Source organism: Bradyrhizobium sp. HKCCYLS3070, from assembly GCF_051167575.1.
Lineage (GTDB): Bacteria > Pseudomonadota > Alphaproteobacteria > Rhizobiales > Xanthobacteraceae > Bradyrhizobium.
This window is the reverse complement of the sequence record NZ_JBNPTI010000001.1, coordinates 171220-228890: the sequence shown is the minus strand read 5'-3', so window position 1 is coordinate 228890 and position 57671 is coordinate 171220. Positions and strand designations below refer to the sequence as shown.

Here is a 57671-nt window from a genome sequence, read left to right as displayed (position 1 = left end):
CATTCGCGCGCAAAATGGCGTAGCCATTTTGAAGCAGCGCGAATGAGCCGGCAGCCGCAAAATGGTCGAAGAACAGCGCCACGCGCATCCCGCCTCCCAAGACATGCGTGGTTATGGATTCCGGGCTCGCGCTTCGCGCGCCCCGGAATGACGCGCGGAGAAGATGTACCCTGCCGTTGCGGAGCTACCCCGCGATCTGCTTCTCGGCGATCGCGATCCACTCGGCCTGCGCCTTGCGCACATGTCGTGGCGCGCGCTTCATCTGGATCAGCAGCTCCGTGAACACGACCTTGGCTTCATCGATCCGGCCGACCAGCTTGAGCAGCGTGCCGTAGCGGACCTTCGCCTCGCTGCCCGGCGCATAGTCCAGCAGCGCCTGGTACTCCTCGATGGCCTCATCGATGCGGCCGGCTTCCTGCAAAGCCCGTGCATAGAGCAGATGCGCCTCGGCCGAATTGTAGTCCGGCCAGCTCTTCTGCAGCTCGTCGAGCGTCGCCAGCGCATCCGCTGGGCGGCGGCGCGCGAACTGCGCCTTGGCCTTGCCCAGCGCGAACAGCGGCTCGTGGCCCATCGGCAGGCTCAGGATGTGATCGTAATGCTGCTCGGCCTCGTCATAACGCCCGACCGCGACGCATTCCTCGGCCAGCGCCGCGCGGTTGGCGATCGTGTCCGTGATCGCGACACGATCGGACAGCTCGCGGTAGTCTTTCTCGGGGTCCAGCTTGTTGGCGACGCGCTTGCGCGCCTTCTGGACGTCGTGGCTGCCGAGCCATTCAGGCACCAGCTCGACGACGATGTAGGCGAGCGCGCCGATCATCGGCACCATCAGGATGATGAAGGCCCAGGGCTGCAGACGGCCGGTCCGCGACGCATGGTAGATCAGCGAAATGTCGAGCAGCAGTACGACGAGCGCGATAGGCACGGCAGATCCCCAACTCACGGCGAGATTTTACACGCCGACGTTGATAGCGTGGCCGGCCAGCCCGGACAATCCCGCGCTCACGCAGGCCGTTGCGGACGATCCCGTTTTGACGCATCACGGCCACAGCAGGTTCAATGGACGCACGCCTGTGGCGGCGGCCTCCGCGACGCTCGTGGCTAAGCTCCCACGGGACCCCGGCGAGATTCATCGAAGCGAAAGAACGCCGAGGGATTGTCGACCAGAAGCCGCTGTCGCGCCGTCTCCGACGGCGCGATCTCGGCCACGAGGTCGGCCAGCACCGCATCGTCCGGCATGTGTCCCTTGATGTTGACGTGCGGCCAGTCGCTGCCCCACAGCACTCGCTCAGGGGCGTGCGCGGCAAGGCTTCGGGCGAACGGCACAACGTCATGATAGGGCGCGCCCTCGCGCGAGATGCGATCGGCACCGCTGAGCTTGATCCAGACCCGCCCGCTGTCGAGCAAGCGGCACAGGATCTCCTGACAGGCGCCGAGATTCCGGCCGAGGTCCGGCCGGGCCATGTGGTCGATCACCACACGCACCTCGATGGCCGCGATCAGCTCGGCATAGCGGATGAGATCGGCGCCCGTGACATGAATGGCGACATGCCAGTCGAGCGGCCTCACCAGCGCGAGCACGGCCCGCATGTGCTCCGCCGACGGCGCGCCGCCGAGATGCGCAAGGAAGTTGAAGCGGGCACCGCAGACGCCGGCTGCATCGAGGCGCGCGACCTCCGCAGCCGTGACCTCTGCGCCGAGCACGGCGACGCCGCGGTAGCGGCCTTCTCCAACAGCCAGCGCATCGAGCAGCGGGCGATGGTCGCGGCCATGACCCTGGCTGTGCACGATGACGGCGCGATCGGTGCCCAGCCGATCGTGCAGACGGCGCAGCGCCGTTTCCGGCGCCTCCGGCGGCGTGAAGCTGCGATCGTCGGGCAGCGGAAAGCGGTCGAACGGACCGAAGATGTGACAATGCGCATCGCAGGCCCCTGCCGGCCATGCGCGGGAAACGGCAGCCATGCCCGTGCTCATGGGTTCAGTCACAGCGGGCGCTCATGCCGCCATCGACGACGATCTCGGTGCCGGTGACGAAGCGCGCCTCGTCGGACGCGAAGAACAGCGCGGCGTGGGCGGTGTCGCGGCCGTCGCCCATGAAGCCGAGCGGGATGCGAGCCTGCCGCGTCCGCAGCAGCGCCGCGACATCGCCGCCGGCGCGCTGCCCGGCGAGGCGCGCCTCGACCATCGGCGTGTGCATCTGGCCAGGCACCACCGTGTTCACGCGCACGCGCTGCGGGGCATACTGCACGGCAACAACGCGCGAGAACTGGATCACCGCGGCCTTGGCCGAGGCGTAGCCGACCTGCGCCGATCCGGTCCAACGGATGCCCGAGGTGGAGGCCGTGTTGACGATGGCCCCGCCGCCCTGCGCCGCCATGTGCGGCAGCACCGCCTTGCAGGTGAGGAAGACGCTCTTCACGTTGAGATCGAGCTGCGCGTCCCAGCCCTGCTCGCTCAGCTCGACCGGGCCTCCCGGCGCCGAGCCGCCGACGTTGTTGACCAGAATATCGACGCGGCCGAACGCTGCGATACAGGCGTCGACCATCGCGGCGACATCCGCCGCATCGGTGACGTCGCAGCGGTGGGCCTGGATGACGCCGCCGTGGTCCCGGGCGCGCGCCAGCGTCTCGTCCATGCGGCCGCCATCGCGGTCGACGGCGAGGACCCTGGCGCCCTCGCGCGCGAAGATGACCGCAGCGGCGCGGCCGTTGCCCCAGCCCGGACCGACGCAGCCGGCACCGGTGATGATCGCGACCTTGCCCTCCAGGCGCTTCGTCATGGTCATGGCTCCAGCTCCGGCGTCTCGCCATCGGGCAGGCCGATGTCGAACGCGTTGAGGGTCAGCGCCACCAGCCCGTAATAGCCGATGATGCCGACGAGATCGACGACGCCGCGCGTGCCGAGGGTTGCGGCCGCCAGCGCGTGCAGATCGTCCGGCACGCGGCCGCTGGCGAGCAGCAGCCGGGTGTAGTCGTGAACGAGCTTCGCGGCGGGATCGGTGAACTCTGGATCACACCGTTGCGCGATCGCGTCGATGACCGACGGGGCGATGCCCGCCGCGAGCCCATCCCGCTTGTGGGCATACCATTCGACATGCGAGGTCCAGTGCCGCGCCGTCACGAGGATCGCGAGCTCGGACAGCGCAGGCGGCAATGACGTCTCGTAGCGGGCGAACTCGCCGAGCTTCTGGGCCCGGCGTCCGAGCTCGGGACTGTGCAGCCAGGCCCGCAGCGGCGCCGGGATCCGGCCGCGCCGGCCGGCGATGGCCTCTTCGGCCACCGCGCGCTGCGTCTCGTCCATCTCGGCCAGGGCAAGGTCCTCGATGCGCATGCGATGCTCCTGGTCACGAGGCGCGAGGAATCGGCTGTGTCCCGGGCCTGGCAAGAAAAGCCGTCAGCCGCCCCGCCAGCTCGGCCGGGGCCTGCACCTGCATCAGATGACCGGCCGTGTCGACGGTCGCGAACGCCGCGCCGGGAATGAGACGGGCGAGCGCCTCGACCTGCGCCTGCGGCCGCAACAGATCATGCGCGCCGGCAAGCAGCAGACAGCGCTGCCGAACCTCCGCGAGCCGTTCGCGCAGATCGACCTCGGCGAACGCCAGGTTGTTATGGGCATATCCGACCGGATCGTTGCCGAGGAAGCGGCCGAGATAAGCGAGGTAGGCGTTGCGGTCGGTTCGCAGCACCGGCGGATAGGAACGATCGAGCGTATCCGCCGCCACGGCGCGCATGCCGGCGCGCATGCAGAGCGCGGAGCGCGCCGCCAGATACTGCACGCGACCAGCATCGACGCTGAGGGCCGGCGCGCACAGCGCCAGCGCGCTCACGCGCTGCGGATGCGCCAGCGCGAAGCTGACGGCGAGCGCCGCACCGGCGGCGACGCCGGCGATATCGACCGGTCCGTCGGTGCCGAGCGCCCGCAGCAGCCGGTCGAGGTCGCCGACGTGATCGGCGAAGCCGAACGGCGCGCGCGGTTTTTCCGACAGGCCGGCGCCGCGCAGATCATAGCGCAGCACCCGCAGGTCGTCGGGCAGCTCGAGCATCAAGGCATCGAAGCTTTCGAGGCTGCCGCCGAGCTCATGCAGCAACACCAACGTCCTCGCGCCACCGCCGCGCAGCTCATAGCGCAGCGTCAAGCCGTCGAGATGGATGAAGTTCATCGGCAAGGCGCCCGTCTCATCGTTGTCGGCGCGCGGTTTGACTCGCCCTGGGCCGCTTGCAATAAACTGCGGCGGGCAGCGGCGCGGAGGACACGGCCATCGACATCCGCGAGCTTCGTTACTTCGTGCAGGTGGCGCGCGCCGGCAGCCTGAGCCGGGCATCGGCATTGCTCAATGTCGCGCAATCCGCGCTCAGCCGGCAGCTGATGAAGCTGGAGGACGAGCTTGGCGTCGCGCTGCTGGTGCGGCACGGCCGCGGCGTCCGCCTGACCCGCGCCGGCACGACGTTCCTCGAGCACGCCCATGCCGTCCTGCTGCAGATCGACCAGATGCCCGGCGCGGTGCGCTCGCCGGATTCGAGCTTCGCCGGTCACATCGCGCTCGGGGTGCCGCCGGTCGCGGGCCTGCGCATCGCGCCGTCCGTGGTGGTCGAACTGCGCCGGCGCTGGCCGCAGGCCTCCGTGCAGGTCCGCGAGGGCATCAGCTCGTCGCTGGAGGAATGGCTGCTGGACCGCCGGCTCGACATCGCCGTGCTCTACAATCCGCCGCCGCTCGACGGCATCGCGCTGACCCCCATCCTGCACGAGCGGATGGTCGTCGCCCTGCCGCCGGCCAAGCGCGGCGACACCGTGGCCGAGACGATCCGCTGGCGCGAGCTGGCCGGGCTGTCGCTGATCCTGCCGAGTCTTCCGCACAGCAACCGGCGGCTGATCGAGCAGGCGGCGATCCAGAACGGCACGCGGCTCAACGTCGCCTTCGAGGTCGACAGCGTGAGCATGACGAAGGCCATGGTTCGGCGCGGTCTCGGCGCAACGATCCTCGCCCATGCCGCGGTCGTCGCCGAGGCGAAGCGCGGCGAGCTCACCGTGCGGTCGATCGAGCGGCCGCCGCTGATCTCGACCGTCTCGATCGGCATGCCGCGGGAACGCCAGCCGACCTGGCTTGCCGACGAGCTGCTGGCGCTGATGCGCGAGGTGATCGCGCAGAGCGTGGCGGACGGCGCCTGGCCCGGCGCCAAGATCATCGGCGACTACGTGCGCTGAGCTCATTCGCCCGCACCGGCGATTGCAGCGCGGCCCTCGTCGACCGCCGCCTCCGCGGCCGTCAACGCGGTGCCGCCCGCGAGATAGGCATCGAGCCTGGCGGCATCCAGCGCATTTTCCCAGCGCGCGATGACGAACACGGCAACGGTGTTGCCGACGACGTTGGTGAGCGCGGTGCAGGTCGCCATCAGGCGGTCGATGCCGAACAGCAGGCCGAGGCCGTTGAGCGGCAGCACGCGGACGGATTGCAGGGTCGCCGCGAGCTTGATGAAGGCGCCGCCCGCGACGGTGGTGCCGCCCTTCGAGGTCAGCAGCATGACCGCGAGCACCGCCAGCTGCTGGCCGTAGCTGAATGGCGTGTCGGTGGCCTGGGCGATGAAGCCGACGGCAATCGCCATGTAGATGCCCGTGCCGTCGAGATTGAAGCTGTAGCCGGCCGGCAGCACGAAACCGACGATGGCGCCGTCGCAGCCGGCCTGCTCGAGCTTCTGCATCAGCCGCGGCAGCGCAACCTCGCCGGACGCGGTCCCGAGCACCAGCAGCAGCTCCTCGCGGATCAGCCGCAGCAGCTTGAGCAGCGACAGCCGCATGATGGCGCACACGCCGCCGAGCACGACTGCGACGAAGACGACCGCCGTGATCCAGTACAGCAGCACGACCTTGCCGAGATAGAGCAGCGTGGCGCCGCCATGCGTGCCGATCGCCGCCGCCATGGCGCCGAACGCCCCGAGTGGCGCCAGCTTCATGATGAAACCCAGCATGCGGAACAGCACGTCCTGCCCCTCCTCGATGCCGCGCAGGATCGCCGACTCCGTCTTCAGGCCGACGCTCAGCGCCGCGCCCACCATCACCGAGATGAACAGGATCTGGAGAATCTCGCCCTTGGCGAAGGCGTCGACGATCGTGGTCGGGATGATGCTGAGGAAGAAGCCGATAGCCGTGAAATTGCTCGCGGCGTTGGAGATGCGCGTCACGCTGTCATTGAGCGCGAGGTTGCCGGCATGGAGCCCGTCGCCGGGCTGGAACACGTTGACCGCGATGAAGCCGACGACCATGCCGAGCGTGGTCAGGATCTCGAAATACAGCAGCGACTTGAACGCGAGCCGGCCGAGCTGCCTCATATCGCGGACATGCGTCAGCCCGAGCACCACCGAGCAGAAGATGATCGGCCCGAGCATCATGCGCAGAAGTGCGATGAACGCATCGCCGAGCGGCTTCATCTGAACGGCCGCCTCTGGCGCCAGCAGGCCGACGGCGATCGCGAGCAGGATCGCGATCAGGACTTGGACATACAGCTGGCGGATGATCGCCATGGCTCGTTTCGCTCCCCTTGTGGACGAGATGGAATCTCGTTCCCCGTTGTGAGCGAACTGAAGCAGAGCCGGACGTGCTATGTCCAAATCAATCTTTCGATGGCCCCCCATGCCGCAGCGGCAAGGGAGGCCATCGATGAGACAAGGCGCAGCCGCGCCTCGGCCCTACTGCTGCTGGTCGATGACCTGCACCACCTTCTGATCGCGCGGGTCGACCAGCACGACCTGCTCGCCGATCGCCAGATACTGGTAGTTGGCCAGCTCCGGATTGCTGCGCGCGAGCTCATCGGGCACGCGGCGTAGGCTCAGGCAGCTCGATCCGGACGAGGACGACGACGATGTCGTCGAGCCCACAGTGCCCGTCTCGGTGGCGGCGCGGCGCAGAATCTGGCGCTGATCGTCCGACAGCACGATGCGGTTCGAGCCGACGCCATAGCCGCCGCGATCATAGCCGCGGTCCGCGCGCATGCCGTTCTGCGGGATTACGTCGACGATCTCGCGGCTGCGCGGGTCGACGATCGCGATCTCGTCATGGATCACGGTGTACTCGTAGCCGCGATATTCCGGCACGATCGTCACGATGTCCGACGGCAGCGGACGCGGCCGCACGCGCTCCGGCAGGCGCTCGCCGACATTGATGTTGATGTTGAGATTGGTGCGCGCTTGGTCGAAGTCGTGATCGCGCTTGAGCTGATCGACCACGCGGGTCTTCTGCTGCTCGTTGACCGACACCTGCGTGCTGGAGCGGCTGCCATTGGGCTGGGTCTGATTGGTGGCCTGCCCGGTCTGATCACGCTGACCGGCGCCGGTCGGCTGGTTCTGCTGCGCGGTCGTGTTCTTGCTGTCGGCCGCGTTCGGCTGGTTGGCCTGCTTGTTGCGGTCGCCGGTTTGCTTGTCCGCGGCCTCGTCGGACGTGCCGGTCTTGCGCTCGTCCTGGCTCTGCCGGGTCTTGTCCTTATCGTGATCATTGCGATCGGCCTCACGGTCGGACTTCCGATCCGTCGCCCCCGACTTGCTCTCGGCGGCGCGATCCTCGCCCTTGCGCGGCTCGTCGGCGCGCCCCTGCTGTTGCTTCAACTCAGCCTTGCTCTTGCTGTCAGACTGCTTGTCGGCCTGCTTGCTGTCAGTCGACGACTTCGACTCGGCGCTCTCCTTGGCCTCGCGGCCACGCTCGGCGGCCGCACCGCCCTTGCTCTCGGCGCTCTGCTTGGCATCATGTGCCGACCGCTCGGAGGACCTTTCCTGAGCCTGCTCGCGTCCTGCTGCGGATGAAGGCTCGCCACGGCGCTGCTCCTGCGCGCTCTGCTTTGCCTCGGCGCCGGCACGTTCCGCCGCGGCGGCGCCGCCCTTTGCCTCTCCCTTCGCCTCGGCAGCCGGACGCGTGGCCTCGTGCGCCGTCGCAGCGGCCGGGCCTCCCTCGCGCTTCATGTCGCCTTGCGCCGATACACCTGATGCCGTGCCGATCGCCAGGATGATCGCGGCCGTTCCCAGCCAATGTTTCGTCGTCATATGAGAACCTCCTTGGATCCCTGCCCCATTCGCTGGCGGACAACGCAAACAGCCGCCCGGCGTTGCCGGACGGCGCGAGAAAAAACTCCGGAACGATTTTGATGAACGGCTTCGGCGCGCCGTCACGCGATCATTTTGACCGTGGCGCGAGCAGAAGCATGACCGGGACCGCGAATTGCTTGAAGTTGGCCGTGCTGTTCGCCTCGCCAGTCGCGGAGCTGATCAGGCTGGCACTGCCTCTCGCGCCGAACAGCATGCCGCTCACTTGATATTCCTTCTCTCCGCCTGGCGACACTTTCAGGCGCCGTGCATAGAACATGCGCGGCAGCCCGCTGCCCTTGCCGCCCTCGACGCCCAGAATCGTCGTGGTCTGACCCGGCACGCGCTGGTCGAGCAGCTTGACGGTCTGGTCCTGGGAGGCGCGGAATTGCTCGATCGTCATCGTCGTGTTGGGTCCGTAGAGCCGGTAGCTCACCTTCGAGCCAGGGCCGCATTTCGCATCGTCGCACAGGAAGAAGGTCACATCGGTGCCGTTCGGCCGCTGCGGTTTCCAGCCGCCCACGGTGAACGGCAGAGGCGGTGTGGCGACCGACGGCGTCGTCGACGGGGTCTCGGCCCGAGCGGCGCCAACGCCCGTGACGAGCGAGAGCGACACGGACAGGAGAAGCCAGCGCAGGGCGCGCTGAGTGAGAGGCAGCGTCGACATCAAGGCACCGTCGGGATCGAGGAAGTGGCAGGCAGGACGGACGTCAGGGACGATCCGGGAGATGGAGGACGTCCCGCAACCTCGATCACCAATCGGTCGTTTGTGGGTCGGGCCGGGCGAGCGGCCCGACGGAAACGTCACGGGCGCAGCCCGCCGATCAGGCCGCGCGGTCGAGATGGGCGACGAGGCCGGCGAACAGGCCACGGCCGTCGGTGCAGCCCATGATGTCCTCGACGTGATTCTCGGGATGCGGCATCATGCCGAGCACATTCCCGTTCTCGTTGACGATGCCGGCGATGGAATGCGCAGCGCCATTGATGTTGCTGAGGTCGCCGACCTCGCCATCGGCTGAGCAGTAACGATAGAGCACGCGCCCATCGCCATTGAGCCGCTTCAAGGTCTCCTCGTCGGCCGCATAATTGCCCTCGCCGTGAGCGACCGGCACGCGGATGACCTGACCCGCATTGTAGCCGCGGGTGAACGGCGAATCGGAGCGCTCGACCCGCAGATGCACGTCCTTGCAGATGAACTTCAGCTTATCGTTGCGCATCAGCACGCCCGGCAGCAGGCCGGACTCGCACAGGATCTGGAAGCCGTTGCAGACGCCGAGCACCAAGCCGCCCTTGGCGGCGAAATCGCGTACTGCGTCCATCACCGGAGCCCGTGCCGCGATTGCGCCACAGCGCAGATAGTCGCCATAGGAGAAGCCGCCGGGCACCACGACGAGATCGGTGCCCTTCGGCAGCGACGTCTCGGCGTGCCAGACCATCGCAGGCTCATGGCCGGAGATCATGCGCAGCGCGCGGGCCATGTCGCGTTCGCGGTTGATGCCGGGGAAGACGAGGACGGCGGATTTCATGATGCTACGTGTTTGCTCGATAATGATCCCCTCGCAGCGTCGCGAGAGTGTGTGAGTCCGACGAGAGCTCTCTGTTCAACGCTCGCGCACCAGCAAGCAGCTCATCGACTGAATGTTCGACACGGACCTGAGCACGCGGGATTTCCAGCAGAAGCTCGTAGATCTCGCGGTCGATCACGGCCATTGCCTACCCCAGCAACTCCACCCGGTAATTCTCGATCACCGTATTCGCCAGCAGCTTGTCGGCGGCCGCCTTCAGGGCGGCCTCCGCCTTGGCCTTGTCGGCACCGGCGAGCTCGATGTCGAACACCTTGCCCTGCCGCACGCTGGCGACGCCGTCGACGCCGAGCGATTTCAGGGCGCCCTCGATCGCCTTGCCCTGCGGATCGAGGATGCCGGATTTCAGCGTCACCGTGACACGCGCTTTCACGTCTTGTTCCCTTTTAGCTCTTGACCAGGACCGGGCCGGAGCCCGCCGGGCGCTCGTTCTCGATGAGGATGCCGAGCCGCTTGGCGACCTCGGTATAGGCCTCCAGAAGGCCGCCAAGATCACGACGGAAGCGGTCCTTGTCGAGTTTCTCGTTCGACTTGATGTCCCACAGCCGGCAGGAATCGGGGGAAATCTCGTCGGCGACGATGATGCGCATCATCTCGTTCTCGAACAGCCGGCCGCATTCCATCTTGAAGTCGACCAGGCGGATGCCGATGCCGAGGAAAAGCCCGGTCAGGAAGTCGTTGACGCGAATGGCGAGCGCCATGATGTCGTCGATTTCCTGGGGCGTCGCCCAGCCGAACGCGGTGATGTGCTCCTCCGACACCATGGGGTCGTTGAGCTGGTCGTTTTTGTAATAGAATTCGATGATCGAACGCGGCAGCTGGGTGCCTTCCTCGATGCCGAGGCGCTGCGACAGCGAGCCCGCCGCCACATTGCGGACGACGACCTCGAGCGGCACGATCTCGACCTCGCGAATCAACTGCTCGCGCATGTTGAGCCGGCGGATGAAGTGAGTCGGAACCCCGATGTCGTTGAGGTGCTGAAACAGGTACTCCGAGATGCGGTTGTTGAGGACGCCCTTGCCTTCAATCACCTGGTGCTTCTTGGCATTGAAGGCGGTGGCGTCGTCCTTGAAGTGCTGGATCAGGGTGCCCGGCTCGGGGCCTTCATACAGGACCTTGGCCTTGCCTTCATAAATGCGACGCCGACGGCTCATTGGGATGTACCGTGTTTTGTTGAAATCCATGAAATGGTGGGCTCCGGATGACTTTGGACAGGACCACGACGGAGCTGCCGCGAGGGCCCGGACGGACGGAAACAGAACAAGAACCGGGCCTGTGGGAAACCTATCTCATTGGTGTCCCGAGCACAATCGATCCGGGCCTCGGGAGCGGAGTTTTACCGCCCTTCCCTGCGGCCTCGTACCCGTTGTATTGGCAAGATGTTCCAATTATTTAGGCGTGCGGCCACCGCCCCGCAACCGCCTGCGCGGTTAACCCTCTTCGGCAACACTGGAAGTTCCGACCATGACCACGTTCGACAAGCGCGAGGACGCCTTCGAGAAGCAATTCGCCCATGACGAGGAATTGAAGTTCAAGGCAGAAGCCCGCCGCAACAAGCTGCTCGGCCTGTGGGCAGCCGAAAAGCTCGGCAAGTCCGGCGCTGACGCCGACGCCTACGCCAAGGAGGTCGTCGCGGCCGATTTCGAGGAAGCGGGCGATGCCGACGTGCTGCGCAAGGTGCTGGGAGACCTCACCGCCAAGGGCGCGGCCGTCACCGAGGCAGACGTGCGCGCGAAGATGAGCGAGCTGCTGGTGACCGCCGTGGCGCAGGTCAAGGCGGGACAGTGAGAAGAAGCGAATAGCGAGTGGGCGAATAGCGAATAGGGAGTGGCGGGCAGCGATGTCCTTCCCGTATTCGCTACTCCCTATTCGCTACTCGGCTGCTTTGACGTACACCCACGCCCGCGTGCCGGAGCGCAACACAACACCGATGCGCTCGTAATCGGCGACTTCGTACTGGTCGGCTGCACGCAATTCATCTGACGTGATTTCAAACACAGTCCCGTCGACAGCGTCATCAGGATCGTCGCTCGGCACGACGATAGGGTGAAACCGCTCACCACTGCTAGCGAGCACGTCTGGATCCGTGATCTCGATGAAGCTCTTTCTGAAGCCCGGCATCGAATCCGGACGACCGACAAGCCGTCGACCGAAAGATTTCAGTTGAACGCTTTCGAGCTGAAGCGTGCCATAAGAAAATAGGAAGTTGGTCTGCATGACGCTCACGCCGAGTCTCCGCCGATATGGGCCCATCGCGGCTTGAGATATCCGAGACGAGAGTGAATGGCGAGTAGTGAATAGCTGAGATCCCTATTCACTACTCCCTATTCGCGACTCGCCCCTCCCCTATTCCTCCTTGAAGCCGTATTCCGGCACGTTGCCGCTGGCGCCGTAATATTTGTACGGCAGGAACTTGCCCGACATCGTGATCTTGACGCGGTCGCCCTTGGCATTGGGCAGGCGCTCCATCACCATGTCGAAATCGATCGCCGACATGATGCCGTCGCCGAATTCCTCCTGGATCAGCTCCTTCCACGCCGGGCCGTTGATCATCACGAGTTCGTAGAAGCGGTAGATCAAGGGATCGGTCGGGGGCATCTGCACGCCCTCGCCGCGCATCGGCGTCTCGTTCAGCATCGCGATCTCGGATTTGGACAGGCCGAACAGCTCGCCGGCGTTCGCCGCCTGCGGCTTGGTCAGCTTCATCTGGCCGAGAACGGCGCCGACGATCAGCACCTCGGAATAGCCGCCGATCTGATCGCAGATGTACTTCCAGCTCCAGCCCTTCTCGCGCTTGATGTCGAGCAGCTTCTCGGTGAGGTCGGATCGTTTCATGCTTGGTCTCCCTTGATGGGTCTTCGTTGATGGGTTTCTCCGAGCCTCAGCGCGCGATGGCCTGCGGCGCGTCGCTGTCGGCCGGCTTGGACGCGACGATCGTCGGCTCGGTGCGCCCGATCTTCACCACCGGCACCTTACGCGGATCGTGATCCGGCGTCTCGGCAGCGAACGTCCTGCTGCGGCTGACCAGGAAATCGATGATGTGGTTGCGCAGCGCGTAGTACAGCGGATGGCGATGCAGGTCGCCGCGCAGCCGGTCCTTCGGCAGCGGGTTCTCGACGATCTCCGCGAGCACCGCGCCGGGTCCGTTTGTCATCAGCACGATCTTGTCGGCGAGATAGATCGCTTCGTCCACGTCGTGGGTGATCATGAACACGGTCTGCCCGGTCTCGACGCAGATGCGGCGGACCTCGTCCTGCAGGGTGCCGCGCGTCAGCGCATCGAGCGCGGAGAACGGCTCGTCCATCAGCATGATCTTCGGCGTGATCGAGAGCGCGCGGGCAATCCCGACGCGCTGCTTCATGCCGCCGGACAGCTCTGACGGCCGCTTGTGCTCGGAGCCGGACAGGCCGACGAGCTCGATGTATTTCAGCGCATGCGCCTTGACCTTGGCGCGATCCCATTTGCGCCATTTCGACGAGACGGCATAGGCGACGTTGCCGAGCACCGTCCGCCACGGCAACAGCGCATGGCTCTGGAAGATGACCGCGCGGTCGAGACTCGGACCTTCGATGGCCTGGCCATCGACGATGACGGCGCCTTCGCTGGGCACGTCGAGGCCGGCAAGAACATTCAGCACCGTGGTCTTGCCACAGCCGGAATGCCCGATCACGCAGACGAACTCGCCGCGCGCCATCGCGAGCCACAGGTTCTCGAAGATCGTCGTGCTCCGCGCCCCGTCGTAGCGCTTGGCGATGCCCTCGATGGAGATGAATTTGTCGGTCATGGCAACATCTTTCCGTTCCCTCCCCCCTTGTGGGGGAGGGTCAGGGAGGGGGGTCCCCCACGGGGACTCGCGCCTGGGGCACCCCCACCCCTAACCCCTCCCCACAAGGGGGAGGGGAACAGAGGTACGCGCGTTGCAGCAGCTCGCTTCATCATCACCGCCCTACTCCGGAAACGTCACGAGTCGCGAGACGCGGGCCAGCATCTGATCCAGCACCATGCCGACAAGGCCGATCAGCAGGATCGCGATGATCACGTTGGTGATCGAGAGGTTGTTCCACTCGTTCCAGACGAAGTAGCCGATGCCGGTGCCCCCGACGAGCATCTCGGCGGCGACGATGACGAGCCAGGCGATGCCGATCGAGATCCGCATGCCGGTGAGGATCGTCGGCGCCGCAGCCGGCAGGATGACCGTGAAGGCCCGGCGGAAATTCCCGACCTCGAGCGTGCGGGCGACGTTGATCCATTCCTTGCGCACGCTGGCGACGCCGAAGGCGGTGTTGATGAGCATCGGCCACACCGAGCAGATGAAGATCACGAAGATCGCCGACAGGCTGGAATCCTTGATGGTGTAGAGCGCGAGCGGCATCCAGGCGAGCGGCGAGATCGGTTTGAGAATCTGGATGAACGGATCGAGCGCCTTGCTCATCAAGGGCGACATGCCGATCAGGAAGCCGAGCGGGATCGCGACCGCGACTGCGATCAGGTAGCCGAGCATGACCCGCCCGATCGAGAAGGCGAGCTGGATGCCGAGCCCCTTGTCGTTCGGACCATTGTCGTAGAACGGCCGCCGCAGATGCTCCCACAGCTTGGCACCGACATCGAGCGGCCCGGGCATCGCCGACTTGCCCTGCGTGGCCGTCATGCCCATCAGCTTGGCGTATTCCGGGCTCATGTTGGCCGCGGCGCCCGTGCTGCGCGTCGCGATATGCCAGGCGCCGAGGAACACGGCGAGCAGCACGATGGAAACCACGGCGGCGCGGAGGCGAAGAGAGGCGGTCATGCCGGCGCTCCACTTACGGTGTCGTCCCTGCGAACGCAGGGACCCATAACCACCGTCGGCAGTTGGTGGAAACGATTGTCGCTACCGCCCCCGCCCCAAGACAGGTCACGGCGTATGGGTCCCCGCGTTCGCGGGGACGACACCGGTGGTGTGGTTGGCGGCGTGTTCATCACCATGGGTGGGATCAGCAGCGTCGCGCCCATTCCCCCCATCACGACGCCTTCTTGATCTTGAAGCTGGCGACGTAGTCGTCCGGCTTGGTCGGATCGAACGGCTTGCCCATCACCGAGAACGATTTGTAGGAGTCCGTCGGCGGCGTCAGGCCCATGTCGGTCATGACCTTGCGGGTGTCGGTGGCGAGATAGATCTGCTCGGCGACCGCCTTGTAGTCGACGTCGCCCTTGATCTGCCCCCAGCGCTTCATCTGCGTCAGCATCCACACCGCGAAGGACTGCCACGGGAACGGATCGAAATCGACGCGCTTCGGATCGGTCTTCACGCCGCCGAGGCCATCGGCGTAGGTGCCGGTCAAGACCTGCTCCATGACGGTCACCGGCGCATTGATGTAATTCGCCGGAGCGATCGCCTCCGCGATCTGCTTGCGGTTCTCAGCCTTCGACGCGTACGCGGTGGCATCGACGATGGCGCGGGTGAGAGCGGCAAAGCTGTTCGGCGCCGTGGTGATGAACTCGCGGCTCGCCGCGAAGCTGCAGCAGGGGTGACCGTCCCAGATCTCCTTCGACAGGATGTGCAGGAAGCCGACGCCGTCAAAGATCGCGCGCTGGCAGATGTTGTCGGGCGCGAGGAAGCCGTCGATGTTGTCGGCGCGCAGGTTCGCGACCATCTCCGGCGGCGGCACCGAGCGCAGCTGCACGTCGGTGTCGGGATCGATGCCGTGCTCGGCGAGATAATAGCGCAGGAGATAGTTGTGCATCGAATAGTCGAACGGAATGGCGAACTTCATGCCCTTCCAGTCCTTCGGGTTGCGCTTGTCCTTGTGCTTCATCGCAAGCGTAATGCCCTGCCCGTTGATGTTCTCGATCGCGGGCACGGTGAACGGGATCGGCTGTGCACCGAGGCCGAGCGAGATCGCGATCGGCATCGGCGCCAGCATGTGCGAGGCGTCGTATTCCTTGTTGATGGTCTTGTCGCGGATGACGGCCCAGCCGGCGGTCTTGACGACCTCGACGTTCAGCCCGGCCTTGGCATAGAAGCCGAGCGGCGCCGCCATGATGATCGGGGTCGCGCAGGTGATCGGGATGAAGCCGACCTTGAGATCCTTCTTCTCGGGCGTGCCCGCTTCGGCGAACGCCTCGGTCGCGGTCTTCAGCGGGAAGAACTGGGACACTGCGGCGAGCGCAGTGGCGGCGCCGACCGACTTCAGAAACGCGCGGCGGGTGGCAGCTTGCGGAAACACCGCGCGCAGCACGGCTGACGCGACCACGTTCTGGTAGCGCTTCTCGGTGGAGTCCGCCACGGGCTCGCAGCGCAGCGCCAGCGCGGCGTGCTCATGTTCGGCCGGGCTGCGATGCTGGCCGCAGATACAACCGGCATTCACGCGTGAATCGGCATCGAACGGATCATCGAAAATCGACATGTGCTGCGCCCCTTTGTCACACCTGCGCTGTCAGCGCCTTCGAACTGCTCATCCGGCCGCATTTTTCAGCGGCCGGACGTGCTTAACATGCAGCTTCTATGCCGCCTTGCTGGTCATCGCCGGCATCGGAAGTCCTTCCTCGATCGGCAGGGACGGGTCGCGCGACCACTCGTTCCACGAGCCGAAGTACATCCGCACATCCTTCACGCCGGCGTTCTTCAGCGCCAGGAAGGTGTTCGAGGCCCGCGCGCCCTTGAAGCAGTAGAGATAAACCGGCGTGTCGACCGTGATGCCGACGGTGGCGCATTCGGCGAGGATCTCGTCCTTCGACTTGAAGCGCGGGCCTTCGGCGGTCGGCTTCATCATGCGGTACCATTCGAGCCAGACGGCGCCGGGGATGCGGCCTTTGCGCGGACAGAAATCCTTGCCGTAGGGCGAGGAGGAATCGCCGATCCACTCATCGACATCGCGGACGTCGAGGATCGCGATAGCGGGATTGCCAACCGCCGCCAGCATCGCCTTGGCGTCGATCAGGATGCTGCCCGCCTCCGGCACGATGGCGAACGAGGCCTTGGCCGGCGACGGCACGTCGGTCGTCACCGGCATGCCGGCGGCCACCCAGGCATCGTAGCCGCCATGCAGCACCTTGACCTTGGGATAGCCGAGCATCGTGAGCAGGAAATAGCCGCGGCACGACTGGCCGAAGCCGGAGTTCATCGACTGTTCGTAGACGACGGCGGTCTCGGCGCCCGAAAGGCCGGCGGCGCCGAACGCGTCCGCAAACTTCGTCTTCAATTCCTCCATGCCTTCCGGCGTGGACGTCGCGAGATAGGTGAAGATCTCGTGGACGTTGACGGCGCCGGGGAGATGTCCCGCGGCGTAGGCATCGGGATTGCGGGTGTCGATCACGACACACGGCTCGGTCTTGGTGAACTCAGCGAGTTCGCCGGCTGTAATCAGAACGTCCGTCATGGCAGGCCTCTCCTGGTTGGGATTTGTTGGTTTGCCGTTCTCGCCGGCGTCAGCCGTCGGCGAGCATCTTGCGGAGCTGCTTGGTCGCGGGAGTCACGATCGCGACGAAATAGGCCTCGCGCAGGCGACGTTCGGCGCGATTGCCCTTGAGGTAGCCGCGGGCTCCGCAATGGAGCATCGCGGCATGAGCCGCAGCGACGCTGGCCTCGCCGGCACGCAGGCGCAGCGCCACGACCTTGCGCCAATAAGTCTCGTCGGGGTTGAACGGATCGCTGGCGAGTTCGGCCGTCTCCTTCGCGAGTTCATCGGCGAGCGCGCTGAAATCGACCGGCTGCTGCGGCAGATAGCGGTTGACGTGGCCGAGCGGCGCCTCGACCTCCTGCATGATCTTGATGCAGTCCTTGATCAGGCCGAGCGCCATGCCGGCCTGCAACATGATGAATCCGGCACGGATCTTCTTGACGAAGGGACCGGCGGGATCGGCCAGGATCAGTTCGTCCGGCACGAACAGGTCGCGAAACTGGATGCCGTAGGTGCCGGTGCCGTCCATCGCCAGGAACGGCTGGCATGGCTGCAGGGTCACCGCCGGATCGGCACAGTCGGCGATGAACATCACGATCTCGCCGGGCGCGTCCTCACGCTCGAAGATCGTGCCGAACATGTGGTCCGGCCCGAGGTTCGAGACCCAGGGCAGCACGCCGCGCACGACGTAGCCGCCCTCGACCTTGCGCCCCCTGAGCTTGAGCTTCTCGATACCGAAGAAGCTCTTCATCGGATTGGACAAGCCGGTGCCACCGAGCAACCGGCCGCTCGCGGCGTCGTCGAGAAGACGGTCGACGAGCGCCTTGTTGGGCGAGTTGGCGATGTACCAGACCAGCGTGTTCTGGCACCACGCCATGAAGGCAGAGGCGCCGCAGACCTCACCGATCGCGCCGATGGTGTCGATCGCGCAGTTGAGATCCGCCGCGCCATTTTCCGGCACGTGGCTGCTCCACGCGCCGACCTCGCCGAAGCGGCGGAGCACGTCGGCCGGGTACACCGTCCCGGCGTCGATGCCAGCGGCCAGCGGCGCGAGCTCCTTGCGCGCGATCGCCGTGACCTGCTCCACGGTCGACGGTATGGGCATGACGCCCGCGCCGTCGACCGCCAGATGCTGTCCGAGTGAACCCGAGACTACTGAGTTCATGACGTCCTCCGCTACGCTGACCTCGAGGGCCGCCTCAGATCCCGACCTCGAGATTGACCGGACGCGTGAAGGTGTTGGCGACCGGCGACCACTTCTTGACGTGGTCGATCAGCGCCTTGACCTCCTCCTGCGGAATGCCCTCGCACTCCATGTCGACCTTGACGCGGACGTCGGTGAAGCCGACCGGCTTCTCGCTGACGTCGCCGGTGCCCCAGACTGCGGTGATGTTGAGATCGCCCTCGAGCTCCAGCTCGAGCTTGTTGACGATCCAACCGCGATGCACCGCATTGGCATGCAGGCCGACGGCCAGGCAGGAGCCGAGCGCGGCGAGCGAGGCTTCCGACGGATTCGGCGCGGTGTCGTCACCGAGCAGCCCCGGCGGCTCGTCGACGATGTAGGGCGCGAGGTTGCGGATGTAGTTGGCGTGGCGGAACTTGCCCTCGGCGACGGTCTTGCACTTCAGGGTCTTGATGACCTTGGGGTTGGCCTTGCCGTTGACGATGAGCTGTTCAAGCCCGTTCTTGTCGATGGGTGCGAGGCAGCCCGTCAGCGCCGTCTTCTGAACCACAGCGGTCATCTCATTTCTCTCCCTGGGATGAGGATACCGAACGGTCTGTATCCTGCACGAAGCGTGCCAGAGAGGCCGAAAATCAAAAGCCGGAGTGATCCTCGCGGCTTACGCGATCATCGCGGCAAGTGGCGAGCCGCTGCGTCCCCTCCGCTGCCCAAGCGCAGTGCAGAATGCCGCCTTCGGAGATCAAATTGAGCGCAACGCTGCCTCGAGCACATCAGCAGTCTTGCTGACTCACGCGCACAGCGATTAAGCTTGCACGCATGGCAAAGTCAGTTGCGGGCAAACAAACCGGCAAGAAGCAGGCGATCGCGAGGACGATCTCGGCTGGCGATGACGAATCCGCGCGCGGCCGTCTGCTCGGCGCCGCCACGCGGCTGTTCTGCAAGAACGGCATCAATGCCACCGGGATCGATGCGATCATCAGCGAGGCCGGCACCGCGAAGACCACGCTCTACAAGCTGTTCGGATCGAAGACCGCGCTGGTCACCGCCGTGCTGGAAAGCGAAGGCAAGCAGTGGCGCGAATGGTTCATCGCGGAAATGGAGAGCGGCGGCGGTGACGCCGAGACCAAGCTGGCACGCATCTTTCCGGCGCTGAAGAGCTGGTTCGGCGAGGAGCGCTTCTACGGCTGCCCCTTCATCAATGCGGTCGGCGAGCACGACAAGGACCAGAAGCAGTTTCGCACCATCGCAATGCGCCACAAGAAAGTGGTGCTGGCGCATATCGAGAAGCTCGCCCGTGAGATGGGCGCTGCCGAGCCGGAGAGCTTCTCGCATCAGCTTGCACTGCTGATCGACGGCGCGATCGTGGCGGCGATGGTGTCGCGCAATCCCGAGGTCGCGGACACCGCCGGGCTGGCGGCGAAGGCGCTGATCGAACCGGCGAAGCTGAAGGCGGGCCAGCGCAACAGCAAGGCGGCGGGCCCGCAGCTCGCTGCGGTCTGAGCCGCCCTGCCCCGCGAACCGAGCGACAGAACTAGCGGAAATACTCCGTTACCAGCTTCAGGTCCGCCTGGTCTGCGCCCGCGCCGTTGAGGCTGGCATCGATGACGCGGCGGCAGGCGGCCACCGCAGCCTCATCGCCGAGCTCGTTGGCCGCTTCGAGCACGTGCCAGGCCGCATCGACCGCCGCGCGGTCCGCAGGCGCCTCGCGATGGCCGAGCCGTTGCTCTCTGCGAAGAGGAAGTCCCATACCCTTCATCCGCGATCACCTCCATCCGTCGCTGCAGGTTCAATAGGCCACGGCGCGCGGCGCGGATGCCTTGCCGCCTTTGCCTGGATTCTTGCGGGACTGATAGAATTCGAGCACGCTGCGCGATGTCAGCGACTGGAGCTTGGCATAGTCACGCTCCAGCTCCTGCAACTCGCCGGCCGTGATGCGGTGGTCGCGGGCGCCGAGGAACGCGAGCGCCATCATCGTATCCCAGGTAAAGCCAAGCGCCTTGGCGAGCATCAGCAGCATCTCGCGGTTGCGGTCGAACAAGGCACGCTCGACGACGTCGACCGGCAGTCCCGACAGCAGCGCGAGGCCGATCGTCACCTCCTCGACCTTGTGCGCGGTCGCATAGCCGGCGATGGTGCTCTCGTGCAGATTGCCGAGGCGGTGCTGGATCGTCACGGTCCGCTTGGCGACGAAGTAGTTGCGCGAGCCGGGTCCGAACTTCGACTGCAGGTCGCCGGCGATGTTGGCGACCGAGCTGTTGATCTCGCCGAGCAGTTCGGGGCGCTCGCTGGCCAGCCGCTTGCCGACATCGTCCGAGGCCTTGGCGATGAGTTGCTGGAACAGATGGCGGGGGATGTCGAGCCGGCGGCCGAGATGCTCGGCGAGAATCGAGTCGTTCTCGGCCCGCTTGACCATGTGCAGGAATCCGGCGCCGGAGAACTGGGCGCCCTGATTGCGCGCCACCGCCGTGGCGACGGCACGGTCGCCGCGCGTCGCCAGCACGTCGGTCACGGCCGGGCTCAACGTCTTTCGTTCGGCGATCGCGAGCAGATGGTCCTGGCTCTTGGTGCTGGCGTTCTCGACCAGCGTGGCGTCATCGAGCCGCTCGGATTCGCGCAACACCGGGCCGGCGACCCAGATCTCGTCGTCGAAGGCGAGCTTGCGGATGACGCTGGCCGGCGAATATTCGATCCTGGCGAGGCGATCCGCGAGCTTGGCGCGCGCTTCGATCTCGATCTCGTCGGCGAGCCGGCCGATCACCTCGCCGAAGGTGGCGATCTCCTCCTCGCAGTAGCGCCCCGCGATCAGCAGGTCGGTCGCATGCCACAGCGCGCGCTCGCGGCTGTCCGCGGTCCCCCGCGCAATCGCGTCCTCGAGGTCCCGCAACACGGATCTGGTTTCGTTCATGATGAAAGGCCGCACAGTTGCAACGATGAAAGGGCAATGCGCAGACCATACCGTTCGAACCCGAGCGTTCCGTAACCCGCCGCGTGCGGATTTGACCGGGCATTTTCACTCAAATGCGCACGCGCGCGTTAAGCATGCGGCCGGAGAACAGCTCGCTGCGGGATTGCCGTGCCTCTCCGCATGACTTTTACGGCATGATGCGGAGCGCGCGCGCCTCCGCCTCGGCGACCGAGCGTTCGCGCGATGTCAACGGACACTCGGCGAGAGCCCGGTCGATCAGTTGCATGGCGTCGCGCTCACGACTCTGGTCGAGCATCAGCTCGGCGGCGAAGAAGCTCGCCTCGCAACGCCGTGCCCGGCGCGTGACGGGAGCACCGCGGTCGGCCGCCGCAAGCACAGCCTCTGGCGTTTCCTGCCCGAGGAAGAGACGGACGATCGGGGCCGGCCATTTACCCATGTCGAGCCGCTTCGCGTGGTCGGCGAGCTCGCTCCCCAGCCCGGCACGGCGGCGCGCCAGATCCAGCCACAAGGCCGCCTCGGCATTGTGGGGATCGATCTCGCTGAGCCATCTGAAATCGTCCTGCGCCTCCTCCAGGAGACCGGCCTGGAAGCTTGCGATCCCCAGCGCGCGATAGGCCTGCGCGCGGTAGCCGTTGCGACCGAACGCCCGCCCGAAACCCGACCCCGGCTGCGGCTCGCTCTCGCGCAGATCAGGAGCGGCGCGATCGAATGCGGCAAGAAGACCAGCCGAGGACTGCTCGATGACGATCTTGTAGTCGTCGATCGCATGCTCGACGTCTCCCTTGTGGAAGTAGGCGCCGGCGCGTGCGAAACGGGCTTCGATCACCTGCGGCGTCGCCGGCTTGCCGCGCTCGATCACGACAGTGCAGCCGGCGATGCGCTCGTCGGCACCGAGATCGGCCGCCGTCGTGCACCGCTTCGGTGCCGCCGGTTCGGCGCTTGCCGACAAGCCGAAGATCGAGCCGATGATCAACGCACAACACAGAATCGAGCGCCATCGTCGCGTAGCCATGAATGCCCCCTTAGGTCTTGCTCTTGGTGCTGCGATCTAACCAGAACCGATTGGGAGAACCACAATCTGGAATTGCGTTCACAAATCATCGTTCAGCCGGTGTAAACGAGATCGCAGACTCGGGGCCTGCCGGGCGCGGATGAGTTGCGAGGGCCGCGCATGCCACGCGGCAACTCAATCGACGCTTGCGCGTGATGAACGGACGCGCGAAGCCATTGATAGCCGCCACGCGGCTCGCGATGCAACCGTCGGCGACTACTTGGCTGCGGCGATCACCGCCTGCAGCCGCACCAGCTCGGCCTCCAGATTCGCCTCGACATCCGCCGCCTTCACCTCGGTGACGCGATAGTCGCGGCTTTCCAGCCACGCCCGCCTTGCGCTGCGATCAGCGACGACGCCTTCGCTCTCGTCGGGGCCGACCAGCTCGATCGCGAGGCGGTGGATGAAGGAGACGAAGTCGGGGATGTGGCGGCCGACCGGGGTCTGGCGCTTGAACTGGCCGGCGAAGCGGCGGTCGCGCGACAGCGCGTGCCACAGCGCGCGCTCGGCGTCGGTCGGGTTGCGGCGGAGCAGCCGCGCCAGCCCGCGCAGCGAGCCGCGCGAATCCGGCAGGTTGGCGACCGTGCCCTGCTCGGCGATCAGCGCCCGCAGCCGCGTCGCCTGCTCGCTGTCGAGCACGCCGCCCTTGGCCGGCCCCTTGCGCCCCTCGGCGATCGCCATGACCACGCCGTGCAGGGTGTGGATGTCCTGCCGCGACGGCTCCATGCGGAAGAAGATGTTGCGCAGGTTGACCAGCATGGTCTCGCGCTTCTCGGCGGGCCGCAGGAATTCGACCCGGTCGAGCTCGCGCACCAGGTTCTCGAAGAACGCCTCCATCTGTCCCTGGCTGGCGCGCTCCGAGCGTTCGGGCATGGCGAAGGGCAGCGCGCCCGATGTCACCAGCTTGAACCATTCATAGCCCATCAGCAGCACCGCCTGGGCGAGGTTCAGCGAGGCAAAGCCGGGGTTGACCGGGTAGGTGATGATGCGGTTGGCGCGGGCGACCTCCTCGTTGGTGAGCCCCGCCCGCTCGCGGCCGAACAGGATGCCGGCCCGGCCGCCGCCGGCGATCTGGCCCTGCATCTCGCGGGCGGCCGCCTCTGGTCCCATCACCGGCTTGGCCTGGTCGTGGGCGCGGGCGGTGGTCGCGAACACCAGGTCGAGGTCGGCGATCGCCTCCGGCAGGGTGTCGAACAGCCGGACATGATCGATGATGTGGTCGGCCCCGGCCGCCGCCCGTTGGGCTGCGATGTTCGGCCAGCCGTCGCGCGGGTTGACCAGTCGCAGCTCCGACAACGCAAAATTGCCCATGGCGCGCGCGGCCATGCCGATGTTCTCACCGAGCTGCGGCTCGACCAGGATCACCACTGGCCCTGCGATCTCCACGCCCGCCTTCGTCTTGTCGGTGCCCGACACGCTCAATCCTCGACTTCCAGATCCAGTTGAAGCGCCGATCGCGCCCTGCCCGCTCGTTGGCCCGGCTGATGAGAATTCTCAAGCAAAATAATCGGCTTACACTTGAATTTTGCAGTTTCCGCGAAACGGCAGGCCGGCCCGCGGCCGCCGTTGCCCACCGCATGAGCGGGCTGCGAAAATCAGCACCGGACGCATACCGGGTGCGCTTCCGCCCGCGGTGCAGCAGTGCTATGACGCGCTTGATTTCACAAGCGCTTTCCATTCCTGGCGCGCTGTTCCCAAGAAGGCCCCATCGATCATGGCAAAAATCAAGGTGACCAACCCGGTCGTCGAGCTCGACGGCGACGAGATGACCCGGATCATCTGGCAGTACATCAAGGACAAGCTGATCAACCCCTTCCTTGATATCGACCTGATGTATTTCGACCTGGGGATGGAAAGCCGCGACAAGACCAACGACCAGATCACGATCGATGCGGCCAACGCCATCAAGAAGGTCGGCGTCGGCGTGAAGTGCGCCACCATCACCCCGGACGAGGCCCGGGTGAAGGAGTTCGGCCTCAAGGAGATGTGGAAGTCGCCGAACGGCACCATCCGCAACATCCTCGGCGGCGTCGTGTTCCGCGAGCCGATCATCTGCAAGAACGTGCCGCGCCTCGTTCCCGGCTGGACCAAGCCGATCATCATCGGCCGCCACGCCTATGGCGACCAGTACCGCGCCACCGACTTCAAGTTCCCCGGCAAGGGCGTCCTGACGATGAAGTTCGTCGGCGACGACGGCACCGTGATCGAGAAGGAGGTCTTCAAGGCACCCGGCGCCGGCGTCGCGATGGAGATGTACAACCTCGACGAGTCGATCTACGACTTCGCCCGCGCCTCGCTCAACATGGGCCTCGCCAAGAACTACTCGGTCTACCTGTCGACCAAGAACACCATCCTGAAGGTCTATGACGGCCGCTTCAAGGACATCTTCCAGGAGGTGTACGAGAAGGAGTTCAAGGACAAGTTCGAGGCCAAGAAGATCACCTATGAGCACCGCCTGATCGACGACATGGTCGCCGCGGCGCTGAAGTGGTCGGGCGGCTATGTCTGGGCCTGCAAGAACTATGACGGCGACGTGCAGTCCGACACCGTGGCGCAGGGCTACGGCTCGCTCGGCCTGATGACCTCGGTGCTGATGACCCCGGACGGCCAGACCGTCGAGGCCGAGGCGGCCCACGGCACGGTGACCCGCCACTTCCGCGAGCACCAGAAGGGCAAGGAGACCTCGACCAACTCGATCGCCTCGATCTTCGCCTGGACCCGCGGCCTGTCGCACCGCGCCAAGCTCGACAACAACGCCGAACTGGCGAAGTTCGCCGCCACCCTGGAGAAGGTCTGCGTCGACACCGTCGAGTCCGGCTACATGACCAAGGACCTCGCGCTCCTGGTCGGCGCCGATCAGCGCTGGCTCTCGACCACCGGCTTCCTCGACAAGATCGCCGAGAACCTGACCAAGGCGATGGCGGCGTAAGTTTCCCCACTTTCGCCTTCTGGTTTCGTCACCTATCAACGGGCCGCGCCACAAGCGTGGCCCGTTTCTGTTTCACTTCTGCTGTCGAGGAACCTGATCATGCGCTTGACCTCATCGCTCGCCCTGCTGTTGCTCGGTGCCCAGATCGGCTCCTCCCACGCTGCAGAGACCACGATTCCCGACGCGCTGATCGCCGCCGGCGAAAAGGCCGTGCTGACGCTGCATGCCGAAGGCGCGCAGGTCTACGAATGCAAGACCGACAAGGACGGCAAGCTCGCCTGGACCTTTCGCGAACCGATCGCCAGTCTGTTCGAGGACGGCAAGACCGTCGGTCGGCACTACGCCGGCCCGAGCTGGGAGCATCAGGACGGCTCGATCGTCGGCGGCCGCGTCCAGGGCACCGCCATCGGGGCCACCGACAACGACATTCCCTGGCTGAAGCTCGCCGTCGTCGCCCACCGCGGCAGCAAGGGCGTGCTATCGGACGTCACCACCGTGCAGCGGATCAACACGTCGGGCGGCAAGCTGGAGGGCGCCTGCGAGACCGCCGGGCAACTCCGCAGCGTGGCCTATTCCGCGGACTACGTGTTCCTGCAGAAGCAGTAAGGCTGCTCACGCCTCGCGATAATCCAGCAGGATCAGCCCGACCAGCACGAAGGCCACCGGCCAGACCCAGGCGGCGGCGCGGCTGATGCGGCCGTCCAGGCGCAGCTCGAGCCAGCGCGCCCAGCCGGCGATGATGCCGCACAGCGCCAGCGGCGTGTGGCTCATCTCGATCAGGAGCTGATCCTTGATGTTGGCGATGGCGTGCGAATGGGTCAGCAGCAGCGCGCCGCCGGCGGCGACCGTCAGCGGAAACACCAGCGCCGCCCGCCCCGCCTGTTGCCCGCGCAGCCGCACCCGCCATTCGAACAGGCCGAACAGGACGATCAGCACCACGAACAGCCGGTGCTGCGCCACTTCGGGATCGCGCAGCGACGCGAAGAACCCGATCGGGCCGAGCGGCCAGGCCATCTCGTCGGCGCGGAGAAACAGGAACGCCGCCATCACCAGGAACAGCAACGGCCAGTGCCGCGCCCAGCGTCCCCAGGCGAAGCGTTCGATCAGCGCCAGCAGCCCGATCAGCACGACGAAGATGCCGGCCCAATGGTGGTTGTATTCCGACCAAGCGATATCGGCGGCGCTACGCGGCAGGATCACGCCCTCGCCCGGCACGTAGGCTTGCGGCGCCGTCACGCGCTGCGCGTCGGCGGCGTCGATCCTCGCCTGCAACTGCGAGATCGTGAGCTGGTCGACCGAGGGGCTGGTCAGCCGCGGCCGTTGCGGCGCGGCGCGCTCGACGATCTCGGCCCAGTTCAGGCGGTCCTGACTGAGGTCGATGCCCGGCGGCAGCGAGGTCAGCGAACCCGCCGTCAGGAGCACCGTCAACCCGATGCCGAGTTCGACCTCGACGAAGCGCTTCATCCGCAGCAGCGGCGCTGCGGGATCACGGCGACGCAGGCGCTCCACGGCCAGGAAATTGCCCGCCCCGAGCGCGAGCAGCATCAGCAGCATCGCGACCTTGGCCGAGGTCATCACACCATAGGCCGTACCGTAGATCGCCGCGAACGAGCCGAGATAGGCGATCGCCATCACGGTGCCGCCGATCACGATGGCTGCCACCGAGACCATCGACATCAACGAGTAGCGCCGTCCGATTCTGCGCAGATCGTCATCCGCCTTGCAGCCGTTCAGCGCCATCAGGAAATACGGCAGGCCGCCGATCCAGACGCCGGCGCCGAGCATGTGAAGGAAGTCGGCGGCGAGCAGCGGCCAGCGTACCTCGAGCCGGCTCACCGCGTGCGTCAGGTTGAGCTGCAGCAGCAGCGCTGAGACGGCCAGCACGGTCAGTGTCAGGACGCGCCAGGCGGCCCAACTGCCGGTCCGGGCGAGCACGGCGATGCCGAGCGCGCACGCGGCAACAGCCAGGCCGGAGCGCGCGAAATCTGCGCTCGCCGCCGCGCCGAGCGACAGATCGAGCGTCCCGATCAGCGCACCCATGTTGACTGCGAGCGAAGCCAGCACGACCGCGAACCAGCCGAATGCGCTTCGGCGCAGGAAGCGCTGGCCGCGCTTCCCGACCACGATCGCGTCAGCGGACAGCCTTTGCTGTAGCGGGCGCAGCAGCAACAGCAGAAATGCCAAGCCGCCGATGGTGAAGGACTGTGCCAGCAGGGTCAGGCCGCGCAGCACCACCGAGAGATAGCCGAAGATGTCGAGCAACAGCGACACGGCTAGCGCACGTTGAAAGGAATGTCGCCGCGGGTGATGTGGCCATCGACGCTGAGCACCTGCCATTGCAGGTGCCAGGCGCCAGGGCTGAGCGCCTTGGCCTCGGCGTCGATCTCGTCGGCCGGCGCATCGACTGCCGGAGTAAGCGCCTGCTCGGCACCGTCGGGCGCGCGCAGCTTCAGCCGCGAGCGGGCGTGATCGATGCGGCTGTTGAAGCGCAGCCGGATCATTGTCGCCTGCGTCTCGATGGTGCCACCCGCCGCGGGCTGCGACGAGACGATGATGGCATGGGCCGAGGCGACGCCGGGAACGCCCAGAAGCAGCGCGGCAAGGGTCGGCAGGTGGCGGAAGCGGATGACGGACGGCATGGGACGCGCGGGCGGCGGAGGCTGCGGCAGGAACGTCGGGCTGGATCGGGGCGAACAAAACTCGACCGTTCTAATCTAAGCGACCTTCCTGTTCCCCACGTAGCCACAAACGCGTGACCGGGGCCGGCCGGCCCCTCCGGCAGCGGCACGTGGCCCCGGCCCTGCCCGCAGGGCATCCCGGAACAGCGAAATTTAGGGTCGAATCATCAAGCACTTCGCTGTATGCCTCGCCGCATCATTGCCGTCCGTCGGTTGTCGGGACCCTTCCGCCCGCGGACCAACATTGCCTGATCCCGAGGAACGCCTAAGGAAACCGTCATGCCCGCCTATCGCTCCCGCACCTCCACCCATGGCCGCAACATGGCCGGCGCCCGCGGCCTGTGGCGCGCCACCGGCATGACCAACGAGGATTTCGGCAAGCCGATCATTGCCGTCGTCAACTCCTTCACCCAGTTCGTGCCCGGCCATGTTCACCTCAAGGACCTCGGCCAGCTGGTCGCCCGCGAGATCGAGAAGGCCGGCGGCGTCGCCAAGGAGTTCAACACGATCGCCGTCGACGACGGCATCGCGATGGGCCATGACGGCATGCTCTACAGCCTGCCGTCGCGCGAGCTGATCGCCGACAGCGTCGAATACATGGTCAACGCGCACTGCGCCGACGCCATGGTCTGCATCTCCAACTGCGACAAGATCACGCCCGGCATGCTGATGGCCGCGATGCGCCTCAACATCCCCGCGGTGTTCGTCTCGGGCGGCCCGATGGAGGCCGGCAAGGTCAACATCGAGGGCAAGCTGCGCAAGGTCGACCTGATCGACGCGATGATCGTGGCCGCCGACGACAAGGTGTCGGATGCCGATGTCGAGGTGATGGAGCGCTCGGCCTGCCCGACCTGCGGCTCCTGCTCGGGCATGTTCACGGCGAACTCGATGAACTGCCTGACTGAGGCGCTCGGCCTGTCGCTGCCCGGCAACGGCTCGGTGCTGGCGACCCATGCCGACCGCCGCGGCCTGTTCGTCGAGGCCGGTCATCTCGTCGTCGACCTCGCCCGCCGCTATTACGAGCAGGACGATGCGTCCGTGCTCCCCCGCAACATCGCCAACTTCAAGGCGTTCGAGAACGCGATGAGCATGGACATCGCGATGGGCGGCTCGACCAACACCGTGCTGCATCTGCTCGCCGCCGCGCATGAGGGCGAGATCCCGTTCACGATGACCGACATCGATCGCCTCTCGCGCAAGGTCCCCTGCCTGTGCAAGGTCGCGCCGGCCGTGGCCGACGTGCACATGGAGGACGTGCATCGCGCCGGCGGCGTGATGGGCATCCTCGGCGAGCTCGCCCGCGCCGGCCTGCTGCACACCGAATTGCCGAGCGTGCATTCGGCCTCGCTGGCATCAGCGCTGGAGCGCTGGGACATCCGCCAAACGTCGAGCGAGAGCGTGAAGAACTTCTACATGGCCGCCCCCGGCGGCGTGCCGACGCAGGTGGCGTTCAGCCAGGACCGCCGCTATCAGGAGCTAGATCTCGATCGCGAGAAGGGCTGCATCCGCGACCTCGCGCATGCCTATTCCAAGGATGGCGGCCTCGCGGTGCTGACCGGCAACATCGCGCGCGACGGCTGCATCGTGAAGACCGCGGGCGTCGATGCCTCGATCCTGAAGTTCTCGGGTCCTGCGCGCGTGATGGAGAGCCAGGACGCCGCGGTCGAAGCGATCCTGACCAACAAGATCAAGGCCGGCGACGTCGTCGTCATCATCTATGAGGGCCCGCGCGGCGGCCCGGGCATGCAGGAGATGCTGTATCCGACCAGCTATCTGAAGTCGAAGGGCCTCGGCAAGGCCTGTGCCCTGATCACCGACGGCCGCTTCTCCGGCGGCACCTCGGGGCTGTCGATCGGCCACGTCTCGCCGGAAGCCGCCGAGGGCGGCCTGATCGGCCTGGTGCAGGACGGCGACCGCATCGAGATCGACATTCCCAGCCGCACCATTCATCTCGCAGTGTCCGACGAGGAGCTCGCCAACCGCCGCGCCGCGATGGAGGCGAAGGGCGATCAAGCCTGGAAGCCGAAGACGCGCGCCCGCAAGGTCTCGACCGCGCTGAAGGCCTACGCCGCGTTCGCGTCGAGCGCCGCCAAGGGCGCGGTGCGGATCGTCAAGGAGTAAGACCGATCTGTTCGGTCGGCAGCACCGGTCCTTTCCGACCGGTTGCTGCGGCCGGCGGCCGCGGCCTCACCATAGACTTCCTCGTCTCGCTCTCGTCCTGCGAACAGCCATGCCGCACTTCGTTGTTGCCCACTGACGACAGCGGGTTCAGGCTCCCTTCATCGACAATGAGCGCGTCAGCCACAATGCACGCGCCAGGCCCTGGGAAGGATCGCCATGTTGAATCGCCGCAGCCTGCTGCTCGCCTCACTTGCCGCCGGAGTGACGATGACCACGACAGCCGCGCGCGCCAAGCCGGCGCAACCTTCGACCCCGGTCGATTTCGACGTGCCGGCGCAAGCCTGCGACTGCCACACCCATATCCACGGTGATCCGAAACAATTCCCGTTTGCAGCGAACCGCGTCTACACGCCGGAGCCGGCCCTGCCCAAGGAGATGGCGGCGCTGCACAAGGCCCTGCACATCCAGCGCGTGGTGATCGTGACGCCAAGCGTCTACGGCACCGACAACTCCGCGACGCTGTACGGGATGAAGGCGCGCGGCAATGACGCGCGCGGCGTCGCCGTCATCGACGACAAGACCACCGAGGCGCAATTGGATGCCATGCATGCCGAGGGCTTCCGCGGCATCCGCCTCAATCTCGCGACCGGTGGCATCAATGACCCCAATGTCGGCCGCGCCCGCTTCCAGGCCGCGGTCGAGCGGATGAAGGCGCGGGGCTGGCACGTCCAGCTCTACACCAACACGGCGATGATCGCGGCCATCAAGGACCTCGTGATGCAATCGCCCGTGCCGGCCGTGTTCGACCATTTCGGCGGCGCGCAGGCCGATCTGGGCCTCGGGCAGCCGGGCTTTGCCGATCTGGTCGAGCTCGTCCGCAGCGGCAAGGCCTATGTGAAGATTTCCGGCGCCTACCGCGCCTCGACCCGCGGTCCCGACTACACCGATGTGATCCCGTTCGCGAAGGCCCTGATCGAAGCCAACCCGGACCGCATCGTCTGGGGCACCGACTGGCCCCACCCGGATTCGTCGCCGCATCCCGAACTGAAGGTCACGGATATCAGGCCCTTCTATCCCATCGACGACGGCCGCCTGATGAACCAGCTCCCGGTCTGGGCGCCGGACGCCGCGGTCCGCGAGAAGATCCTGGTCTATAATCCGGCGAAGCTGTACGGGTTTTGATGGCGTTGTTAGTCCGTAGGGCGGGTTAGCGCAGCCGCCGCACGATGCTACGCCGCCCTGAAGGCCTACGCCGCGTTCGCCTCAAGCGCCGGTGAGGGATTGAGCCTTTAGCCCGCAGGACGGACAAGGCATCTGCCTTCGCTCGACAGAGTGAAGGAAGATGCGTGCCTGCCGTCCTACTATGAGGTCGATTACTACGACCGACGGGCGGTGGGCACGGCGCGTCCGCTGACACTCCGCATCAGCCTTTTACTCAATCTGAAATTGCACTCCACTCGTGATGGTTGATTCAGATCAACGCCCGATCTAGCGCCGTGCCGATACTGCGTCAGCATAGGGCCGCACGTGTCCCGGCGGTCACGCCCGGCCCGCATGGATGGGAGACGATCATGTCACAAAAGCCGCTCCTCGACGAGCCGCGCCTCGCCTACCAGATCATCGTCACTGCGCCGGGCACGAAATCGCAGAACTGGCACGGCGTGCTGTACGATCAGAAAGGCGAGCCCGTGACGATCGCCGCCGGCGCGACGGTCAAGACCGGCGTCGGCGTGTTCGTCGGCGTCCCCGAGGACCGTCCTTTCCATCCCTTTGGTGCGATCCACGCCGACACCATCGCCTGGATGAAGACGGCGCAGGGCAACGTCATCATGGACACCGAGCCCTGGGCCTACCGGCTTCATGTCGGCGCGGAAGGCTCCAAGAACGAAGGCTGGCAGGGCGAGTTGCTGCATGGTCGGGGTGTGGTCGGGCCCCAGCCCGGCAAGTTTGAAACGCCGATGGGACCGTTCATCTGGTTGGAACGGACCCACCCCTGGGGCCTCGGCGGCTGGCTCCACGCATCCTGGTCGGCGGCCCAACGACAGGCACCGGCCAAACAAAGCGGCGCGGCCTGAGACGCGCGCGGTCGCGCCTGGGTTTCCATCTGACGGCTCAATCCGCCGGCTCAGAACTTGTATGTGGGCAGGTCGTTCGCGCGCCTCTGCCTAATCTACGTACTATGGTTGTGGCCCAGCGAGCTTCGGTGTCGTTGTCCGAAGCTCCAATGCTCCCGCTCCGGCTTCGCGGAACGACACCAGCCGGCGCTGCGACTCGTCCCACAGCACCAGCCGGACGCAGCGCAGGCTCTCGGGCAGCGTGATGCGGCCGATCTCGCGCAGCTCGGGATGATCGCGCAGCACCACGGGCAGCCGGTAATAGGGAATCCGGCTCGAGAGATGGTGGACGTGGTGGATGCCGATATTGGCGGTGAGCCAGTGCAGCCATGCCGGCAGGTCGTAATGTGAGCTGCCGTAGAGCGCGGCCTGCTGCTGCGTCCAGCGCTCGCTCCGCTCCCAGACGGTGTGCTCGAACTGATGCTGGACATAGAACAGCCACACCCCGGCCATGGCGGCGAGCAGCATGATCGGGAGATGTACGACCAGGAACGCCTGGATGCCGATCAGCCACACCAGCCCGGCGACGATCAGGGCGATGCCGAAATTGGTCGCCATCGTGCTGACCCAGGGCGACCAGCCGGCGCGCATGAGGCCGAACGGCAGGCGGTGCTGCAGGAAGAACAGGTAGGCGGGTCCGGCGACGAACATGACCAGCGGGTGGCGGTACAGCCGGTAGCGCAGACGGCCCCAGGTCGATCGCGCCTGATATTCCCGCACCGTCAACGTATCGATGTCGCCGATGCCGCGCCGGTCGAGGTTGCCGCTGCTGGCGTGGTGGATCGCGTGGGTGCGCCGCCACCAGTCGTAAGGTGTCAGGGTCAGCACGCCGAGGACGCGGCCGACCCAGTCGTTCGCCTGACGCCCGGCGAAGAAGGTGCCGTGGCCGCAATCGTGCTGGATCATGAACAGGCGCACCAGGAAGGCGCCAGCAGGAATCGCGATGAGCAACGACGCCCAGGCATGGCCGAGCGAGAATGCGAACCAGGCTGCCGCCCACAGCGCCACCAGCGGCACCGCCGTGATCACCAGCTCGGTGACGCTGCGGACGCGGTTTGGGGTGCGATAGCTGCTGAGAATCTGCATCCAGTAGCGGGCGTCGGCCGCCGCGCGGCCCTCGTCGTCGCCGGCGCGCAGCGTGGCGCGGTCCTTGGGCGGCACAGTCGCCATCGCGACTGGCTGATCGAACTGCAATGTCGTCTCCACCTTGTGTTCTTGGCGATCGCGCATGGCGCGACCGCGGCCAAATGGACCCCTACGCAGCGCCGAACGGGCTGCAGGAGTTCGAAATCACGAGCTTTCGTCGGTTTAACCGCCGTCGAAGCCAAATGGTTCATCGTGCGCCCGGCGATGAACCGCTCTGGACGAGAAAGTCTGGGATGCGGACGCCCGTCAGGAGACGGGTAAAGAGCGCGTGCGGCGGATCAATGGAACTTAACCCGTCGAACGCCTCATTGCTAGGAGAGGACGGGTTACGATCCGTTAATCCGCCGGATGAAATGCCGCGCTTCGATTGTGCACCGCGTTCCCTTCACCCCGTCCCGCGCGAGGCATCCTGCGCCACGGCCCCCTCGCGACGCGAGGTGGAGAAAATGTCCCAGATTGCGATGAACATTGCCGCGATCACGGGCCCGATGACGAACCCGTTGAGGCCGAATGCCTCGATCCCGCCCAATGTCGAAATCAGCACCACATAGTCGGGCATCTTGGTGTCCTGTCCGACCAGGATCGGACGCAGGACATTGTCGACGAGGCCGATGACGAGGGCGCCATAGGCGATCAGGACCACGCCCTGCCAGATCGATCCGGTGGCCAGGAGATAGAGCGCGACCGGAAACCAGACGAGGCCCGCTCCCACTGCCGGAAGCAGGGACAGGAAGGCCATCACGACCGCCCACAGCAGGGGCGCGTTGATGCCGAGGAACCAGAACATCAGGCCGCCCAGCGCGCCTTGCGCCAGAGCGACGAGCAGGCTGCCCTTCACCGTCGCGCGGATGACCACCGTGAATTTGCGCAGCAGCGCATCGCGTTGCTCCGGGCGCAGGGGAATGGCGCTCTTGATGCGCTCCGATAGCGTCTCTTCGTCACGCAGCAGGAAGAACAGCAGATAGACCATGATGAACAGATTGACGAAGACCTCGAACGTCCCCTGTCCGATCACGAGCGCCTGGCTCGCAATGACCTCGCTGCCCTTCAGCAGGCCGGCCGACAGCTTGTCCTTCATTCCGGCGAGGCTGCCGAGCCCGAATCGGTTGAGCATATCGACCACCCATGTCGGAAGCGCGGCCAGCATCTTCCGAAAGTACTGTCCGATGTCGAGCTGACCGGACTGCATCTGTTTGTAGACTCCGGAGGCCTCCTGCGCCAGCGACGCCCCGATCAGTGACAGCGGAAGGATGACGATCACGACGAAGATCAACACCACGACGGCCGCCGCCAGGCCGTGTCGGCCGTGCATCGATCGCGACAGCCAGCGGTGCAGCGGAACGAAGACGATGACGCCGATGATGCCCCACAGAACCGCGCCGTAGAACGGCAGCAGGATCCACCCGAACATCAGCGATATCGCGACGAGCAAGAGAAGCAGGGCTCGGTCTTCGAGGCTACGCATCTGGCTTTCCTATCGGACCGGGACCGTGAGTTGGACCGTTCCTTCCTCCACGGCGGACGGTTTGCCGCCTGGTCGCGAGATGGTCAACGTTCGAATTCGACTTTGGCCCCCGCCACGACGCGATGTTGCCGGCGAAAACATGCTCCAGAATGCCGAATTTGTCTGCCGCTCCAGCAACAACGCCGATTTCAAGAGCCTGCGCGACAAATAAATCGCTTCTGAAAATCAGCAAACGAGCAGAGTTCTGGACGTCGACGAGCGCGCAAGCGGCTACGGCTCGTCGGAGGTGATCAGCAACGTCGGTTTTGCGCTCGGCAAAGCCGAAACCCTCGCCATCGTCGGCAAGAACGGCATGGGCAAGACCTCGCGGCTCAAGGCCATCGTCGGCTTCCTGCCGGCCTGGCGCGGCCGAGTGAAACTTGCAGGCAAGGACGTGGCGCGAATAGCGCCGCATCTGAAGCGGAAGATGGGGCTGGTCTATGTTCCCCAGGAACATGCGCTGTTCCAGGACCTGTCGGTCCGCGACAATCTCAGACTTGGCGTGCTCACGGACGGTGACATGAGCGCGCGTTTCGAGCAGGTCGGCGGCTGGTCTCCGGTGCTGACCAAGCGGCTGAGCCAGCGGGCCGGCACGCTGTCCGGCGGCGAGCAGAAGATGCTGATCGTGGCGCGCGCTGATGGCGAAGCCCGACGTGCTGCTGCTCGACGAGGTCACGGAAGGTCTGCAGCCGTCCGTCGTCGACCGGCTGTCCGAGGCGCTGGTGCGCGTCCGGCGCGAGATCGGCATCTTCCATGATCGTGGTCGAGCAGCATCTGCCATTCGCGCTCTCGATCAGCGACAGATACCTCGTGTTCAAGCGCGGCGAGATCGTCGATGCCGCCGCGGTCGATCGTGACTCCGCCGCGCGCATCGACGAGCACATGCGCATCTAGCGGACCCGTCGCCGCGAGAACAGCGAGATCAGGACCGGCAACGTGATGAGGATGACCACCGGCGCCAGCATCATGCCGGTGACCACGACGATCGCGAGCGGCTTCTGCACCTGCGAGCCGATGCCGGTCGACACCGCGGCCGGCATCAGCCCGATGCCGGCGACGACGCAGGTCATCAGCACCGGACGCAGCTGCAATTCGCCGGTGCGGATGACCGCCTCGATGCGGTCGACGCCCTCGTCGATCAGCTGGTTGAACTGAGACAGGATGATGATGCCGTCCATCACGGCGATGCCGAACAGAGCGATGAAGCCGATCGCCGCCGACACGCTGAACGGAATGCCGGTCAAAACGAGGCCGACCACGCCGCCGAAGATCGCCATCGGGATCACGCTCATGGCGAGCAAGGTGTCGGCCATCGAGCCGAAATTGAACCACAGGAGCACGCCGATCAGTGCGAGGCTGATCGGCACCACGATCGACAGCCGTTTGATCGCGTCCTGGAGATTGCCGAACTCGCCGACCCACTCGACGCGCGAGCCCGGCGGCAGCTGCACCTGATCGGCGACCTTCTGCTGCGCCTCCTGGATCGCGCTGCCGAGGTCGCGCTCGCGCACCGAGAACTTGATCGGCAGGTAGCGCTCCTGCTGCTCGCGATAGATATAGGCTGCGCCCGAGACCAGCTTGATGGTCGCGACCTCGCTCAGCGGAATCTGGGTGATGCCGTTCGGCCCCTGCGCGCCGATGCGCAAATTCTCGATCGCCTCCGCGCTCTTGCGATATTCCGGCGCCAGACGAACGATGATCGGGAAATGCCGGTCGGAGCCGGGCTCGTAGAGATCGCCCGCAGTGTCGCCGCCGATCGCCACCTTGATGGTGGCGTTGATGTCACCGGGCGCCAGCCCGTAGCGCGCGGCCTTGGCCCGATCGATGTCGATCTGCACCGTCGGCTGGCCGAGCGAGGTGAACACCGCAAGATCGGTGACGCCCTGCACCGTCGACAGCACCTGCTTGATCTTGTTGGCGGTGTCGGTCAGCGCCTGCAGGTCATTGCCATAGAGCTTGATCGAGTTCTCGCCCTTCACGCCGGAGACGGCTTCGGAGACGTTGTCCTGCAGATACTGCGAGAAGTTGAACTCGACCCCGGGGAAGCGGTCGTCGAGCTGCTTCAACAATTCCGCCGTGAGCTGGTCCTTGTCCTTGGTGCCTGGCCAGTCCTTCACGGGCTTCAGGGGTGCGAAGAACTCGGCATTGAAGAAGCCGGCGGCATCGGTGCCGTCATCGGGACGGCCATGCTGCGAGACGACGGCCTCGACCTCGGGACGCGCGCGGATCATCTTGCGCATCTCGTTGACGTAGGCATTGCCCTCCTGCAGCGAGATCGTCGGCGGCAGAGTCGCGCGGATCCAGAGGTTGCCCTCTTCCAGCTTCGGCAGGAATTCCAGGCCGAGCAGCCGGCCGACCACCGCGGTCAGCAGCACAAGGGCGATCGCGCCGGTCATCACCAGGTTGCGGTTGCCCACCGCCCAGCGCAGCACCGGGGCGTAGATCGCGTGCAAGAACCGCATCAGGCGCGTCTCGGTCTCCTCGACATGCGCAGGCAGGATGATGGCGCTCAGCGCCGGCGTGACCGTGAAAGTCGCGAGCAGGCCACCGGCGAGCGCGTAAGCATAGGTGCGCGCCATCGGCCCGAAGATGTTGCCCTCGACGCCGCTCAAGGTGAACAGCGGAAGGAAGGCGGCGATGATGATCGCGGCGGCGAAGAAGATCGAGCGCGACACGTCGGCGGCCGCCGACAGGATCGCGTGGCTCTTCATGCCCATCATCGTCTCCGGCGAGATGTGACTTTCCTCGGCCTCGGACAGCGGCGTGGTCTGCGTCAATCGTCGGAAGATCGCCTCCACCATGATCACCGTGGCATCGACGATCAGGCCGAAATCGATCGCGCCGACCGACAGCAGGTTGGCGGACTCGCCGCGCAGCACCAGGATGATGACGGCGAAGAACAGCGCGAAGGGAATCGTGGCGCCGACGATCAGCGCGCTTCTGAGATTGCCGAGGAACACCCACTGCAGCAGTACGATCAGGCCGATGCCGACCACCATGTTGTGCAGCACGGTGTGCGTCGTGGTGTCGATCAGGTCCTTGCGGTCGTAGATGCGTTCGATCCGCACGCCCGGCGGCAGGATCGTCGAATTGTTGATCTGGTCGACGAGCTGCTCGACGCGGGCGATGGTCGGCGAGCTCTGCTCGCCGCGGCGCATCAGCACGATGCCCTGGACGATGTCGTCATTGTTGTTCAGGCCGGCGATGCCGAGCCGCGGCTTCTCGGCCACCGTGACGTTGGCGACGTCCTTGACCAGCACCGGATTGCCGCCGCTCTGCGACACCATGGTGTTGGCGAGATCGTCCATCGAGCGGATCAGGCCGACGCCGCGCACCACGGCAGACTGCGTGCCGATCTCGACGGTGTTGCCGCCGACATTGATGTTGGAGTTGCCGACCGCCTGCAACAGCTGCGGCAGGGTCAGGCCGTTGGCGACCAGCTTGTTGAAGTCGACCTGGATCTCATAGGTCTTGGTCTTGCCGCCCCAGCCGGTAACGTCGATGACACCCGGCACGGCGCGGAAGCGCCGCTGCAGCACCCAGTCCTGCAAGGTCTTGAGGTCGAGCACGCTGTAGCCGGGCGGACCGCGCAGCCGGTAGCGATAGATCTCGCCGACCGCGCTCAAGGGCGAGATTTGCGGCGTGACGTTGCCGGGCAGCGGCGACAATTGCGACAGGCGGTTCAGCACCTGCTGCAGGGCCTCGTCGTAGGTGTAGTCGAACGAGAACTGCAGCTTGACGTCGGACAGGCCGTACAACGAGATCGTCCGGATGGTGCGCAGGTTCTTGATGCCGGCGACCTGGGTCTCGATCGGGATCGTGATGTAGCGCTCGATCTCCTCGGCCGAGAGGCCGGGGCTCTGCGTCACGATGTCGACCATCGGCGGGGTCGGATCGGGATAGGCCTCGATGTTGAGCTGGCGGAATGCGATCAGACCCCCGATCAGGACGGCGACGAACATTCCGACCATCAGGAAGCGCCGCTGAACGGCGATGGCGACGAGACGGTCCATTCAAATCGGCACTTTCAGGAAGGCATGCAGGAGAAGCGCATCTCAGCTGCCCGAGGCTGCGCGATCGATGAACAGGCTGCCCTTGGTGACGATCTGCTCGCCCGCGCTCAGATTGCTTTCGACCGCGACCTGGTCGCCGTTGATCAGACCGGTCTTGATCTTGCGCAGCTCGATCGACTTGTCGGGACGGGCGACCCAGACGCGGACCTGATTGCCTTCGTAGATCAGTGCCTGGCGGGGCACCGCGACCGCGGGCTGTTCGCCCGGCGAATAGATCGTCACATTGGCGAACATCTCGGGCTTCAGCAGGCCATCCTTGTTGTCGATGGTCGCGCGGACGAGCAGCCTGCGGCTCGCCGGGTCGATCGAAGCGGCGACGTAGTTGATGCTGGCCTTGAGCGGTCGGCCGGGCAGCGCCAGCACGTTGACGAGAATCTCCTCGCCGATGTTCACCAGCGCCGCGTCGCTCTCGCGGACGAACGCCGTGAGCCAGACGGTGGAGAGATCGCCGATCACGAACACCGGGTCGCTCGCGCCGGAGTTGACATATTGTCCGGGGCCGACCTTGCGCTGCACGACCGTGCCGGCGATCGGCGAGTAGATCGTGATCTCGCGGTCGATCACGCCCTTGCTCTGAAAATCGGCGATCGCAGCATCCGTGAAGCCGAGGATGCGCAGCTTGTTGCGCGCCGCCTCCAGGGCCGTTTGTGACGACCGCATGTCGTTCTGGGCCTGAACGGAGGTCGCCTCCGCCTGCTGAAAATCTTTCAGCGGGATCGCCCGGCCTTCGAACAGGTCCTTGGCGCGCTTGTACTGGATGTCGGCGAGGTCGAGCGCGGACTTCGCCTTGTTCATCGCGGTGATGGCGGCGATGAAATCGTTCTGGGCCTGCACGGTGTCGGCGGCCTCGATCACGAACAGCGGCTGGCCCTGGCGCACCGTCTCACCCGGGCGCGCCAGCAGCTTGGTGACGCGGCCGGCATAGGGCGAGAAAACCGGTGTCGAGCGATCCTCGTCGACGGCGACCTTGCCCTCGGTAATATGCTCGGCACGAAATATCTTCTCGCACACCGGCTCGATCGTCAGCGTCGACCATTCCGCTGCCGACGGCGTAAAGGTGGTGCCGTTGCGTTTGGACTGGCTGGAGAGCTCGATATTGTCTTTCGCAGCCGTCTCCGACCGGACTTGCATGTAGCCATAGCCGCCCGCGCCGGCCATCGCCAGGGCAGCAAGGCCGATCAGCAGCCGCTTGGTGCTGAGCATCTGGGGGGATGGGTTCATGTCAGACGCCATGGCTGGTCAGATCGGCTCGCGTGGTCGGTCGACGATTCCGGCTTTGGCGGTCTCATCGTCGCGCTAATAGTGCGGAACTGGAGCTTTAAACAACCTAAAAATCGCCCAACCCGCCTCTGTTTTGCTTTAAAAATTTGAAAGTTGAACGACAGCCATTCAGCTTGCATTCAGCTCGCTTTGGGCAATCGCGGTTCCACCGCGACGCACCATGACGTCGTCTGAGCGTAGGGGATCGCCGGGACGATGTCGCGACTTCACAAGCCAACCTCTGCGGGTACGCGCCTACCCCCGGCGTCGGAGCCATGTTTCACACGTGCGCGGCGGGTCTGACCGGTCCTGGTGCGAGAGAGATGGTGACACGGTTCATCGCGGGTCTCCGAGATTCATCAATTGCGCAATGAACATTGGAACGCCGCCTCGCGGCGCGGATGCGTCCGAGTTGTGCTGACCGTTTCACCCTCTCGTGAGGAGGGCGCAGGGAAGGCCAGGCGCCGACTGACGCCTGCGGCCCGCCTGCGAAAAGAATGCAGGCGGCAGGTACCACAGGTGCAGCCGAGATCACCCGGCCTTCCCTGCGCGACGGTTTTCACGCTTATACGCAGTCTCCCTGGTGCGCCGGGCTTTTTGGCCACCATCATCCGCGCGGCGCGCCAGCGCCGTCGCGAACTTGACACCAGCATCGGGGTGCCAGGACGCTGCGACTTCACGTCCGCGCCATGCCGTTCGTCGGCGTGCATGACGCACGCTGCGGCACAAACACGGCCATCGCTCCCCGCCCCGCGTGTCGTGACGATCGCGCGCAACGCCCCTTCATGGAGCGGGATGCGCGGAATAAAGCATGATTTCTGAAAAAAAGAAAGTGGAATTTTTAGGCGGGTGCTGAAATGTCGTGGGACGTTTGGATCGCGTCGCTACGCTTGCGATGATAGTGAGCGTCGTACTCGCGGCCAGTAGGCACGTCGCGACGAGCGATGCGCGGCGCGTCTTTGCCCACCCTACGAATTCACACTCCCTCAATGGAAATCCCGCGAGCGCGGCAGGATGCGGACGTTGCGGGGGTGGCTGACGCGCTGGGAGGGAGTGTCGGGATGATCGCGGCGGTCGTCGTTGAGCGGCTCGACGGGCATCGGGCCGTGCGGCACGGCACCGAGACGATCGTCTGACAGCAAGGTGAGATCGGCGCTGCGGTCGACCAGGCGCTCGGCGACGAGATGGACCACTTTCTCCGGGCTGCTCTGGATGCGGCCTTCGACCAGCACCAAGCGCGCGCCCATCACCTCCTTGCGGAAGGTCTCCATCACCTTCGGCCACACCACGATGTTGGCGATGCCGGTCTCGTCCTCCAGGGTCATGAACACGACGCCCTTGGCGCTGCCCGGCCGCTGCCGCACCAGCACCACGCCGGCGCACCGGACGCGACGGCGGTCGTTGGCATCATTGACGTCGCGGCAGGCCAGCACGCCTTCGGCAGCGAAACGCTCGCGCAGGAACTCCATCGGGTGCCCCTTCAACGACAGGCGGATGGTCTGATAGTCCGCGACGACGTGCTCCGGTAGAGGCATCTCGGGCAGGGGCCTGGCGCCCTCGTCCGGCTGCTCGCGGGCGATGGCAGCCTCGAACAGCGGCAGCGGCACGTCGTCGGGCAGCCGGCGCACGGCCCAGAGCGCGGCGCGACGGTCGAGCCCGAGCGAGCGGAACGCATCGGCATCGGCCAGCAGCAGCAGCGCGCGCTTGGGCAGAGCGGTGTCGCGAGCGAAGTCTTCCAGCGAGGTGAAGGGGCCGCGGCCGCGCGCCCGGATGATGCGGTCGGCCCAGTCGTCCTCGCGGTCGAAGATGTCGGCTTGTGTCTCGTTATCGTTGCGGGGCGATGCGTTTGCATGCTCTCCAAATGCACCAAGCGTTTGCGAGTTAGAAACAACTCCACCCACGCCGTCATTCCGGGGCGCCCGGAGGGCGAGCCCGGAATCCATAACCACGATCGGGAGTATGGATTCCGGGCTCGCGCTGCGCGCGCCCCGGAATGACGATGGGGAGAGAGCCTCCCCAGCACCTTTTGAAGATGTTGGAGCAGGCTGCGCCTTCCTCCGCAGCGCCTCCGACAATTTCCTGATCCGTTCCTCGTCGCGGTCGATCCAGCGGAAGCCGTCGATCTGGCGGAAGCCGAGGCGAACGGCGCAGTATTTACCACCCATTTCCTCCAGCGTGTTGTCGGCGAAGCTGTAGGACACGTCGATGTTGCGGATCTCGACACCGTTCTTGCGGGCGTCGCCGACGATCTGGGCCGGCGCATAGAAACCCATCGGCTGCGAGTTCAAGAGCGCGCAGCAGAACGCGTCGGGGTGGAAGCATTTCAGCCAGGACGAGACATAGACGAGCTGGGCGAAGCTCGCGGCATGGCTTTCCGGAAAGCCGTAGGAACCAAAGCCCTTGATCTGGTCGAAGCAGCTCTTGGCGAAGGCGGGATCGTAGCCGCGCGCGATCATGCTGCTGACCATCTTCTCTTCATAAGAGCCGATGGTGCCGACGTTGCGGAAGGTCGCCATCGCGCGGCGCAGGCCGTTGGCCTCCTCGGGCGAGAATTTGGCGGCTTCGATCGCGATCCGCATCGCCTGCTCCTGGAACAAGGGCACGCCGAGCGTCTTGTGCAGCACCTTGTAGAGCTCATCCGCCGGGCCGTGATCCGGCGACGGCGACGGATAGCTCACCTTCTCCAGTTTGTTGCGGCGGCGCAGATAGGGATGCACCATGTCGCCCTGGATCGGCCCGGGCCGGACGATCGCGACCTCGATGACGAGATCATAGAAGGTGCGTGGCTTCAGCCGCGGCAGCATGTTCATCTGCGCGCGGCTCTCGACCTGGAACACGCCGAGCGACTCGCCTCGCTGTAGCATCCGGTAGACTTCGTTATCGTCCTCCGAGCGGATATCGGAGAGCACGTATCGCTTGCCCTTGTGATCGGCGATCAGGTCGAAGCATTTGCGGATGCAGGTCAGCATGCCCAGCGCGAGCACGTCGACCTTCATCATCGACAACGCATCGACGTCGTCCTTGTCCCACTCGATGAAGGTACGGTCGTCCATCGCGGCATTTCCGATCGGGACGTAACTATCAAGTCTATCCTGCGTCAGAACGTAGCCGCCGACATGCTGCGACAGATGACGCGGGAAGGTGATCAGCTCCGATGCCAGCTCCACGGCGCGGCGGATCATCGGATTGGCGGGATCGAGCCCGGCCTGGCGCACCTGCATGTCGGAGAGGCCGTCGCCCCAGCTGCCCCACACGGTGTCGGCGAGCACAGAGGTGACGTCCTCGGTCAGGCCCAGCGCCTTGCCGACGTCGCGAATGGCGCTGCGCGGACGATAATGGATGACAGTGGCGATGATCGCCGCGCGGTGCCGGCCGTAGCGACGATAGACATATTGCATCACCTCCTCGCGTCGCGAATGCTCGAAATCGACGTCGATATCGGGCGGCTCCAGCCGCTCCTTGGAGATGAAGCGCTCGAACAGCAGGTCGATCTTGGTCGGATCGACCGAGGTGATGCCGAGCACGTAGCACACGGCCGAATTGGCCGCCGAGCCACGGCCCTGGCACAGGATGCCTTGGCTGCGGGCGTAACGCACGATGTCGTGAACGGTGAGGAAGTAATGCGCGTAGTTGAGCTCGGCGATCAGCGCCAGCTCCTTGTCGAGGACAGCGCGCAGTTTGTCATCGAGATGGTCGCCGAAATAGGTCTTGGCGCCGGCCCAGGTCAAATCCTGCAGATGCCCCTGCGCAGTCTTGCCGGGCGGCACCGGCTCGTCGGGATATTGATATTTGAGCTGGTCGAGCGAGAACACGATGCGGTCGGTGAAACGGAGCGTCTCGGTCACGGCGTCGGGGTGGTCACGGAACAGCCGCGCCATCTCGTGTCCCGGCTTGAGATGGCGCTCGGCATTGGCCTGGAGCCTTCGGCCGATGGCCTCGATCGAGGCTTTCTCGCGGATGCAGGTCAGCACATCCTGCAGCATCCGCTGTCGAGGATGATGATAGAGCACGTCATTGGTGGCGATCAGCGGCACCTTGCTTGAAGCTGCGAGGCGCGACAGCCGCGCCAGCCGGCGCCGGTCGTCGCCGCGATACAGCAGGCTGCCGGCCAGCCACACGCCTTCGGCGGGGCTGTCTTTCAGCCGCGTGAGAATGGTGGTGAGCGCGGCTTCGTCGAAGCGATGCGGCGGCATCAGCACCAGCAACTGTCCCCCGATGAACTCAAACAGGTCCTCGAAGCTCAGGCGGCAATCGCCCTTGGCGACCTTGTCCGCGTCACTGCCGCGCTTGCCGCGGGTGAGCAGCTGGCACAGCCGGCCGTAGGCCGCGCGGTCGCGCGGATAGACCAGGATGTCCGGCGTGCCGCAGGTGAACACCAGCCGCGCGCCGTAGAGCAGCTTCGGTCTGTAACTCAGTCGGTCGTTACTCAACTCGCTATAGGCGCGCACGATGCCGGCCAGCGTGTTGTGGTCGGCGATGCCGATGGCGGTGAGGCCATATTCGGCGGCCTGGTGCACATAGTCCTGCGGATGCGAACCACCATGCAGGAAGGAGAAATTGGTGGTGACGCCGATCTCGGCATAGGGGATGGGAGTCATGGCACGATCGCGGAGGCTGCGTTGACGATGCCGCGTTGCCCGCTCCCTGCAGGTGATGAGCAACAAGTCGCCTTGCACAAGTGCCCACCCTCCCCTGGAGGGGGAGGGTCGACGCGCGCAGAGCGCGCGGCGGGGTGGGGTGAGCCCAGCAACCGGTCGTCATTGGGCCCGCTCTTCTCAGCCGTGCGTGAGTTGGCTTCGACGAGCACCGCAGGTGCGGATGGTCTGTCACCCCACCCCGGCTCGCATGCGCGCATGCGAGCCGACCCTCCCCCTCCAGGGGAGGGTGAGCAGCGAGATCGCCGCGAGAGATGTGCGATCCCGACCCTCATGCGAACAGGCCATGCATGTACCAGGCGGGCTGCACCGGCAGGCCCTCAGGCTGCTCGAACTCACGGTCATACAACCCGTCGCGATAGAGCCAGAAGCGCAGGCCGTGCTCGTCCTCGACGCGGAAATAATCGCGCGTGAGGCCCTGCCCGTCCGGCCGCCACCATTCCATCGCGATGCGCTCCGGGCCCTCGGCGCGGACCACGGCATGCGCGGCACGGCGCCAGACGAAGCGCGCGGGCGGGCCGTCCGGCACGCCGGCAATGACTTGGATCGCCTCGGGGTGCGCGAACAGCCGCAGAGGTCGCAGCGGCGGCTCGCCCTCGGCGCGCTCCGGCCAGGCGGCAGCAGTGGCGGCGGCGAGATTTTGCTGCGCCGGCAGCGGCAGCGCCACGCGCTCCGGAACATGGGTATCGACCGGCAGATGCACGACCACGCGCTTGCCGCCGATGCGCGCGGCGATGCGGTCGATCAGTGCCGACAGCTCGTCATTGTCGTGGACATGGGCATCGAGATCGCGCTGCTGCTGCACCACGATCTCGCTGCGGCCAGCAGCGAGCCGGATCATGTCGAAGCCGAAGCCGGGATCGAGCGGATCGTTCAGCGCCTCGAGCCGCTCGCGGAACAGCCGGTCGATGATTGCGGCCTCGGTGACCGGCTGGCCGGTGTCGACCGTGATCACGCGCACCATTCCATCGGTGCGGAAGAAGCAGGCCTCCAGCCGCCGCGCGCCCTTGCCCTGCTGCGCCATCGCCGCCACCAGCATCGCGGCCAGACGGGAGAGGCTGGCCGCAATCACCGTGTCGGTCGCGACCGGCTCGGCAAAACGCTTGTCGACGATGTAGTCCGGCGGGACCTTGCGCGGGCTGATCGGCGCATCGGCCTCGCCCAGCGCCTGCGCCAGCACGCGGGTGAAGGCGGCGCCGAACCGCGCGGTGATCTCGTTGCGGCCGCGCGCGGCGACGTCGCCGATGGTCTTGAGGCCGGCTCGGCGCAGGCCGAGCGTAATGGCCTCGCTGCCGCCGAGGGCGGCCACCGGCAGCGGCGCCACCGCGGCCGCCTCCTCGCCGTCGGGCACGATGCGGCCATGCACCTGGCGGTTCAGCGTACGCGCACAGACGGCGTTGGAGGCGATCGCCGCCGACACAATGAGGCCATGCGCGGTCAGCGCGTCGCAGACCGACTGCATCAGCCTGGCTTCGCCGCCGAACAGATGCACGCAGCCGGTGATGTCGAGCGACAACCCATGCGGCGGGTCGAGCGCCACCAGCGGCGTGAAGCGGTCGCACCAGTCGGCGATGCTCTCCAGCATCTTTGCATCAGCCGCCAAATCGGCTTCGTGCGCGACGAGGTCGGGACAGACCGCGCGGGCATTCGCCAAGGGCTGGTCGAGCGACACACCGTGGCACGCCGCCGCTTCGTCCAGCGAATGGATCAAGAGCGCATTGGCGTCCTTGATGACGACGACCTGCGGCTTGCTCTCAGGCGGAGCGCCTGTGAGCGCCCGCTGTCTTTTGATGCGATCGATGGGCAGGCGCGGCAGCCACAGGCTGAGGATCCGCCGCCGGTTCGTTGAAACGGCATGCATCGGGTGTCCACTCCATGATCCATCGTCCGGTCTGGCCGTGACGGTTGCGAATGAGCTCGACATCGAGGCGCGGCGCGCCCCACGCCATCCACGGGGCAACGAGCGGTGACGGCGCGGTGCGCACGATCCAGCGCGTCTCCGCGGTCGATGGCTCGGGCGCGGCCGCAATGCGCAACATGAGCGCGGTGACGCCGGATTCCTGCGCCGCCAGGGTCAGCTTGCGGCTGGCGACGAGATCGAGCCTCGAGGTCTCGCCCCACACCTCCAGCATCACGCTGCCGAGCGCATCGCAGGCGAGCGCGTCGGCGGCGATACGCAAGGCGTGGTCGAGATCGGGCGCGCGCACGATGACGATGCGGCGCGGATCGAGGCCGAGCTCGGCAAGCCCGCTCATCGACAGCGCGCCCATCTCGCGCTCGGCGAAATCCTGCCGGATCCAGATCAGCGGCCGGCGCGCGGCGACGCGCGCGGCGAGCCCGCACAGGAAGCCGGTCGCGGCCACCGCCTGGCGGGCGGTCTCGGCGAACACCTCGTGCAGCGCGCCGGTAGCGAGCCCGCCCTGCAAGGTCGCGTCGGCCTCGTCATGGCCGAGCGCGACCCGGCGCAAATCATGTGCGCCATCTCCCGCCTCGAGACGGGCAATGCGGCCGCGCAGACGCGCGAGCGTATCCATGCGTGCGCCGGTCATCCGTCGCCGCTCCTCTTCAATCCATCGTGCGGGCGCTGCCGTTGTTTCAGTGATCAGGCAGTGAACCCGCGACGACCCTCTTTGTTCATGATATGTTCTAATATAAAGCTAACGCCTTCGAGAGAGTCAATCGGGATTGACCCGGGTGTGATTCAACGAATGGAATCAAAGGGATTCAAAGCCATGGAGCTGATGCGCAAACTGGAGATCCTGGCCGATGCCGCCAAGTACGATGCGTCCTGCGCCTCCAGCGGTACCGGGATGCGGGATTCCCGCGACGGCAAGGGGCTCGGCTCGACCTCGCCCGGCATGGGCATCTGCCATTCCTATGCGCCGGACGGACGCTGCATCTCGCTGCTCAAGATTCTGCTGACCAATGCCTGCAACTTCGATTGCCTGTATTGCGTCAACCGCGCCTCCTCCAACGTGGCCCGCGCGCGCTTCACGGTCGACGAGGTGGTGAAGCTGACCATCGACTTCTATCGCCGCAACTACATCGAAGGACTGTTCCTGTCGTCGGGCATCATCCGCAGCCCCGACTACACGATGGAGCAGGTCGTGAACGTCGCGCGCAAATTGCGCGAGGAGCATCGCTTCCGCGGCTACATCCATCTGAAGACGATCCCGGAGGCTGACGAGGCGCTGATCGCCGAGGCCGGCCGCTATGCCGACCGGCTCAGCATCAACATCGAGACGCCGCTGGAGGCGAGCCTGACGACGCTCGCGCCGGAAAAGGACCAGCGCGCCATCCGCCGCACCATGGGCCGTCTCCGGCTCAAGCTCGACGAGACGGCGGAGGCGAAGAAGACGGTGCGCCGGGCCAAGCCGCCGCGCTTCGCGCCGGCCGGCCAGAGCACGCAGATGATCGTCGGCGCCGACGACGCCAACGACCGCGTCATCCTGTCGACCTCGGCCAATCTGTACGGCGCCTACAAGCTCAAGCGCGTCTATTACTCCGCCTTCAGCCCGATCCCCGATGCCAGCCGCGCGCTACCGCTGCAGGCGCCGCCCTTGGTGCGCGAGCACCGACTGTACCAGGCCGACTGGCTGATGCGGTTCTACGGCTTCGATGCCGACGAGATCGTCGAGGAGAACGAAGGCATGCTGCCGCTCGACATCGACCCCAAGCTCGCCTGGGCCTTGCGCCACCGCGACCGCTTCCCGCTCGACATCAACAAAGCGAGCCGCGAGGAGCTGTTGCGCGTGCCCGGCTTCGGCACCCGCACCGTGCAGCGCATCCTCGCCACCCGCCGCACCACCACGATCCGCTTTGCGGATCTCGCCCGGCTCAACGTTGTCCGGAACAAGGTCCTGCCGTTCATCGTTCTCTCCGACCACCGGCCACAGCCGTCCCTGCTCGACGGTGCCGGGCTGGCGGCCCGGCTGCGGCCCAAACCGCAGCAGTTGGGATTTGGATTCTAACGGAAGCCGTCATCGCGAGCGCAGTGACATAGCTGCCGTCATTCCGGGGCGCCTCGAAGAGGCGAACCCGGAATCTCGAGATTCCGGGTCTGGTCCTTCGGACCATCCCGGAATGACGCGGCGGCTTCGCTCGCAATGACGAGAGAGGTGAAATGCACGTCGTAACCCTCGACAGCGACACTGATTTCGACGGCTGGCGTCAGGCGGCGCGGGCGCTGGCGATGAACGACGTCAAGCCGGCCGATGTCAGCTGGCGCGTCAAGGGCGCGGCGCCCGACCTGTTCGACGATCAGGCCGACACGCAGCTTCCCGAGGTGCCAAAGGGCGCGTTTTCGGTGCCGGCGAGCTTCATGGAGCTCGCCGAGAGCGCGATTCTGCACAATGATCCCAACCGCTTCGCCCTGCTCTACCGGCTGCTGTGGCGTCTGCGGACCAACCACGATCTCATGGAGATCGCGACCGATCCTGATGTCGCCCAGGCCAACGCGCTGGCGCGGGCGGTGCGCCGCGACGTCCACAAGATGCATGCCTTCGTCCGCTTCCGCGAGGTCGGCCGCGAGCGCGAGGCGCGCTACGTCGCCTGGTTCGAGCCGGAGCACCACATCGTCGAGCGCGCCGCGCCGTTCTTCGCCCGCCGCTTCCCCGACATGCCGTGGTCGATCCTGACGCCCGAACTCTGTGCGCATTGGGACGGCAGCCGCGTCAGCTTCACGCCCGGTGTGAGCAAGGCTGAAGCGCCGTCGGAGGACCGGCTCGAAGAGGTCTGGCTGCGTTATTACGCCAGCATTTTCAATCCGGCACGGCTGAAAGTGAAGGCGATGGAAAAGGAGATGCCGAAGAAATATTGGCAGAACCTGCCCGAGGCCAAGCTGATCCAGCCGCTGATCGCGGCAGCCAGCCGGCGCACGTCATCGATGATCGCCGAAGCCGGCACTGAACCCCACAAGCCGCAGAAACGCGTCGAGGAGACTGCGATGAGCCGCAAGCCGAAAGCCCACGCGCCCGCTGCCGAGACCTCACGTGATGTCGAGGCCGCCGATCTTGAGACCTTGCGCGAAGAAGCCGCTTCCTGCCGCGCCTGCCCGCTGTGGAAGGACGCCACGCAAACCGTGTTCGGCGAAGGCCCCGCGCATGCGCCGCTGATGCTGGTCGGCGAGCAGCCCGGCGACAAGGAGGACCTCGCCGGCCATCCGTTCGTCGGCCCGGCCGGCCAGATGCTCGACCGCGCGCTTGAAGAGGCCGGCATCGACCGGTCCAAGGTCTACGTCACCAATGCGGTGAAGCACTTCAAGTTCGTGCCGCGCGGCAAGATCCGGCTGCATCAGAAGCCGAACACGCCGGAGATCAAGGCCTGCCGGCAATGGTACGAGCGCGAGCTCGCCGCCGTGCGTCCGGCGCTGGTGGTGGCGATGGGCGCGACCGCCGCGCAAGCGGTGTTCGGCAAGATCACGCAGGTCACCAAGAACCGCGGTCATGTCGCCGACCTGCCCGACGGCCCCAAGGCGATGGTGACGGTGCACCCGTCCTACCTGCTGCGGCTGCCGGATGCCGACGCCAAGGCGCGGGAGTATGAGCGCTTCGTCGAGGACCTGAAGATTGCCGCGGCCGCGATCAAGCGCGCACATGCGGCGTGACGGGCCGGCATGGCCTCGACCGGGCCGCCCCCACGCGACAACGGGGCCTCAGGATTTGCGCGACGTGTAGACGTGCTCACGCAGCAAGGCCTGGATCAGCGCTGCTCGGTCGGGAAAGCCGAGCGACACCGCCACGTCCGTCTCGTCCCGGTCGGGTGCGCCGGCCTGCATCGCGGGCAGGTATCTCGCCATCAGCTCGTCCTCGCCGAGGCCATAGTCCGCCGGACTGCCACCGCCGTCGAGTTCCGTCTGCTTCAGCACGTCGCATTTGTCGCGCGCGCGCGCCAGCAGATCCTCGAAATGGCCGTCGATCCGCGCCCAGTCGGCCAGCGCATTCAGGGCCGAGCCGTTGAGCCCCTTCCTGAACGATCGAATGCGCGCCTCGTCCAGCATCAGCTCCAGAAATTCCGACCGGGTCAGGCCGTTGCGCGCGATCCATGCCTCGAGCTCGGCCGGGTCCATCAAATCCCTGCTCTGCCGAAACCGGATGATCTCCGCGCTCAGCGCCTGGGCGTCGACCCTGATGCCGCGGCGCTTCGCCTCCGATGCCGCGAGAAATCGCGCGATCGCCTTGTCGGACAGGTCGCTGCCGCGCACGGCCAGCAGGCGCAGCTCGTCCAGCAGGTGCGGCGTTCCGTCCGGCATCACCGTCTCGCGCGCTGCGGCCGCCGAACGCTGCGCGTCCTGCATCAGGCCGTCCCATAGCTGGGTGTGCTCGAAGGCGTAATCGACCGCCTTGGGCACCGTGTCTCCGGCAAACCGGCGCCGCATCGTCTGCAGCATCTCCAGCGCATCCTCGCGCTTCTGGTCGACGCGGTGATCCGGCAGCCACGCCTTCAGCGCGTCGATCTCCTCCGCGGCCAGGCTGCCGTCGGACCGCGCGCCCTGCAGCAGCGCCGGGTAGCTGCGCTCGGGATAGAAGCTCGCCTTGCCGAGCGCCTCCAGGACCAGGCGGGACGCCTCCGAGATCACGCCATGGTCGACCGCCTTCTGCAGGGTGAAGCGGATGTTGACCAGCGGCTCGGACAGCGCGGGAAAGCCGAGCTCAGCCGGTCCGTGAATCAGGGCGACCTCGTCGTCGGCCTCGAACACGCCGTCGCGATACGCCGCGAACACCTTGCCGACGCCTTCCATGCCGAACGCGTGCAGCTCGGCCGCGCGCAGCGCGCCCATGCTGGCGCTGCCGAACACGTGGATGCCGTTGGCCATCGCCCACAGGATCTCCTTGTGCCACACCGAGGGCACCTGCTCGAAATAGCCGTCGATGATTCCGATCGCCGCAGGCTTCGCCAGCGCGGCACGATAGACGTCGCCCTGCTGCACCGGCGGGAGATACTCGGCCTCCAATTCGAGCGCCGCGTCGCGCGGATGCAGCGTCGGCCCGGTGAATACGATGCACGTCATAGCGGATGCCCCGATGGCTGATGCCGCGAGATCTGATCGCCGGCCAACGCCCGCGCTCTGCGCCCCGGGCTGTAGTCAGGATTCTTGTCGAAGGTTTCGAGCCCCGGAATGATGATCCTCACCACCGGGATCTCGAACCTGCTCTTGGTGAGATCGACCGCAATCACCTGCCGGACACCGGCGGATTGCAGCCGTTCGAGAACCACGGCGAGATCATCGTTGAACGTCTCCGCTGCCAGCGACGGAGTTTCGCGCAGGCTTCGCGTCGGCGGGCTGTTTCGCAGCAGCGCCCGCTGCTCGCCGAGAAACTGTGCGGCCAATGCCTTCTCGTCATATTCCTCGCGGAACACGTCGTCGCGCGCGCCCGCGATCAGCGTCAGCCGGCTCTGCGCGGCTTCCGTCAGCGCCCGCAGGAAGGCGATCTCTGGCGACAGATGCGCGCCCATGCCCAACGCCGCGTAGAGATCCCGCCCCAGCTCCTCGTCACGATCGAAGATCAGGCACTGGCAGGCGGCGAGCCCGACATCGGAGCTGATGTCCCACGCCACGACCTCGAGGCCCGCGCGCTCGCACATCTCCAGGAGCCGCCGGTTGCCTTCGTCCTGAACCGTCTCGAGCGCGACGCGCCGGCTCTGCTGCTCGTCCGGTCTGCGGAGGTGCCAGAGCGTGGTCGCATCGCGCTCCACGACCTCGCAGATGCCGTGCAGGACCGCCTCGATCAGCTGGTTGCCGGACGCCAGCCCGTTCGACGACGAGATGAAGCTGCCGGCCGGCATCTCCGGCCGCGAGGTCGACAGGTTCACCATCTCGAACGGCACCCAGACGTCGGCATCGGCCATGAGATCGCGCCCTTCGATCCACAGCATCTGCAGATCGGGATGGAAACGCCCGCCGGCGATCAGCGGCAAGTCCGCCACGTCGACCACCTCATGGTCGCTGATCAGCTCGGCATAGGTCGCAAGCTTCAGCGGCAATGTGATCGTCTCGGCGTGAAACAGCTCGATCGATTCCATCACGCCCGACGCCTTCGCAGCATCCAGGGTCAGCCCCTTGCCCTGCGACACCGAGACCGAGCGCGAGTTCGGCCGGCAGACCATGGTGACGGGAATGCCGACGCGGTCGAGACCCGTGACGTCAGCAATGCGCGTGATTCCCATTTCTCCCAGGAACGGACGCACCCGCTCGACCGTCTGCGACGGCGGCACCGACCGCTGAGTTCCCCATCGAAAGCTCTTCGGGACCGGACGCGCCAGACGATCCCGATGCAGTGCCGTTCCATTCGCCATCCGCAGCCTCCACACTCAACCGCCGCTGACGTCGTCGCATCAGCCCGCACGGCGGACATCGGCAAAGGCGCCGACCACGACGTTCTGCATCTCCTCGATCGTCTTCTGCACGTCGGCGTCGACCACCGACGAAAACTCCGCGATGCTGTCGAGCAACGGCTGCTTGCAGAAGCCGCGCAGGCAGAGCTGGATGCGCTTCATCGCGACGCCCTGCTCGAACGCGCCGGACTGCATCGCCAGGCTCCAGAAGTGCAGCAGGCCGTACCAGACGAAACAGGCCTGTAGAAAGGACGGAAACGGCAGCCGGCTGCCGCTCCAGGGCGAGGTGATGCGCGGCAGCGAGCCCTTCGCCGTCGAATCGAGGAACCAGGGCTGTTCCTGCTCCTGCATGTAGAGCAGCGCGTGGATGCCCTCATGGACGAGCGCATCGGCGATGTGGGATTCGTCGATCTCGGGAAGATGCGGGTTGGCGAGGAAGGTGCGGCCGATGTAGTAGCCGTTCGATCCTGACGAGAAGCTGCCCGGGCTCTCCGGATCCTTCTGCAGGATGAGCGCGATGTTGAAGCGCGCGACGAAGCGGGGAAGCCCCGCTTCGGTCCGTTCGAGCGCATCCCGGGACCGGTGCAGCAGATCGTGCAGCCGGTCGATTTCGTCCTCGGAGAACGGCGGGCGCTGCGGCGGGACCGGCCGGTCCTGGCCGGACAGATCCACCTTGACCGCATGCGGGCTGCCGTAATCGGTCACGGGCATGCCCTCGATCTGCGGCCAGATGCAGGCGCCGTCACGCCGATAGCCGCGATCGCCGAGCGCGGTCCACAGCTCCCGATCGGCGGTGATCTCGAGTCCCTGGCGCAAGGCCTCAGCCACGAATGAATCGCGCAGAAATCGTCCCTTGTCCTCGGCGTACCGGCCCGGCGCCGACAGCAGACGGAACGAGGTCTCGGGGGCATCGAGAACCCGCATGAAGCCGTCGTCCGCCACGCGATCCATCAGGCTGCGCAGTTCGTCCCCGCCCGCAGGGTCGTCGCGGCCGATCTCGCCGAGGGCTTCGCCCAGCTTCTGCGCGAGCCGGTCGCCATAGGTCGCAAGCACGCCGTCACACACCGCCTCGTAGTCATTCCAGCGCAGAACGTCAGGCATCAGGGTGATCGTCATCGTGCGCACTCCTTCCACGTTCCACTCTCGACCACGCCGCCTTGCAGCAGGCCCGCGCGACAGCGCGCATAAGTCGGCGATCGAGGTCCGACCTCAGCCGATGGCCGGAGATTCCTGCTGCAGCCCCACCGCCCGCCGCAGGGCGGTGTCGAGGAGATGAGCCCGGCGCAGCTTGGTTTCCTCCACCGACGTTCCCAGCCGCTCGCGGACGTGATCGAACAGTTTCAGGAGATCGGCGCACCACACCGTCGGATTGTTGAAGCCCGTCCGCGATGCATAGCGATGCGGAAGATAGCCGCCGGCACACGTGTCGCGCTCGCGGCACGCGCGACAGCCGTCGGGCAGCGGCATGCCCTCGAACACCGCCGCACGATGGAATTCGCCGGCGTGCCGGACGTCCATGAAGTCGGACGTCCGCACATTCAGGCCGGTGCGCGCGGCGCCGTCGTAGCAGACCCGCAGCACATCCAGCCCTTCGATCTCGCCATCGGTGTTGACGAACAGGAAGGTCAGCGGCTGGTTGCCGAGCATGTCGATGCGGCTCTCCCCGCCCTGGACCAGCCACGCGATGTTCCAGAAGATCTTGATCCGGAGGTCCAGCGTGCCGTCCCGCCACCAATCCTCGAAGATCGGGATCAGGAAATCGGCACAGGGTGTCGGTCCATACCGGTCGCGAACCGCCGCGATGGTGTCGTGGGTGAAATCCGGCAGCAGATAGTCGATGGAGGCCGGGCCCAGGCTCGTCAGATGGCGATGCACCGCGGCACCGCTCGCCCCGAGCTGGATCACCGACAGGAAGCGCAGCGGAATCCCGGCGCGGCGCAGCACGGCAAGGCCCTGCTCGACATCGCGATAGGAGCCACGCCCGGCATGATCGACGCGCAGGGCATCATGCACCTCGGGGGTTCCGTCGATGCTGATCCCGAGATCGATGTCGAACCTCTTGATGATCTCGGCCCAGCCGTCGTCGAGCAGCGTGCCGTTGGTCTGCATGCAGAGCTGCACCCGCGCGACGCCCGCCAGCCCCTCCTTGATCTTCCGGCACCATGAGCTGAACCGCTCCTGCTTGACCAGGCACGGCTCGCCGCCATGAAAGGTGATCGTCAGATAGCTCTGACCTGTTGCCTGGCAATGGCGGCGGATGCGGTCGATCGCGATCTCGACGACCTCATCATCCATGATCGCGGGCCGCTCTCTCCACGTGCTGTCGCCCTTGTTGTAGACGTAGCAATAGGAGCAGTTCAGATTGCAGCGCGACGCGACCTTGAACACGAAGTGAAGATGGGGACCGTCGTTCATTGGTACGCAATCTCGGCGGTGCGATCGACGAAGATGCGGCCGTCCTCGGTCAGGAACGGCCGGGCACCGTCCAGTACGACCTGCGCCTCCTTGAGCTTGGTCAGCATATTGGCAAGCTCGGCCTGATACTCGGCTGATCCGCCGAACCCTTGCTTCTCGGCCTCACGATAGAAGGCGCAGATGTAGGCGATGGCGTGAAAGGCCAGCAGGATCCCGCGCAAGGGCCGCGGCTCCGGCCGCAACGGCGATGCGTAGCGCCCCTGGTGCTGCGGATCCACCAGGGGTCCCGACGCCTCCGCCATGAACAGATGCAGATGCGCGGATTCGTGGACGATGGCCTCCATCACCTGCATCAGGCCGCCGAACAGGTCGGCGTAAACCATCCCGGGCACATCGGCTTGCGACCCGCTGCGGAAATAGGATCGCTCGCTGCTGCGCAGGGGGATCAGGACCCGCGTCACATCGGACACCCAATTCACGCACTCGGGAAACTTCTTCGCGGCGGTCACGAGGATCTCGAGCGCGTTCGTCACCTCGCGCGTCATCCGGGCCTGCTCGTCGGCCGAGAGATCGGTGTGCTCGGCCCAGGTGTCGGGAATCGGAAATCCGAGGGAGTGGCACCCCACGTCGACCGATATGTCGTAGGGCCATTCCTTCATCGGGAGCAGCCCAGCGAGCTCGTTCAGGTCATAGCTGCCGGCCTCGATCCGGTAGCCTCCGACCGGCGACCACAAGGTCAACGGCTCCGGCGTCGTCAGCGAGGTGGATGCGGTCGGCGCATTCGCCGCCGTCCAGATCGCCACCTGCAGATCACGCTGCGGGCTCTTGTCATGCCCCTCATAGGTGATGGAGTTCATGCAGGGATGACGAAGCCAGTCCGCTTCACGCGCGTTGGCTTCGATGAGCGACGCCTTGAGCGGCTCGCAGTCGAGGCCGAGGCGATCCTCCGGCTGCCATCTCAGGATCCTGTCGTTGAATTTTTCATGCCAGGCAGATTTCGACGGTCGCCAGGTCCACGCGTCACTCATGATCGAGCATGCCTCCGGAAATACGCCAACGAAGCCGGCCGCAAGCTGTCCCGCCGTCAGACAGGACCGCAACCGATGCCGGAATCAAGAGCAGCTATCAGGAAAGGTCACGCTGATGACGGCGACCATTGCCCGTCATCCGCACCAGCGAGTCGCGGGCGGGCCCACGACACGTCACGTCGGAAAGATCCGACATCGCAGGCCCGCTTCGCTCCGTCTTAGCCGAACGATCGATCCATTCACCTGACCGATTTCGGCGCGCCCCCCGCCTGCGGCACGCTAAATTGACCCTTGAGGTCCTTCACCGCCCGTACCTGCGTGAGACGCTCCGCAAGAGCCCCCAACACCGCGGGATCGTTGGCGATTTCACGTTCCATCTCGTCCGGACGCTCCATCGCCGCAAGGCGGCTGAAGACGATGCCGCGCGAGAATGGATTGGTCTTGCTGAAGATCGCTCCACGCGAGAATGGAACGCCTTCTGCCATGATGTCGATCTTCAGAGACGCGCGTGCGATCTCTGAGTCGACTACGGATTTCAGCGCCAGATCGACCTTCTTGCGCATTTCCGCCGGATCGCGATCAGCCATTCCTATACTCCCAGTCGGTTGAGAACCGCCATCGTTCAGAAAGGAAATAGCAACGTCCCGGTACAAGCTCTGTGATCTCGCGCCCTGAACTCACAGAACCTGAAGCAATGTAGCTGTGCTAAGCACTTCGCTCAGGCTGTCCCAATTCGCCAGTCGTCGAAGCCAGAAAAAAACTAACATGAAGCTAGTTCTTTAACAATAGAGTAGTTTGTCAGATACACCTGTTGATTGCTCGAATGAGCGACGCACTGCGGTCGTCTCAGGCCGGCAGTGACCACGCGTGATGACGTCTTGCGCTCTCGGATGTCACCCGCCAGGCATATTGTCGCACCTCATTCCGCGGCAGCGCACATTCTCGCGTAGCTCATGAAGCTCGACGTGCATATGGAAAGCAAAAGGCCCGCGCTCATCGCACGGGCCCTGCCAGTCCACTTTCGTGCCTGATCGCGGCGGTGCCGCTGCACGCGGCCGCGAGCCTCACGCCGCCAGCGTATTCTCCACCACCTTGATGAAGAACGAGGTGCCGTAGACGATCGCCTCGTCATTGAAGTTGTAGGCGGGGTGATGCAGGCCGGCGCTGTCGCCATTGCCGACGAAGATGAAGGCGCCGGGGCGCGCCTCGAGCATGTAGGCGAAGTCCTCGCCGCC

General features: G+C 65.8%; 51 protein-coding genes (1 of these 51 running past the window's edge). 12 read left to right on the top strand and 39 right to left on the bottom strand.

Annotated elements, in window-relative coordinates:
* Positions 1-184: 184 nt before the first annotated feature.
* From ACQR03_RS00980 to ACQR03_RS00960, 5 genes are all read right to left on the bottom strand, one after another.
* Positions 185-922, bottom strand: a complete 738-nt coding sequence (locus tag ACQR03_RS00980; protein WP_315826311.1) for a tetratricopeptide repeat protein — start codon at positions 920-922, stop codon at positions 185-187.
* Between the two features lie 176 nt (positions 923-1098).
* Positions 1099-1959, bottom strand: a complete 861-nt coding sequence (locus tag ACQR03_RS00975) for an amidohydrolase family protein (protein WP_434841540.1) — start codon at positions 1957-1959, stop codon at positions 1099-1101.
* A gap of 16 nt (positions 1960-1975) precedes the next feature.
* Positions 1976-2776, bottom strand: coding sequence for an SDR family NAD(P)-dependent oxidoreductase (locus ACQR03_RS00970; RefSeq protein WP_434841580.1), 801 nt, complete (start codon positions 2774-2776; stop codon positions 1976-1978).
* 2 nt (positions 2777-2778) lie between these two features.
* On the bottom strand, positions 2779-3327 hold the full coding sequence (locus tag ACQR03_RS00965) for a carboxymuconolactone decarboxylase family protein (RefSeq protein ID WP_434841541.1): 549 nt from the start codon (positions 3325-3327) through the stop codon (positions 2779-2781).
* A 13-nt stretch (positions 3328-3340) separates the two neighbouring features.
* On the bottom strand, positions 3341-4156 hold the full coding sequence (locus ACQR03_RS00960; protein WP_434841542.1) for an alpha/beta fold hydrolase: 816 nt from the start codon (positions 4154-4156) through the stop codon (positions 3341-3343).
* 98 nt (positions 4157-4254) lie between these two features.
* Here ACQR03_RS00960 and ACQR03_RS00955 point away from each other — a divergent pair, with 98 nt between their 5' ends.
* Entirely contained in the window at positions 4255-5199 is a 945-nt protein-coding gene (locus ACQR03_RS00955; RefSeq protein ID WP_315750010.1) for a LysR family transcriptional regulator, read from the top strand.
* A 2-nt stretch (positions 5200-5201) separates the two neighbouring features.
* Here ACQR03_RS00955 and ACQR03_RS00950 read toward each other — a convergent pair whose 3' ends face one another.
* The 6 genes from ACQR03_RS00950 to purC all read right to left on the bottom strand — a co-directional run bounded on the left by ACQR03_RS00950 (position 5202) and on the right by purC (position 10797).
* A complete protein-coding gene (locus tag ACQR03_RS00950) occupies positions 5202-6512 on the bottom strand; it encodes a cation:dicarboxylate symporter family transporter (RefSeq protein ID WP_315749294.1) in 1311 nt (436 codons plus the stop codon).
* A gap of 165 nt (positions 6513-6677) precedes the next feature.
* Positions 6678-7940: a DUF1236 domain-containing protein gene (locus ACQR03_RS00945; RefSeq protein ID WP_316202321.1), complete on the bottom strand. Its 1263-nt coding sequence runs from the start codon at positions 7938-7940 to the stop codon at positions 6678-6680.
* 211 nt (positions 7941-8151) lie between these two features.
* The gene (locus ACQR03_RS00940) at positions 8152-8727 is read right to left on the bottom strand and encodes a hypothetical protein (protein WP_316185389.1); all 576 of its coding nucleotides are present in this window, start codon (positions 8725-8727) and stop codon (positions 8152-8154) included.
* A gap of 157 nt (positions 8728-8884) precedes the next feature.
* The gene (gene purQ, locus ACQR03_RS00935) at positions 8885-9586 is read right to left on the bottom strand and encodes a phosphoribosylformylglycinamidine synthase subunit PurQ (protein ID WP_315714844.1); all 702 of its coding nucleotides are present in this window, start codon (positions 9584-9586) and stop codon (positions 8885-8887) included.
* 187 nt (positions 9587-9773) lie between these two features.
* Positions 9774-10016, bottom strand: coding sequence for a phosphoribosylformylglycinamidine synthase subunit PurS (gene purS / locus ACQR03_RS00930; RefSeq protein ID WP_315706343.1), 243 nt, complete (start codon positions 10014-10016; stop codon positions 9774-9776).
* A 13-nt stretch (positions 10017-10029) separates the two neighbouring features.
* Positions 10030-10797 (bottom strand): phosphoribosylaminoimidazolesuccinocarboxamide synthase, encoded by a 768-nt coding sequence (gene purC, locus ACQR03_RS00925; protein WP_016843454.1) that lies wholly within the window; start codon positions 10795-10797, stop codon positions 10030-10032.
* 310 nt (positions 10798-11107) lie between these two features.
* On the opposite strand from purC, the gene ACQR03_RS00920 reads away from it, so the two are divergent.
* Positions 11108-11431: a DUF1476 domain-containing protein gene (locus ACQR03_RS00920; RefSeq protein WP_315714845.1), complete on the top strand. Its 324-nt coding sequence runs from the start codon at positions 11108-11110 to the stop codon at positions 11429-11431.
* 84 nt (positions 11432-11515) lie between these two features.
* Here ACQR03_RS00920 and ACQR03_RS00915 read toward each other — a convergent pair whose 3' ends face one another.
* From ACQR03_RS00915 to ACQR03_RS00880, 8 genes are all read right to left on the bottom strand, one after another.
* Complete coding sequence (locus ACQR03_RS00915; protein WP_434841581.1) at positions 11516-11860, bottom strand: gamma-glutamylcyclotransferase family protein; 345 nt, start codon at positions 11858-11860, stop codon at positions 11516-11518.
* 129 nt (positions 11861-11989) lie between these two features.
* Positions 11990-12478 carry a cyanase gene (cynS, locus tag ACQR03_RS00910; protein ID WP_315714846.1) on the bottom strand — a complete coding sequence of 163 codons (489 nt, stop codon included), beginning with the start codon at positions 12476-12478 and terminating at the stop codon, positions 11990-11992.
* A gap of 46 nt (positions 12479-12524) precedes the next feature.
* A complete protein-coding gene (locus ACQR03_RS00905; protein ID WP_434841543.1) occupies positions 12525-13427 on the bottom strand; it encodes an ABC transporter ATP-binding protein in 903 nt (300 codons plus the stop codon).
* A 162-nt stretch (positions 13428-13589) separates the two neighbouring features.
* On the bottom strand, positions 13590-14429 hold the full coding sequence (ntrB, locus tag ACQR03_RS00900; protein ID WP_434841544.1) for a nitrate ABC transporter permease: 840 nt from the start codon (positions 14427-14429) through the stop codon (positions 13590-13592).
* Between the two features lie 211 nt (positions 14430-14640).
* Positions 14641-16026 carry a CmpA/NrtA family ABC transporter substrate-binding protein gene (locus ACQR03_RS00895; protein WP_434841545.1) on the bottom strand — a complete coding sequence of 462 codons (1386 nt, stop codon included), beginning with the start codon at positions 16024-16026 and terminating at the stop codon, positions 14641-14643.
* 96 nt (positions 16027-16122) lie between these two features.
* Positions 16123-16998 carry a sulfurtransferase gene (locus ACQR03_RS00890; RefSeq protein WP_315714850.1) on the bottom strand — a complete coding sequence of 292 codons (876 nt, stop codon included), beginning with the start codon at positions 16996-16998 and terminating at the stop codon, positions 16123-16125.
* A gap of 49 nt (positions 16999-17047) precedes the next feature.
* Complete coding sequence (locus tag ACQR03_RS00885) at positions 17048-18184, bottom strand: acyl-CoA dehydrogenase family protein (RefSeq protein WP_409977891.1); 1137 nt, start codon at positions 18182-18184, stop codon at positions 17048-17050.
* A 34-nt stretch (positions 18185-18218) separates the two neighbouring features.
* A complete protein-coding gene (locus ACQR03_RS00880; RefSeq protein WP_172113730.1) occupies positions 18219-18761 on the bottom strand; it encodes an OsmC family protein in 543 nt (180 codons plus the stop codon).
* A 257-nt stretch (positions 18762-19018) separates the two neighbouring features.
* On the opposite strand from ACQR03_RS00880, the gene ACQR03_RS00875 reads away from it, so the two are divergent.
* Positions 19019-19702, top strand: a complete 684-nt coding sequence (locus ACQR03_RS00875; protein WP_315714852.1) for a TetR/AcrR family transcriptional regulator — start codon at positions 19019-19021, stop codon at positions 19700-19702.
* Between the two features lie 31 nt (positions 19703-19733).
* On the opposite strand, the gene ACQR03_RS00870 is transcribed toward ACQR03_RS00875, so the two are convergent.
* The 4 genes from ACQR03_RS00870 to ACQR03_RS00855 form a co-directional block, all read right to left on the bottom strand.
* Complete coding sequence (locus ACQR03_RS00870) at positions 19734-19949, bottom strand: hypothetical protein (protein ID WP_315714853.1); 216 nt, start codon at positions 19947-19949, stop codon at positions 19734-19736.
* A 39-nt stretch (positions 19950-19988) separates the two neighbouring features.
* Positions 19989-21107, bottom strand: a complete 1119-nt coding sequence (locus tag ACQR03_RS00865) for a DUF2336 domain-containing protein (protein WP_315826317.1) — start codon at positions 21105-21107, stop codon at positions 19989-19991.
* A 187-nt stretch (positions 21108-21294) separates the two neighbouring features.
* Positions 21295-22140, bottom strand: coding sequence for a hypothetical protein (locus ACQR03_RS00860; RefSeq protein ID WP_315749286.1), 846 nt, complete (start codon positions 22138-22140; stop codon positions 21295-21297).
* Positions 22141-22395: 255 nt separating this feature from the next.
* Entirely contained in the window at positions 22396-23595 is a 1200-nt protein-coding gene (locus ACQR03_RS00855; protein WP_315749285.1) for a TrmJ/YjtD family RNA methyltransferase, read from the bottom strand.
* 298 nt (positions 23596-23893) lie between these two features.
* On the opposite strand from ACQR03_RS00855, the gene ACQR03_RS00850 reads away from it, so the two are divergent.
* Both ACQR03_RS00850 and ACQR03_RS00845 read left to right on the top strand, forming a co-directional pair.
* Positions 23894-25108: an NADP-dependent isocitrate dehydrogenase gene (locus tag ACQR03_RS00850; RefSeq protein WP_315714857.1), complete on the top strand. Its 1215-nt coding sequence runs from the start codon at positions 23894-23896 to the stop codon at positions 25106-25108.
* A gap of 99 nt (positions 25109-25207) precedes the next feature.
* A complete protein-coding gene (locus tag ACQR03_RS00845) occupies positions 25208-25714 on the top strand; it encodes a DUF3455 domain-containing protein (protein WP_434841546.1) in 507 nt (168 codons plus the stop codon).
* A gap of 6 nt (positions 25715-25720) precedes the next feature.
* Here ACQR03_RS00845 and ACQR03_RS00840 read toward each other — a convergent pair whose 3' ends face one another.
* Both ACQR03_RS00840 and ACQR03_RS00835 read right to left on the bottom strand, forming a co-directional pair.
* Positions 25721-27379, bottom strand: coding sequence for a copper resistance D family protein (locus ACQR03_RS00840; RefSeq protein ID WP_434841547.1), 1659 nt, complete (start codon positions 27377-27379; stop codon positions 25721-25723).
* Positions 27380-27381: 2 nt separating this feature from the next.
* Positions 27382-27747: a copper resistance CopC family protein gene (locus tag ACQR03_RS00835; protein WP_434841548.1), complete on the bottom strand. Its 366-nt coding sequence runs from the start codon at positions 27745-27747 to the stop codon at positions 27382-27384.
* Positions 27748-28065: 318 nt separating this feature from the next.
* Between ACQR03_RS00835 and ilvD the strand changes: the two genes are divergently transcribed.
* From ilvD to ACQR03_RS00820, 3 genes are all read left to right on the top strand, one after another.
* Positions 28066-29907: a dihydroxy-acid dehydratase gene (ilvD, locus tag ACQR03_RS00830; protein ID WP_315749280.1), complete on the top strand. Its 1842-nt coding sequence runs from the start codon at positions 28066-28068 to the stop codon at positions 29905-29907.
* A gap of 216 nt (positions 29908-30123) precedes the next feature.
* A complete protein-coding gene (locus ACQR03_RS00825) occupies positions 30124-31089 on the top strand; it encodes an amidohydrolase family protein (protein ID WP_434841549.1) in 966 nt (321 codons plus the stop codon).
* Between the two features lie 389 nt (positions 31090-31478).
* Positions 31479-31982 (top strand): hypothetical protein, encoded by a 504-nt coding sequence (locus tag ACQR03_RS00820; protein WP_434841550.1) that lies wholly within the window; start codon positions 31479-31481, stop codon positions 31980-31982.
* Between the two features lie 102 nt (positions 31983-32084).
* On the opposite strand, the gene ACQR03_RS00815 is transcribed toward ACQR03_RS00820, so the two are convergent.
* Together ACQR03_RS00815 and ACQR03_RS00810 are read right to left on the bottom strand one after the other, a co-directional pair.
* On the bottom strand, positions 32085-33251 hold the full coding sequence (locus ACQR03_RS00815) for a fatty acid desaturase (protein WP_409998604.1): 1167 nt from the start codon (positions 33249-33251) through the stop codon (positions 32085-32087).
* A 301-nt stretch (positions 33252-33552) separates the two neighbouring features.
* Positions 33553-34632, bottom strand: a complete 1080-nt coding sequence (locus tag ACQR03_RS00810; protein WP_315714864.1) for an AI-2E family transporter — start codon at positions 34630-34632, stop codon at positions 33553-33555.
* 352 nt (positions 34633-34984) lie between these two features.
* Here ACQR03_RS00810 and ACQR03_RS00805 point away from each other — a divergent pair, with 352 nt between their 5' ends.
* Entirely contained in the window at positions 34985-35428 is a 444-nt protein-coding gene (locus ACQR03_RS00805) for an ATP-binding cassette domain-containing protein (RefSeq protein WP_434841551.1), read from the top strand.
* Complete coding sequence (locus ACQR03_RS00800; protein ID WP_316170541.1) at positions 35425-35565, top strand: hypothetical protein; 141 nt, start codon at positions 35425-35427, stop codon at positions 35563-35565. Before ACQR03_RS00805 ends, ACQR03_RS00800 begins: the two co-directional genes overlap by 4 nt.
* On the opposite strand, the gene ACQR03_RS00795 is transcribed toward ACQR03_RS00800, so the two are convergent.
* The 5 genes from ACQR03_RS00795 to ACQR03_RS00775 form a co-directional block, all read right to left on the bottom strand.
* Positions 35562-38684 carry an efflux RND transporter permease subunit gene (locus ACQR03_RS00795; RefSeq protein WP_315749273.1) on the bottom strand — a complete coding sequence of 1041 codons (3123 nt, stop codon included), beginning with the start codon at positions 38682-38684 and terminating at the stop codon, positions 35562-35564. The genes ACQR03_RS00800 and ACQR03_RS00795 overlap by 4 nt on opposite strands.
* Before the next feature lie 42 nt (positions 38685-38726).
* Entirely contained in the window at positions 38727-39965 is a 1239-nt protein-coding gene (locus ACQR03_RS00790) for an efflux RND transporter periplasmic adaptor subunit (protein WP_434841552.1), read from the bottom strand.
* Between the two features lie 1025 nt (positions 39966-40990).
* The gene (locus tag ACQR03_RS00785; RefSeq protein ID WP_434841553.1) at positions 40991-44602 is read right to left on the bottom strand and encodes an error-prone DNA polymerase; all 3612 of its coding nucleotides are present in this window, start codon (positions 44600-44602) and stop codon (positions 40991-40993) included.
* Between the two features lie 328 nt (positions 44603-44930).
* Complete coding sequence (locus tag ACQR03_RS00780) at positions 44931-46520, bottom strand: Y-family DNA polymerase (RefSeq protein WP_315826328.1); 1590 nt, start codon at positions 46518-46520, stop codon at positions 44931-44933.
* Positions 46414-47208, bottom strand: coding sequence for an ImuA family protein (locus tag ACQR03_RS00775; protein ID WP_434841554.1), 795 nt, complete (start codon positions 47206-47208; stop codon positions 46414-46416). Before ACQR03_RS00775 ends, ACQR03_RS00780 begins: the two co-directional genes overlap by 107 nt.
* Before the next feature lie 183 nt (positions 47209-47391).
* Between ACQR03_RS00775 and ACQR03_RS00770 the strand changes: the two genes are divergently transcribed.
* Together ACQR03_RS00770 and ACQR03_RS00765 are read left to right on the top strand one after the other, a co-directional pair.
* Positions 47392-48630 (top strand): putative DNA modification/repair radical SAM protein, encoded by a 1239-nt coding sequence (locus ACQR03_RS00770; protein WP_434841555.1) that lies wholly within the window; start codon positions 47392-47394, stop codon positions 48628-48630.
* Between the two features lie 152 nt (positions 48631-48782).
* Entirely contained in the window at positions 48783-50264 is a 1482-nt protein-coding gene (locus ACQR03_RS00765; protein WP_434841556.1) for a UdgX family uracil-DNA binding protein, read from the top strand.
* Between the two features lie 48 nt (positions 50265-50312).
* Here ACQR03_RS00765 and ACQR03_RS00760 read toward each other — a convergent pair whose 3' ends face one another.
* The 7 genes from ACQR03_RS00760 to ACQR03_RS00730 all read right to left on the bottom strand — a co-directional run.
* Positions 50313-51668 carry a TfuA-like protein gene (locus ACQR03_RS00760; RefSeq protein ID WP_316164410.1) on the bottom strand — a complete coding sequence of 452 codons (1356 nt, stop codon included), beginning with the start codon at positions 51666-51668 and terminating at the stop codon, positions 50313-50315.
* Positions 51665-52954 carry a YcaO-like family protein gene (locus ACQR03_RS00755; RefSeq protein ID WP_434841557.1) on the bottom strand — a complete coding sequence of 430 codons (1290 nt, stop codon included), beginning with the start codon at positions 52952-52954 and terminating at the stop codon, positions 51665-51667. Before ACQR03_RS00755 ends, ACQR03_RS00760 begins: the two co-directional genes overlap by 4 nt.
* A gap of 39 nt (positions 52955-52993) precedes the next feature.
* The gene (locus tag ACQR03_RS00750) at positions 52994-54109 is read right to left on the bottom strand and encodes an aKG-HExxH-type peptide beta-hydroxylase (RefSeq protein WP_434841558.1); all 1116 of its coding nucleotides are present in this window, start codon (positions 54107-54109) and stop codon (positions 52994-52996) included.
* Between the two features lie 93 nt (positions 54110-54202).
* Positions 54203-55408 (bottom strand): radical SAM protein, encoded by a 1206-nt coding sequence (locus tag ACQR03_RS00745; RefSeq protein ID WP_316170547.1) that lies wholly within the window; start codon positions 55406-55408, stop codon positions 54203-54205.
* The gene (locus tag ACQR03_RS00740) at positions 55405-56436 is read right to left on the bottom strand and encodes an aKG-HExxH-type peptide beta-hydroxylase (protein WP_315714877.1); all 1032 of its coding nucleotides are present in this window, start codon (positions 56434-56436) and stop codon (positions 55405-55407) included. Before ACQR03_RS00740 ends, ACQR03_RS00745 begins: the two co-directional genes overlap by 4 nt.
* A gap of 239 nt (positions 56437-56675) precedes the next feature.
* The gene (locus ACQR03_RS00735) at positions 56676-57023 is read right to left on the bottom strand and encodes a hypothetical protein (protein ID WP_315714878.1); all 348 of its coding nucleotides are present in this window, start codon (positions 57021-57023) and stop codon (positions 56676-56678) included.
* 477 nt (positions 57024-57500) lie between these two features.
* A protein-coding gene (locus ACQR03_RS00730; protein ID WP_316170549.1) for a M20 aminoacylase family protein crosses the window boundary here: on the bottom strand, positions 57501-57671 show its end. Its footprint extends 999 nt past the window's final position; only the last 171 of its 1170 coding nucleotides appear in the window; its start codon lies beyond the right edge, outside the window; its stop codon occupies positions 57501-57503.

Coding starts and splice junctions, on each gene's coding strand:
- ACQR03_RS00815 (WP_409998604.1), bottom strand. CDS start 33,251: ATGCGCGATCGCCAAGAACACAAGGTGGAGACGACATTGCAGTTCGAT.
- ACQR03_RS00880 (WP_172113730.1), bottom strand. CDS start 18,761: ATGACCGCTGTGGTTCAGAAGACGGCGCTGACGGGCTGCCTCGCACCC.
- ACQR03_RS00950 (WP_315749294.1), bottom strand. CDS start 6,512: ATGGCGATCATCCGCCAGCTGTATGTCCAAGTCCTGATCGCGATCCTG.
- ACQR03_RS00790 (WP_434841552.1), bottom strand. CDS start 39,965: ATGAACCCATCCCCCCAGATGCTCAGCACCAAGCGGCTGCTGATCGGC.
- ACQR03_RS00965 (WP_434841541.1), bottom strand. CDS start 3,327: ATGCGCATCGAGGACCTTGCCCTGGCCGAGATGGACGAGACGCAGCGC.
- ACQR03_RS00960 (WP_434841542.1), bottom strand. CDS start 4,156: ATGAACTTCATCCATCTCGACGGCTTGACGCTGCGCTATGAGCTGCGC.
- purQ (WP_315714844.1), bottom strand. CDS start 9,586: ATGAAATCCGCCGTCCTCGTCTTCCCCGGCATCAACCGCGAACGCGAC.
- ntrB (WP_434841544.1), bottom strand. CDS start 14,429: ATGACCGCCTCTCTTCGCCTCCGCGCCGCCGTGGTTTCCATCGTGCTG.
- ACQR03_RS00795 (WP_315749273.1), bottom strand. CDS start 38,684: ATGGACCGTCTCGTCGCCATCGCCGTTCAGCGGCGCTTCCTGATGGTC.
- ACQR03_RS00865 (WP_315826317.1), bottom strand. CDS start 21,107: ATGAACGAAACCAGATCCGTGTTGCGGGACCTCGAGGACGCGATTGCG.
- ACQR03_RS00895 (WP_434841545.1), bottom strand. CDS start 16,026: ATGTCGATTTTCGATGATCCGTTCGATGCCGATTCACGCGTGAATGCC.
- ACQR03_RS00785 (WP_434841553.1), bottom strand. CDS start 44,602: ATGACTCCCATCCCCTATGCCGAGATCGGCGTCACCACCAATTTCTCC.
- ACQR03_RS00780 (WP_315826328.1), bottom strand. CDS start 46,520: ATGCATGCCGTTTCAACGAACCGGCGGCGGATCCTCAGCCTGTGGCTG.
- cynS (WP_315714846.1), bottom strand. CDS start 12,478: ATGAAACGATCCGACCTCACCGAGAAGCTGCTCGACATCAAGCGCGAG.
- ACQR03_RS00945 (WP_316202321.1), bottom strand. CDS start 7,940: ATGAAGCGCGAGGGAGGCCCGGCCGCTGCGACGGCGCACGAGGCCACG.
- ACQR03_RS00970 (WP_434841580.1), bottom strand. CDS start 2,776: ATGACGAAGCGCCTGGAGGGCAAGGTCGCGATCATCACCGGTGCCGGC.
- ACQR03_RS00940 (WP_316185389.1), bottom strand. CDS start 8,727: ATGTCGACGCTGCCTCTCACTCAGCGCGCCCTGCGCTGGCTTCTCCTG.
- ACQR03_RS00755 (WP_434841557.1), bottom strand. CDS start 52,954: ATGGCGAATGGAACGGCACTGCATCGGGATCGTCTGGCGCGTCCGGTC.
- ACQR03_RS00890 (WP_315714850.1), bottom strand. CDS start 16,998: ATGACGGACGTTCTGATTACAGCCGGCGAACTCGCTGAGTTCACCAAG.
- ACQR03_RS00915 (WP_434841581.1), bottom strand. CDS start 11,860: ATGCAGACCAACTTCCTATTTTCTTATGGCACGCTTCAGCTCGAAAGC.
- ACQR03_RS00845 (WP_434841546.1), top strand. CDS start 25,208: ATGCGCTTGACCTCATCGCTCGCCCTGCTGTTGCTCGGTGCCCAGATC.
- ACQR03_RS00810 (WP_315714864.1), bottom strand. CDS start 34,632: ATGCGTAGCCTCGAAGACCGAGCCCTGCTTCTCTTGCTCGTCGCGATA.
- ACQR03_RS00735 (WP_315714878.1), bottom strand. CDS start 57,023: ATGGCTGATCGCGATCCGGCGGAAATGCGCAAGAAGGTCGATCTGGCG.
- ACQR03_RS00775 (WP_434841554.1), bottom strand. CDS start 47,208: ATGACCGGCGCACGCATGGATACGCTCGCGCGTCTGCGCGGCCGCATT.
- ACQR03_RS00975 (WP_434841540.1), bottom strand. CDS start 1,959: ATGGCTGCCGTTTCCCGCGCATGGCCGGCAGGGGCCTGCGATGCGCAT.
- ACQR03_RS00870 (WP_315714853.1), bottom strand. CDS start 19,949: ATGGGACTTCCTCTTCGCAGAGAGCAACGGCTCGGCCATCGCGAGGCG.
- ACQR03_RS00805 (WP_434841551.1), top strand. CDS start 34,985: ATGGGCAAGACCTCGCGGCTCAAGGCCATCGTCGGCTTCCTGCCGGCC.
- ACQR03_RS00745 (WP_316170547.1), bottom strand. CDS start 55,408: ATGAACGACGGTCCCCATCTTCACTTCGTGTTCAAGGTCGCGTCGCGC.
- ACQR03_RS00825 (WP_434841549.1), top strand. CDS start 30,124: ATGTTGAATCGCCGCAGCCTGCTGCTCGCCTCACTTGCCGCCGGAGTG.
- ACQR03_RS00800 (WP_316170541.1), top strand. CDS start 35,425: ATGATCGTGGTCGAGCAGCATCTGCCATTCGCGCTCTCGATCAGCGAC.
- ACQR03_RS00860 (WP_315749286.1), bottom strand. CDS start 22,140: ATGGCTACGCGACGATGGCGCTCGATTCTGTGTTGTGCGTTGATCATC.
- ACQR03_RS00760 (WP_316164410.1), bottom strand. CDS start 51,668: ATGACGTGCATCGTATTCACCGGGCCGACGCTGCATCCGCGCGACGCG.
- ACQR03_RS00740 (WP_315714877.1), bottom strand. CDS start 56,436: ATGAGTGACGCGTGGACCTGGCGACCGTCGAAATCTGCCTGGCATGAA.
- ilvD (WP_315749280.1), top strand. CDS start 28,066: ATGCCCGCCTATCGCTCCCGCACCTCCACCCATGGCCGCAACATGGCC.
- ACQR03_RS00765 (WP_434841556.1), top strand. CDS start 48,783: ATGCACGTCGTAACCCTCGACAGCGACACTGATTTCGACGGCTGGCGT.
- ACQR03_RS00850 (WP_315714857.1), top strand. CDS start 23,894: ATGGCAAAAATCAAGGTGACCAACCCGGTCGTCGAGCTCGACGGCGAC.
- purC (WP_016843454.1), bottom strand. CDS start 10,797: ATGAGCCGTCGGCGTCGCATTTATGAAGGCAAGGCCAAGGTCCTGTAT.
- ACQR03_RS00885 (WP_409977891.1), bottom strand. CDS start 18,184: ATGAACTCAGTAGTCTCGGGTTCACTCGGACAGCATCTGGCGGTCGAC.
- ACQR03_RS00920 (WP_315714845.1), top strand. CDS start 11,108: ATGACCACGTTCGACAAGCGCGAGGACGCCTTCGAGAAGCAATTCGCC.
- ACQR03_RS00750 (WP_434841558.1), bottom strand. CDS start 54,109: ATGACGATCACCCTGATGCCTGACGTTCTGCGCTGGAATGACTACGAG.
- ACQR03_RS00820 (WP_434841550.1), top strand. CDS start 31,479: ATGTCACAAAAGCCGCTCCTCGACGAGCCGCGCCTCGCCTACCAGATC.
- ACQR03_RS00905 (WP_434841543.1), bottom strand. CDS start 13,427: ATGACCGACAAATTCATCTCCATCGAGGGCATCGCCAAGCGCTACGAC.
- ACQR03_RS00770 (WP_434841555.1), top strand. CDS start 47,392: ATGGAGCTGATGCGCAAACTGGAGATCCTGGCCGATGCCGCCAAGTAC.
- ACQR03_RS00875 (WP_315714852.1), top strand. CDS start 19,019: ATGGCAAAGTCAGTTGCGGGCAAACAAACCGGCAAGAAGCAGGCGATC.
- ACQR03_RS00835 (WP_434841548.1), bottom strand. CDS start 27,747: ATGCCGTCCGTCATCCGCTTCCGCCACCTGCCGACCCTTGCCGCGCTG.